The 57,671-nt window shown below is 64.8% G+C and carries 46 protein-coding genes (1 of these 46 running past the window's edge); 39 read left to right on the top strand and 7 right to left on the bottom strand.

The features are described 5' to 3' along the window. Positions 1-4: 4 nt before the first annotated feature. Together BcFMB_RS01100 and BcFMB_RS01095 are read left to right on the top strand one after the other, a co-directional pair. Complete coding sequence (locus BcFMB_RS01100; RefSeq protein WP_099720793.1) at positions 5-751, top strand: HNH endonuclease family protein; 747 nt, start codon at positions 5-7, stop codon at positions 749-751. Positions 752-842: 91 nt separating this feature from the next. Next, positions 843-2,195, top strand: a complete 1,353-nt coding sequence (locus tag BcFMB_RS01095) for an Nramp family divalent metal transporter (RefSeq protein WP_099720792.1) — start codon at positions 843-845, stop codon at positions 2,193-2,195. Between the two features lie 9 nt (positions 2,196-2,204). Here the strand turns inward: BcFMB_RS01095 and BcFMB_RS01090 are convergent, their stop codons facing one another. Both BcFMB_RS01090 and BcFMB_RS01085 read right to left on the bottom strand, forming a co-directional pair. Beyond that, positions 2,205-3,884, bottom strand: a complete 1,680-nt coding sequence (locus tag BcFMB_RS01090; protein ID WP_099720791.1) for an MDR family MFS transporter — start codon at positions 3,882-3,884, stop codon at positions 2,205-2,207. A gap of 48 nt (positions 3,885-3,932) precedes the next feature. After that, positions 3,933-4,406: a hypothetical protein gene (locus BcFMB_RS01085; RefSeq protein WP_099720790.1), complete on the bottom strand. Its 474-nt coding sequence runs from the start codon at positions 4,404-4,406 to the stop codon at positions 3,933-3,935. Positions 4,407-4,766: 360 nt separating this feature from the next. On the opposite strand from BcFMB_RS01085, the gene BcFMB_RS01080 reads away from it, so the two are divergent. From BcFMB_RS01080 to BcFMB_RS01040, 9 genes are all read left to right on the top strand, one after another. Then, positions 4,767-6,302, top strand: a complete 1,536-nt coding sequence (locus tag BcFMB_RS01080) for a sugar transferase (RefSeq protein ID WP_099720789.1) — start codon at positions 4,767-4,769, stop codon at positions 6,300-6,302. 56 nt (positions 6,303-6,358) lie between these two features. Next, complete coding sequence (locus BcFMB_RS01075) at positions 6,359-7,603, top strand: nucleotide sugar dehydrogenase (protein WP_099720788.1); 1,245 nt, start codon at positions 6,359-6,361, stop codon at positions 7,601-7,603. A gap of 100 nt (positions 7,604-7,703) precedes the next feature. Next, positions 7,704-8,618, top strand: a complete 915-nt coding sequence (locus tag BcFMB_RS01070) for a capsular polysaccharide synthesis protein (RefSeq protein ID WP_099720787.1) — start codon at positions 7,704-7,706, stop codon at positions 8,616-8,618. Positions 8,619-8,885: 267 nt separating this feature from the next. Next, positions 8,886-9,770 (top strand): glycosyltransferase family 2 protein, encoded by an 885-nt coding sequence (locus BcFMB_RS01065; protein ID WP_024541152.1) that lies wholly within the window; start codon positions 8,886-8,888, stop codon positions 9,768-9,770. Between the two features lie 11 nt (positions 9,771-9,781). After that, a complete protein-coding gene (locus tag BcFMB_RS01060) occupies positions 9,782-10,546 on the top strand; it encodes a DUF4422 domain-containing protein (protein ID WP_232513827.1) in 765 nt (254 codons plus the stop codon). 49 nt (positions 10,547-10,595) lie between these two features. Continuing rightward, positions 10,596-11,501: a glycosyltransferase gene (locus BcFMB_RS01055; protein ID WP_099720785.1), complete on the top strand. Its 906-nt coding sequence runs from the start codon at positions 10,596-10,598 to the stop codon at positions 11,499-11,501. Next, entirely contained in the window at positions 11,498-12,586 is a 1,089-nt protein-coding gene (locus tag BcFMB_RS01050) for a glycosyltransferase family 2 protein (protein WP_099720784.1), read from the top strand. The genes BcFMB_RS01055 and BcFMB_RS01050 overlap by 4 nt, the downstream gene beginning before the upstream one ends. Then, a complete protein-coding gene (locus tag BcFMB_RS01045) occupies positions 12,583-13,476 on the top strand; it encodes a glycosyltransferase (protein ID WP_024541148.1) in 894 nt (297 codons plus the stop codon). Before BcFMB_RS01050 ends, BcFMB_RS01045 begins: the two co-directional genes overlap by 4 nt. A gap of 10 nt (positions 13,477-13,486) precedes the next feature. Next, a complete protein-coding gene (locus BcFMB_RS01040; protein ID WP_232513826.1) occupies positions 13,487-14,977 on the top strand; it encodes a flippase in 1,491 nt (496 codons plus the stop codon). A 2-nt stretch (positions 14,978-14,979) separates the two neighbouring features. On the opposite strand, the gene BcFMB_RS01035 is transcribed toward BcFMB_RS01040, so the two are convergent. After that, the gene (locus BcFMB_RS01035; protein WP_024541146.1) at positions 14,980-15,948 is read right to left on the bottom strand and encodes a glycosyltransferase family 2 protein; all 969 of its coding nucleotides are present in this window, start codon (positions 15,946-15,948) and stop codon (positions 14,980-14,982) included. Between the two features lie 108 nt (positions 15,949-16,056). On the opposite strand from BcFMB_RS01035, the gene rfbB reads away from it, so the two are divergent. The 5 genes from rfbB to BcFMB_RS01010 all read left to right on the top strand — a co-directional run bounded on the left by rfbB (position 16,057) and on the right by BcFMB_RS01010 (position 22,334). Next, positions 16,057-17,076 (top strand): dTDP-glucose 4,6-dehydratase, encoded by a 1,020-nt coding sequence (gene rfbB / locus BcFMB_RS01030; protein WP_099720783.1) that lies wholly within the window; start codon positions 16,057-16,059, stop codon positions 17,074-17,076. 87 nt (positions 17,077-17,163) lie between these two features. Beyond that, positions 17,164-18,612, top strand: a complete 1,449-nt coding sequence (locus tag BcFMB_RS01025) for a sugar nucleotide-binding protein (protein WP_099720782.1) — start codon at positions 17,164-17,166, stop codon at positions 18,610-18,612. An 11-nt stretch (positions 18,613-18,623) separates the two neighbouring features. Continuing rightward, positions 18,624-19,514 (top strand): glucose-1-phosphate thymidylyltransferase RfbA, encoded by an 891-nt coding sequence (rfbA, locus tag BcFMB_RS01020; protein WP_024541143.1) that lies wholly within the window; start codon positions 18,624-18,626, stop codon positions 19,512-19,514. A 191-nt stretch (positions 19,515-19,705) separates the two neighbouring features. Then, the gene (locus BcFMB_RS01015; RefSeq protein ID WP_099720781.1) at positions 19,706-21,649 is read left to right on the top strand and encodes a DUF4012 domain-containing protein; all 1,944 of its coding nucleotides are present in this window, start codon (positions 19,706-19,708) and stop codon (positions 21,647-21,649) included. Between the two features lie 292 nt (positions 21,650-21,941). Beyond that, a complete protein-coding gene (locus BcFMB_RS01010) occupies positions 21,942-22,334 on the top strand; it encodes a hypothetical protein (protein ID WP_232513825.1) in 393 nt (130 codons plus the stop codon). A gap of 101 nt (positions 22,335-22,435) precedes the next feature. Here the strand turns inward: BcFMB_RS01010 and BcFMB_RS01005 are convergent, their stop codons facing one another. Both BcFMB_RS01005 and BcFMB_RS01000 read right to left on the bottom strand, forming a co-directional pair. Continuing rightward, positions 22,436-23,494, bottom strand: coding sequence for an aggregation-promoting factor C-terminal-like domain-containing protein (locus BcFMB_RS01005; RefSeq protein ID WP_024541140.1), 1,059 nt, complete (start codon positions 23,492-23,494; stop codon positions 22,436-22,438). 318 nt (positions 23,495-23,812) lie between these two features. After that, positions 23,813-24,211 (bottom strand): thioredoxin family protein, encoded by a 399-nt coding sequence (locus BcFMB_RS01000; RefSeq protein ID WP_024541139.1) that lies wholly within the window; start codon positions 24,209-24,211, stop codon positions 23,813-23,815. 213 nt (positions 24,212-24,424) lie between these two features. Between BcFMB_RS01000 and BcFMB_RS00995 the strand changes: the two genes are divergently transcribed. The 13 genes from BcFMB_RS00995 to BcFMB_RS00930 all read left to right on the top strand — a co-directional run bounded on the left by BcFMB_RS00995 (position 24,425) and on the right by BcFMB_RS00930 (position 43,140). Further along, on the top strand, positions 24,425-25,060 hold the full coding sequence (locus BcFMB_RS00995; RefSeq protein WP_033491333.1) for an NUDIX hydrolase family protein: 636 nt from the start codon (positions 24,425-24,427) through the stop codon (positions 25,058-25,060). A 56-nt stretch (positions 25,061-25,116) separates the two neighbouring features. After that, positions 25,117-25,986, top strand: coding sequence for an alpha/beta fold hydrolase (locus BcFMB_RS00990; protein ID WP_099720779.1), 870 nt, complete (start codon positions 25,117-25,119; stop codon positions 25,984-25,986). 247 nt (positions 25,987-26,233) lie between these two features. Continuing rightward, positions 26,234-27,301: an NAD(+) diphosphatase gene (gene nudC / locus BcFMB_RS00985; protein ID WP_099721670.1), complete on the top strand. Its 1,068-nt coding sequence runs from the start codon at positions 26,234-26,236 to the stop codon at positions 27,299-27,301. 197 nt (positions 27,302-27,498) lie between these two features. Then, entirely contained in the window at positions 27,499-27,909 is a 411-nt protein-coding gene (gene gcvH / locus BcFMB_RS00980) for a glycine cleavage system protein GcvH (protein ID WP_099720778.1), read from the top strand. A 136-nt stretch (positions 27,910-28,045) separates the two neighbouring features. Next, the gene (locus BcFMB_RS00975; protein ID WP_099720777.1) at positions 28,046-29,470 is read left to right on the top strand and encodes an App1 family protein; all 1,425 of its coding nucleotides are present in this window, start codon (positions 28,046-28,048) and stop codon (positions 29,468-29,470) included. A gap of 1,121 nt (positions 29,471-30,591) precedes the next feature. Beyond that, positions 30,592-31,524 carry a hypothetical protein gene (locus BcFMB_RS00970; protein ID WP_157774989.1) on the top strand — a complete coding sequence of 311 codons (933 nt, stop codon included), beginning with the start codon at positions 30,592-30,594 and terminating at the stop codon, positions 31,522-31,524. A gap of 654 nt (positions 31,525-32,178) precedes the next feature. After that, positions 32,179-34,614 (top strand): S9 family peptidase, encoded by a 2,436-nt coding sequence (locus BcFMB_RS00960; protein ID WP_099720774.1) that lies wholly within the window; start codon positions 32,179-32,181, stop codon positions 34,612-34,614. A gap of 141 nt (positions 34,615-34,755) precedes the next feature. After that, positions 34,756-35,793 (top strand): 3-isopropylmalate dehydrogenase, encoded by a 1,038-nt coding sequence (locus BcFMB_RS00955; RefSeq protein ID WP_024541130.1) that lies wholly within the window; start codon positions 34,756-34,758, stop codon positions 35,791-35,793. Positions 35,794-36,535: 742 nt separating this feature from the next. Then, positions 36,536-37,369: a TM2 domain-containing protein gene (locus tag BcFMB_RS00950; RefSeq protein ID WP_157774987.1), complete on the top strand. Its 834-nt coding sequence runs from the start codon at positions 36,536-36,538 to the stop codon at positions 37,367-37,369. A 10-nt stretch (positions 37,370-37,379) separates the two neighbouring features. Beyond that, positions 37,380-38,558 (top strand): lipoate--protein ligase family protein, encoded by a 1,179-nt coding sequence (locus tag BcFMB_RS00945; protein ID WP_099720772.1) that lies wholly within the window; start codon positions 37,380-37,382, stop codon positions 38,556-38,558. A 123-nt stretch (positions 38,559-38,681) separates the two neighbouring features. Beyond that, complete coding sequence (locus tag BcFMB_RS00940; RefSeq protein WP_099720771.1) at positions 38,682-39,392, top strand: Crp/Fnr family transcriptional regulator; 711 nt, start codon at positions 38,682-38,684, stop codon at positions 39,390-39,392. Positions 39,393-39,528: 136 nt separating this feature from the next. Then, positions 39,529-41,814 (top strand): transglycosylase domain-containing protein, encoded by a 2,286-nt coding sequence (locus BcFMB_RS00935; protein ID WP_418214999.1) that lies wholly within the window; start codon positions 39,529-39,531, stop codon positions 41,812-41,814. A gap of 174 nt (positions 41,815-41,988) precedes the next feature. Continuing rightward, complete coding sequence (locus BcFMB_RS00930; RefSeq protein ID WP_099720770.1) at positions 41,989-43,140, top strand: NADH:flavin oxidoreductase/NADH oxidase; 1,152 nt, start codon at positions 41,989-41,991, stop codon at positions 43,138-43,140. A gap of 92 nt (positions 43,141-43,232) precedes the next feature. Here BcFMB_RS00930 and BcFMB_RS00925 read toward each other — a convergent pair whose 3' ends face one another. Further along, on the bottom strand, positions 43,233-44,381 hold the full coding sequence (locus BcFMB_RS00925) for a quinone-dependent dihydroorotate dehydrogenase (protein WP_099720769.1): 1,149 nt from the start codon (positions 44,379-44,381) through the stop codon (positions 43,233-43,235). A 270-nt stretch (positions 44,382-44,651) separates the two neighbouring features. Between BcFMB_RS00925 and BcFMB_RS00920 the strand changes: the two genes are divergently transcribed. From BcFMB_RS00920 to BcFMB_RS00890, 7 genes are all read left to right on the top strand, one after another. Continuing rightward, on the top strand, positions 44,652-45,626 hold the full coding sequence (locus tag BcFMB_RS00920) for a glycosyltransferase (RefSeq protein WP_232513824.1): 975 nt from the start codon (positions 44,652-44,654) through the stop codon (positions 45,624-45,626). 190 nt (positions 45,627-45,816) lie between these two features. After that, complete coding sequence (locus BcFMB_RS00915) at positions 45,817-46,641, top strand: DeoR/GlpR family DNA-binding transcription regulator (RefSeq protein WP_193345753.1); 825 nt, start codon at positions 45,817-45,819, stop codon at positions 46,639-46,641. Between the two features lie 5 nt (positions 46,642-46,646). Further along, a complete protein-coding gene (gene galT / locus BcFMB_RS00910) occupies positions 46,647-47,906 on the top strand; it encodes a galactose-1-phosphate uridylyltransferase (RefSeq protein WP_099721668.1) in 1,260 nt (419 codons plus the stop codon). Positions 47,907-47,979: 73 nt separating this feature from the next. Continuing rightward, positions 47,980-49,230, top strand: coding sequence for a galactokinase (gene galK, locus BcFMB_RS00905; RefSeq protein ID WP_099720768.1), 1,251 nt, complete (start codon positions 47,980-47,982; stop codon positions 49,228-49,230). A 213-nt stretch (positions 49,231-49,443) separates the two neighbouring features. Beyond that, a complete protein-coding gene (locus BcFMB_RS00900) occupies positions 49,444-50,544 on the top strand; it encodes a class C sortase (protein ID WP_232513823.1) in 1,101 nt (366 codons plus the stop codon). Positions 50,545-50,721: 177 nt separating this feature from the next. Next, positions 50,722-50,994: an ACT domain-containing protein gene (locus BcFMB_RS00895; RefSeq protein ID WP_024541118.1), complete on the top strand. Its 273-nt coding sequence runs from the start codon at positions 50,722-50,724 to the stop codon at positions 50,992-50,994. A 65-nt stretch (positions 50,995-51,059) separates the two neighbouring features. Further along, positions 51,060-52,424 carry a PFL family protein gene (locus tag BcFMB_RS00890; protein WP_099720767.1) on the top strand — a complete coding sequence of 455 codons (1,365 nt, stop codon included), beginning with the start codon at positions 51,060-51,062 and terminating at the stop codon, positions 52,422-52,424. Positions 52,425-52,499: 75 nt separating this feature from the next. Here the strand turns inward: BcFMB_RS00890 and BcFMB_RS00885 are convergent, their stop codons facing one another. Further along, on the bottom strand, positions 52,500-53,099 hold the full coding sequence (locus BcFMB_RS00885; RefSeq protein ID WP_232513890.1) for a tRNA (cytidine(34)-2'-O)-methyltransferase: 600 nt from the start codon (positions 53,097-53,099) through the stop codon (positions 52,500-52,502). Positions 53,100-53,243: 144 nt separating this feature from the next. Here BcFMB_RS00885 and BcFMB_RS00880 point away from each other — a divergent pair, with 144 nt between their 5' ends. From BcFMB_RS00880 to rpoB, 3 genes are all read left to right on the top strand, one after another. Beyond that, positions 53,244-54,206, top strand: coding sequence for an HhH-GPD family protein (locus BcFMB_RS00880; protein WP_099720765.1), 963 nt, complete (start codon positions 53,244-53,246; stop codon positions 54,204-54,206). 117 nt (positions 54,207-54,323) lie between these two features. After that, positions 54,324-55,061, top strand: coding sequence for a hypothetical protein (locus tag BcFMB_RS00875; RefSeq protein ID WP_232513822.1), 738 nt, complete (start codon positions 54,324-54,326; stop codon positions 55,059-55,061). 286 nt (positions 55,062-55,347) lie between these two features. Beyond that, positions 55,348-57,671, top strand: partial view of a DNA-directed RNA polymerase subunit beta gene (gene rpoB / locus BcFMB_RS00870; protein WP_099720763.1) — the 5' portion only. It continues 1,237 nt past the right edge of the window; only the first 2,324 of its 3,561 coding nucleotides appear in the window; its start codon is at positions 55,348-55,350; its stop codon lies beyond the right edge, outside the window.

Here is a 57,671-nt window from a genome sequence, read left to right as displayed (position 1 = left end):
TGGCATGACACGCAGACGCTCCCAGCATTTCGGCCGCAAGTACATCAACGGCGCCGGCCTGTTCGAACGTATGCTCATCCTGCTCGTCATCCTCATCGTCATCGGTGTGACGATCGGCCTTGTATTGCCCCGCGTCAGCCCGAAGCTCGCCGAGATGACCGGCAGATACCGTGCGACGGGTACGGCTGCGCAGACGCTCGACTCGCTCGCCGTCGACGACCATCCGTCGTCGCGCGGCTACGACCGCGAGAAATTCGGCTACCGGCAGACCGACGTCGACGGCAACGGCTGTGACGTGCGCGACGACGTGCTGGGCCGCGACCTCGACGACGTGCGCTACACGCAGCGCGGCAGCTGCAAGGTCCAGTCGGGCGTCCTCGAAGATCCGTACACCGGCGACGAGATCCATTTCCAGCGGGGCAGGGACACGAGCGCCGCCGTGCAGATCGACCATGTCGTGGCATTGCAGAACGCGTGGCAGTCGGGTGCGAGCGCCTGGAGCGCGAAGAAACGCTACGAGTTCGGCAACGATATGTACAACCTCATCGCCGTGGACGGTGCGGCGAACCAGGAGAAATCCTCGGCGTCCGCCGCCTACTGGCTACCGGAGAACAGCGGATACCGCTGCGAGTACGTCGCACGGCAGATCGGCGTCAAGGACAAATACGGGCTGACGGTCACCACACAGGAGAAACGCGCGATGCTTGGCGTGCTGCACAGCTGCCCCGGGCAGGCGGTGCCCGAGGAATGACGACGACGATTGAGCGAGCCGCGAACAGACGCCGATTCGTTATGTTGGTCCTCTAGGACTGCTTGATAGGACGAGGCGACGAGGAGCGGTGATGGCACGGCGAAGCGAAACGAAACCGGATGGCACGGCGGATGGCGTTCAGGAGCCGGTGGACATCGATACGCTCGAACTCGACGCGGAGGCCGCGCAGGACATCGCCATCGCACGCAAGGACGAAGGCAAGCCGGAGAAGGCGACGCATGCGCTCGCCAGCATGCTCGGACCGGCATTCGTCGCGGCGGTCGCCTACGTCGACCCCGGCAACGTCGCCGCGAACCTCACCTCCGGTGCGAAATACGGCTATATGCTCGTCTGGGTGCTCGTCGTGGCGAACTGCATGAGCGTGCTCATCCAATACCAAGCGGCGAAGCTCGGCGTCGTGACCGGCAAAAGCCTGCCGCAGATCCTCGGCGAGCGCATGGGGACGACCGGGCGTTTTCTGTTCTTCATGCAGGCCGAAGTGATCGCGATCGCCACCGATCTGGCCGAAGTGATCGGCGGCGCGATCGCGCTCAACCTGCTGTTCGGCATACCGATGCTGCTCGGCGGGTGCATCATCGGCGCCGTCTCCACATTGCTGCTGCTCTTCCAAGGCGGTGAGACGCATAAGATCTTCGAGCGGCTCGTCATCGGACTGCTGCTCGTCATCACCTTCGGTTTCATCGCAGGGTTGTTCATGGACCCGCCGAACCCGCTCGCGGTGGCCGAAGGGCTCGTGCCGCGCTTCTCGGACGGCTCCTCGGTGCTGATGGCCGCATCGATGCTCGGTGCGACGGTCATGCCGCACGCGATCTATCTGCATTCGACACTCGTCAACGACCACTTCGGCAAAGGCATCGACCGGCCGAGCGTGCCCGAGATGATGCACGGCAGCCGCATCGATGTCGTCTGGGCGCTCGCGATCGCCGGCACCGTGAACATCGCGCTGCTCGTCATTGCGGCGAATTCGCTGTACGGGATGGATGGCACCGACACGATCGAAGGCGCGCAGCATGCGATCACGCAGATGCTCGGCCCGGCCATCGGCACGATCTTCTCGATCGGGCTGCTCGCGTCCTCGCTGTCCTCCACGTCGGTCGGCACCTACGCCGGCTCGGAGATCATGAAGGGGCTGCTACGGGTGAAGGTGCCGATGTGGGCGTGCCGCATCGTGACGCTCGTGCCGGCACTCGTCGTGCTCGCCTTCGCGAACAATCCGACCGAGGCGCTGATCATCGGACAGGTGGTGCTTTCGATCGGCATCCCCTTCGCGCTCATCCCGCTGATGCGCTACACCCATGACCGCGAGATCATGGGCAAATACGCCGACGGCACGGTGAAGCACATCATCTGCCTCGCCGTATGCGCCGTGATCGTGCTGCTCAACCTGGTGCTCATCGTGCTCACGGCGATGGGCAAGGCGTAGCGAGCCGTGCTACTTCGCAGAGGCTGCAGCGGCTTTGCCGTCCTGCTCATGGTGCAGTGCCCGGCGCACCGCTTCGCGGGTGGAGCCGGCATCCTCGCCCTTGACGCCGAAGACGACGAGCAGGATCATGACGAAGTTGATGATCGCGCTGATGCGCAGCGCCCATTCGATGCCGATGATGTTCGATGCGATTTCGGAACGGCCTGCGGACAGCTGTGCGGCGGCGATTGAATACATCGTCAGGATCATGACCGGCGAGCCGATCGCGCCGGCGATCTGCCGCACCGTGTTCGTCACGGCGGAACCCGCGGAGACTTCGGAGGGCTTGAGGCAGTTGAGCGACCAGGTGGTGACCGGCATCATGACGAAGCCCATGCCGATCTGCCGGATGAACTGACAGATCGAGATGTACCAGATCCAGGTGTGCATGCCGATCATGCTCATCATCGCGGTGCCGAGAAACAGCAGCATCGTGCCGACCATCGCGACCGGACGCGCGCCGAAACGGTCGAGCGCGCGGCCGCCGAAGAACTGGGCGATCGCCTGCGCGATGGCGCCCGGCAGCATGACGAGGCCGCTGATTGTGGCCGTATAGCCGCGGCAGTTCTGGATGTACAGCGGAATGAGCACGACGAGCGAGCTGAACGCGAAGAAGCTCAATGCCGCGATAAGCGTGCCGACCGAGAAATGCGCGTTGCGCAGCACCGACAGGTCGAGCAGCGCCGGACGGCCCGTCTTGCCCGCCTTGAAGCGCTTCTCGCTGTGGATCTGCCGCAGTACGAACCAGATGATGCCGGCGACGCCGATGACCATCGGCAGCCAGACGACCGGGGCCGTAAGCGGATAGGCCTGAATGTTCGTGAAACTGAACATGAGACCGCCGAAGCCGATGATCGACAGTCCCACCGAGAAGAAGTCCGCGTGCGCCGTCCTGTCCGATTCGCCGAAGTCATGCAGGCCGAACACGGCGAGCAGCACCGAGATGCAGCCGATGACGGTGAGCGTCAGGAAGATCGAACGCCAGCCGTTCATATCGGTCTGCAGGCCACCGAGCGTCGGGCCGATCGCCGGGGCCACAGCCATCGCCATGCCGACGACACCCATCGCCATGCCGCGCCGGTCGAGCGGGAAGATCGAAAAGACGGTGATCTGCAGCACCGGCCACATGACGCCGGTGCCGGCCGCCTCGAGGAAACGGCCGAACAACGCGAGCGGGAAGGACGGGCTCAGCCACGCGAGCACCGAGCCGACCGTGAATACGACCATCGACGTGATGACGATCTGCCGTGTGGAGAAGCGCCGCGTCAGATACGCGGTCAATGGCACCATGACGCCCATCGTCAGCTGGAAAATCGATGTCATCCATTGGCCGAGCGTCACCGAGATGCCGAAGTCGTCGACGAGTGTCGGCAGTGCGGCGCTCAGCTGCAGCTGCGTGAAGTTGCCGACGAAGGTGATGAAGGTCAGGATCGCGAGCGAGACGAAGGCGGGACGCGTCAGATGGCCGTTGCGGTACGCACGTTCGCGCGTGAGCACCGTGGACAGGCCAGCGAGTCCGCGATGCGCGCTCGTGGCTGGTTCCGGCTCGTGGTGCACCTCGCGTGTGTATGGGCGACCGCCGCGGGTGGGGGCGCCGTCGCTGCCGGCCTGTTCGTGTTGTGGATGCTCCTGCTGTCCGTGTGCTGCCATGCGTTCCTAGGTTCTCGTCGTCTGCGGCCATCGCGGCCGCGGCTTGTGTCAGTCTTCCTCGATGCCCACTGTGTCGTCGTCGACGACCGGCGTCTCGCCGGTGGGGGTGTCATCGGCCGACTGCGCGTCGCCGTCCTGGCTTTGCGGGCTGTATTCGACGACGTTGAGCACGGCGATGCCGTCCGCGGTGCGCACGAAGACGTTCGCGCGGCCGCCGATCTCCTCGATGCCGTCGAGCAGATGCGAGATCGGTTCGTTGTCGAGCACCGGCAGCACCTGCGCGACGCCCTTCTCGTCGATGACGCGCAGCGTCTCGTCGAGTTCGCCGGTGGCGAGGATCTCGTCGATGCGGCGTTCGAACTGATGGAGCTCGTCGTCCTCGATGTCGTCGTCGACCTCGTCCTGCGTGGTCACGGCATCGATCTCGCCGGTCTGGATGTCGTCCTCCTCGCTCGGAGTGACGACCGTCGTCTCCTCGATCACGTCGTCCCCATCCTCGACATGCTCCGTCTGTGCTGCCATAGTGGCCTCCTTCGAATCGACATCCGCCGCCATGCGTGGGACGTATGGGCACGGGGCTGATGAAGGCGCACGGTGCGCGGACGCTCATGGGTGCTCGTGGACGCATGGATGCCGCCGGATGTGCGGCGTAGTTGAGATACCTTGTCTCAATATTAGACAGAGGGCACTCCCTTATTCACTATTCGAGAAACGGCGGCGGGGCGGGGGCGACCGTGGAGATGCTGTGTGGAACACGCCATCGCTGAACATGGTCCGCGTTATGATGAATGTTCGTATGCGCGCAGATCGGACGATCCGCGCGGTGATGCGACGCCGTTTTACGCATCGGATGGCAATGTCGGATTCATCAGAGGGAGAGCGATGAGCGGAACGCAGCGCGACGCGCAGCTGGCACAGCAGGTCGATCGTCAATCCGCCAAGGTGCTGCAGTGGCGATTCGTCATGAACCTTGCGCTCATGGCGTTCGACGCGCTGGTGTTCTTCTGCGTGAATCTGGGCGTCATGGCGATGTACAAGGAGATGCGCGTCTTCACGACCCGTCTGCAGTGGAACGTCACGATCAACCCGTATCTGTATGCGGCGGTGTGCGCGATCATCTGGGTGTTCTGCTCACGTGTCGCCGACGTCTACCACCGCCATGTGTTCGCCGACGGCTACCAGCTCAACGTCCTGTTGTTCAAGGCGGCCGGCATCAGCTGGATCAGCATCTGCGCCGTCAACTACATCATGCAGACGAACATCTCATTGGCTGACGTCACTGTGACCTGCCTGTGCGTCTGGGTCGTCGAGATGATCGTGCGCATGATCGCGAGGATGTTCCTGACGGTGCGCCACCGCAAAGGCGAATACGCCTATCCGACCGTCATCGTCGGCTCGCCGGAGGGAATCGGCCAGATCCTCAAGTTCCTCAACCAGCGCAAGCAGCTCAACTATAAGCCGGTGCGCGTCTGCCCGATCCGCGTGAACCCGGCCACCGGTCTCATCGAAGCCGATCCGGACCGCAACCTCCTCAAGGCCGAGGTGGAGGAGTCGTGGGGCGACTTCATCCAGCCGATCACCTACGGCGACGACCTCGCCGCGCGCATCGCGCAGACTGGCGCGCAGACCGTCATGGTCACCGACGTGCTCGACCGCTTCTCCGACAACCTGAGCACCTTCGCCGTGCAGATGGAGGCCCTCAACCTGGAGATCGCATTGATCACGTCGGCGCTCGACATCGCCGAACATGCGACGCAGATGCGTAACATCCAGGGCATGAGCATCATGACGATCAGCCTGCCGCAGTATTCGCCGGCGTCGCGCATCAAGAAGCGCATCTTCGACCTGATCGTCTCGTCGATCGCGATCATCCTGTCATCGCCGGTCATGCTGATCGTCGCGTTGGCGATCAAGCTCGAGGACGGCGGTCCGGTCTTCTACAAGCAGGAGCGCATCGGACTGCATGGCAAGCCGTTCTACATCCACAAGTTCCGTTCGATGCGCGTCGACGCCGACAAGCACCTCAAGGAGGTGCTCGAGGCGAACGGTCAGGAGATGGGCGCGCGCTACAAGCTCAAGCACGATCCGCGCATCACGAAGGTCGGCAACTTCATCCGCAAGACGAGCATCGACGAGCTGCCGCAGTTCTTCGACGTGTTCACCGGTTCGATGAGCGTCGTCGGACCGCGCCCGCAGCGCGACTTCGAAGTCGAGGAATACGATCAGGTCTACGCGACGCGTCTGCTCGTCAAGCCGGGCATCACCGGACCGTGGCAGGTCTCGGGCCGCAACGACCTGAACGAGGAGGAAAGCCGTCAGCTCGATGTGAGCTATGTGCAGGATTGGAGCGTCCTCGGCGACATCGTCTATATCCTGCGCACGATCGGCATCGTCGTGCACCCGCACGGCGCGTACTGAGCACAGCATTCAACCAATCAGCCAAACCAACCGAAACTAGAAGAATCGAGAACGTGATGAAGATTGCCGTCGCCGGAACCGGTTATGTGGGTCTGTCCGTGGCGTTGCTGCTCGCGCAGCACAACGAGGTGCATGCGTTGGATATCGTGCCGGAGAAGGTCGAGATGCTCAACCGGTGCACGAGCCCGATCGTGGACGTGGAGATCACGCGCTTCCTCGACGGCAAGCGCGACGGCACGATGGCACTCGACTTCCAGGCGACGACCGATCCGGCCGTGGCCTACACCGGCGCCGACTACGCGGTCGTCGCGACGCCGACGAACTACGACCCGAAGAAGAACTACTTCGACACGTCGAGCGTCGAGGCCGCGATCAAGGCCATCCGCGAATACGATCCGGACTGCTGGATCGTCATCAAGTCGACGATCCCGGTCGGCTACACGGCGCAGCTGCGCGAGAAGACCGGCGACAGGAAGATCATCTTCTCCCCGGAGTTCCTGCGCGAAGGCCATGCACTGTACGACAACCTGCACCCGTCGCGCATCGTCGTCGGTGCGCCGATGGACGATCCGCAGGCCGTCGAGGCGGCGCACGTCTTCGCGAACCTGCTCGCGCAGGGTGCGGCGCCGGAGGAACATGAGCGCGTGAACGCCGACGGCACGACCGGCATTCCGGAACTCGTCTGCGGCACGACCGAGGCCGAGGCGATCAAGCTGTTCGCCAACACCTTCCTAGCGCTGCGCGTCGCCTACTTCAACGAGCTGGACACCTACGCCGAGTCCCGCGGCCTCAACACGGCCGAGATCATCCGCGGCGTCTGCCTCGATCCGCGCATCGGCGGCCACTACAACAACCCGTCCTTCGGCTACGGCGGCTACTGCCTGCCGAAGGATTCGAAGCAGCTGCTCGCGAACTACGCGGACGTGCCGCAGAACCTCATCGAGGCGATCGTCGCGTCCAACGGCACGCGCAAGGACTTCATCGCCGAGCAGATCCTGTCGAAGATCGAAGGAGCCGAGAAGCCGACCGTCGGCATCTACCGCCTGACGATGAAGTCCGGCTCGGACAACTTCCGCCAGTCGAGCATCCAGGGCATCATGAAGCGCATCAAGGCGAAGGGCGTCCCGGTCGTCGTCTACGAGCCGACATTGGAAGACGAGGAGTTCTTCGGCAGCCCGGTCACGCATGATCTCGACGCGTTCAAGGATGCAGCGACGATCATCGTCGCCAATCGTTGGAACGACGAACTCAACGATGTGACGGACAAGGTCTACACGCGAGACCTGTTCAAGCGCGATTGAGCTGTGATTCAGCTGATGGACGTCGAGTGTTGGTCAACGCGTGGCGTCCATCCATCTCGCATCTTGCTGTTGGAATGTAAACGTAATTCGAGGGAACGCGATGGGATGGTCGTCGACGATGGGGAAGATCCGCACGAAGCTGCAGTACGTGTGCAGCGCGACCCGCCTGTTCGGGCCGCGGATGGGGATGACGAGCCTGCTGCATCATCTGGCGCATCGTAATATCGGGGCATATTATGAAAAGCTCGTCGAGGCGTCATGGAACCGCTTCATGAAGGACATCCCCTTCGATGCCGACGCGATCGCCACACTGCCCGCGACCAATGACGGACCCATATGGGTCATGTGGTGGCAGGGTCTGGACGGCTCCGAGCCCCCGATCGTCCGCGCCTGCATTGACAGCATCAAGCGTCACGCCAGCGGGCGCGAGGTCCGCCTCATCACGAAGGACACGGTCGAGCAGTACGCGTCGCTGGATCCGTCGATCATGCGCAAGGTGCACGACGGCAAGATCACGATCACGACCTTGTCCGACATCGTCCGTTTCGCCGTGTTGAAGGAGCATGGCGGCATGTGGATGGACGCGACGATGTATCTGACCGCCGACCTGTCCGACGACGTCAGGCGATACACGTTCTATTCGATTCCGAACCATCAGAGCGCGCCCACGCGCAACTGGACCGGCTACTTCATGGGAGGCAAGCAGGGGAATCCATTGTTCTCCTATATGCTGCAGGCCTTCGTCGCGCTGTATGGGCTGACCGACCACATCCCCGACTATTTCATGATCGACGTGATGCTCTCCGCCGCGTATACGCATATCCCACAGGTGCGCGCGATGATCGACGCGGAGCCGGTCAACAACCTGCATCGACTATATCTTGCGGGCAAGCTCGCCGATGCGAGCGTGGACCTGCCGGCCGACACCTATGCGTACAAGCTCTCCTATAAGAACGTGCAGCGGATTCCCGCCGCGCATACCGTGTACGGCGCGGTACTCGACGGCACGCTGTGAACGATACGGCGCTTCCCATGTGCTGACGATGTGCCCACAATATGCCAAGGATATGCCGACGAAGCCGCCGGCATGGAGGCATTCGAGCTTCGTGTGCTACGATGGCCACTCGTAATCATCGCCTGAAAGGCTCGTCGCCATGCCGCGCCGCCATGCTCATGGCGATACGCAGGCTGCATACCATGCGTTGATTACACTGGTGACGTACAGGACGAATACGCAATCGGTGCGCGCAGAAGTGATAGGTGCTCCCGAAAGGAATCCAGGATGCCTCAGACGAATGTTTCAGTCATCATCCCCACGCTGAATGCGGGAACGATGATTGACGATCTGCTGACCAGCTTGGAGCATCAGCGCAGGGTGCCCGACGAAATCATCGTCGTGGACTCCTCCTCCGACGACGACACGCGTGACCTCGTGCGCCGTCATCCCGAAGTGCGTCTTATCGTCATCGACCGCAAGGATTTCAACCACGGGGGCACGAGGGACATGGCCCTACGCGAAAGCAGCGGCGATTTTGTGCTGTTCCTTACGCAGGACGCGCTTCCCGAAAGCGACCAATACATCGATGCCGTGCTCGCGCCGTTCAAGCAGGAGCGTGTCGCGCTCGTCTACGGCCGTCAGATACCACGCGCCGATGCGCGCCCGGCGGAGACGCTCGTCAGGGAATTCACCTATGGGCCGAGTTCCTTCACCATTACGCCGCAGGATGTGCGGCGTCTGGGCATCAACGCGTTCCGTGCTTCCGACGTCTGCGCCGCCTACCGGCGCACCGCGTATCTTGAGGTAGGCGGCTTCGAGAACCCGGTGCTGACGAACGAGGACATGTTCATCGCGGCGCGCCTGCTGCATGCCGGGTGGCATGTCGTCTACGAGGCACAGGCGGCGGTCATCCATTCGCACAATTTCACATGGCGGCAGCAGTACAAGCGCAACTACCTGCAGGGCGTGGAGATGGAGAAGCACCGCGACATCCTCGGCTCGGCGCCGATCACCGGCGAAGGCTTCGCGATGGTGGGCCATACGATGAAGGGACTGCTCGCCCAAGGCAGAATCATCGACATGGGCTCGTTCTTCATCGATTGCGTGTTCCGCTATGTCGGCAACCGCAAAGGCAAGATCGACGCCAAGCGCGCGGCGCGTCGCGCATGAGGGGACGACCGATGCAGGAGCTGAAACCCACCCATATGTACATCGTCTCCCACAAGGACTTCGACGCCCCGAACCTGGAAGGTTACACGCCGATCCTGGCCGGCGCCGCAAACAACACTGCGTCGATCGCGGTGCGCGACGACACGGGCGACAACATCTCCGCGCTTAATCCCGAGTTCTGCGAACTGACGGCGCAGTATTGGGTGTGGAAGAACGCGAATCTGGGCGACGACAACGTCGGATTCGTGCATTACCGCCGCTACTTTTACACCGACCACCACAAGACACGGATCGTCCCCGCATCGGTGCTCTCGCAGGATCTGCAGCGGTATGACATCATACTGCCCGAGCCGTGGGTGCTGACGAAGACGATCGGCACGCAGTTCGCGCAGTTCCACAACATCGACGACCTCAAGACAGTCCGCGCGATCGTCAACCGCCGCACGCCCCAGTTCGTGCCGGCCTTCGACGCGCTGATGCGCAGGCACGACCTGAGCTGCTACAACATGTTCGTCATGTCCGCACCGCGCTTCGACGCCTACATGACATGGCTGTTCGGCATTCTCGACGAGGCACGAGCGATGCTCGACGTCTCCGGATACGACGCCTACAACAGGCGTCTGTACGGCTTCCTCGCCGAACGTCTGCTCAACGTCTGGGTGGACGCCCAGCAGCTGAACGTCAAACGCTACCCGGTGTACATGCCGGACGAAACGGCATGGAAGGCGAATCTGAGGTCGCGCGTCAAATCGCTCATGTATCTGCACAGGATCTGATGTCCGCGAGCGGCCCAAACAGTCTTCACAGAATCGAGGAACCACGCTGATGCGTTGTGCTGGAATCGTCGCCTTCAACCCCGAGATCGAACGGTTGCGGGCGAATCTGCGCGCCACCGCGCCGCAGGTGCGGCAGGTGTTCGTCTACGACAACGGCTCCGCGAACGCGCAGGACGTGCGTGCGCTGTGCGAAGGCGAATTCGACAATGTGCATGTGATCGCCGACACCGAGAACCGCGGCATCGCGTTCGCGCTCAACCAGCTGCTCGCGGCCGCGCATGACGGCGGATACGCACATATCCTGATGCTCGATCAGGACAGCGTGCCGACCGAAGGCATGTGCGACGAACTCGAACGGCATCTGAGCGGCGACGTGGCGATGGTCAGCCCCTTCATCCTCGACCGCAACCGCATGACGATGGAGGAATACCGCGCGATGACGATGCCGCCGCTCGAACGGTTCACGCACGCGGCCAAGCACGGCGCGATCACCTCCGGCACGCTCAACGACGTTGAGGCGGCGCTCGCCGTCGGTGGTTTCGACGATGCGCTGTTCATCGATTATGTTGACTTCGATTTCAACGAACGGCTGCTGCTCAACGGATACACGATCGTCAAGGACAACCGCGCCTGCCTGATCCATGAGAAAGGCAAATCGGAGAAGACCTTCGTCAGGGTGCCGCGACGCGGTCCCGGCGACAAGATCGTGTGGCAGCCGCTGTACAAACTCGGCTACGGTCCGATACGCTGCTACTATCAGGCGCGCAACCGCGTCATCTTCTGGAAGAAGTACCATCGGTGGACCGGTCTGGAAGGACTGACGGAGATTCCGATGCTGATGGTGCTGTCATTGGTGTTCGAAGGCCACCGCGTCGCCAAACTCAGCGCATACTGCCGCGGCATCCGCGATGGCGTGCGCATGCATATCGAGCATATCGAGGAGTATCGCAAATGACCGACGGCAACATCGACGCCAATGTCGCGACGCATCCGGATGATCAGGCGGCCGCGCCGGCGGTGTCGGTCGTCATACCGGTCTACAACCAGCAGGCGTATATCGGCGACTGCCTGGAATCAATCGCACGGCAGACCTATGACGATGTCGAAATCATCGTCGTTGACGACGGCTCCACTGACGGATCGGCCGCAGAGACCGTGGAATACGCCAAACGGGACGCGCGGATCACGCTGCTCGCACAGCCCAACGCGGGCGTGTCGGCTGCGCGCAACCACGGTCTCGCCGACGCGCGAGGTGAGTGGGTCTGCTTCATCGATCCGGATGATACCGTCGGACCGCGGTATCTGGAGACGTTGATGGCGGCCGCACATGAGGATACCGACATCGTCATGAGCGCGTGTGTGGCATGCGGCACGGGCGGCGAGGAACGGCAGCATTTCTTCCCGCAGCCTTTCACTGCCTCCGATGCCGAACACAAACGACCACTGTACCACCAGCTGATCGATGGTTCGTATGCGCAACCGAAAGGCTTCGTCACGGCGATCGGTGTGCCATGGGGAAAGCTGTACCGCCGGTCGTTCCTGAAAGCGCAGCGGCTGCGTTTCGACCCGCAACTGCCGCGCATGCAGGACAACATCTTCAATATGCAGGCTTTCGCCGCGGCGCGCAGCATCGTCTACATCGACGCGGCCGAATACCGCTACCGCGTGGGCGGATTGGGGGAGCGCACCTACCGCAACCATGCGCAGGGGCTCTACCATCCTGCCATCGACGCGCGTGCGCGGCTCATGCATGCATACGGATTGGATAAGGATCGGCAACTCTACGCAGCATGGCAGGAAGAACAAGTCAATCTGTATTTCCAGGAATACAAGGCTGCGATCATGCTGGCGCCGTCCGGGAAGCGGGTGGCGGCGGCGAACGAGCGTGTGCGGCAGCTGCGCCAGCGGCTCACTGACATCGATACATCGGTGCTCAGTGCGCCGATCCGATTGAAATACACGATGATGCGCAATCCCGTGCTGCGTGCCGCGGCTGCGAGCGCCATCGGTCTGCGTCAATGTCAAGGAGGGCAATCATGACCACGGACACGCCTCGATTCGGCTTCGTTGTGCTGCATTATCTTGCCGACGACGCGACCGGGCAATGCATCGAATCCATCAGACGGCACTGTGCGGGAGCCGACATCATCGTCGTGGACAACAACTCCGCGAACGGCAGCTACCAGCGGCTGCAGCAACGCTACGGCGACGATCCGGCCGTGACGTTGCTGCACAATCGGACGAACGCCGGATTCGCGCGCGGCAACAACGTAGGGTATGCCTATGCGCGCGATACGCTGCACTGCGACTTCATCGTAACGATGAACAACGACGCGACGGTGGTAGATGATGATTTCATGACGGTATGCGTTCAGGACGCGCAGGCCCACCCACAGGCAGGCGTCATCGGCCCGGACATCGTCTCCGGCAGGAACGGATCGCACTCCAACCCGATCTATGCGATGGTCGATACGCGCGCGGAAGTGCGCAGGCAGATCAGACGGTTCCGTGTGATCCTGCTGCTGCTGCATCTGCATCTGTTCGGCCCGCTCACCCGACTGAAGGCGAAACTGACCCATGCGGACACCGAAGCGCTTCCCGAACATGTAAACCGCACCGCGGACGCCATCGAGGGAAGGCCATACAAACTGCATGGTGCATGTCTGGTGTTCACGCCGGTCTTCGTCCGGCGTTTCGAGCACCCCTTCGATCCGGGCACGTTCCTGTATTTCGAAGAGGACATCTTGTTGATGCGTTGCCGTCGGCAGGGATTGACGATGCTCTACGACAAGCGTCTGACGGTGCGCCATGCCGAGGACGTCTCCACCGACCGCTCATTGCCGCAGGACGAACGGCGCAGGATGATCTTCACGTTGCGCAACTACGTGCGCTCGCTGAACGTGCTGGACCGCTACGTTCCGGCGCGATGAACCGAACGGATTGCCCATCAACATACCAAATACCAACGGTGCTCGTATGGATACACAGCTTAAACAACCCAAGATACGTTCCGTGAAATTCAACGTGGTTATGAACACGATCCTGACCACGTCCACATTCCTGTTCCCGTTGATCACGGTGCCATACGTATCCCGCGTGTTGGGACCGGACAACAACGGCATCGTGTCGTGGGCGTTTACGTTCGTCGGCTACTTCTCGCTGGTGGCGTTATTGGGATTCAACATGTACGGCACGAGGGAATGCGCGAAGCTCAGGGACGACCGCGAACGGTTGAGCGCGGTCGTTCAGGAGCTGCTGGTCATTCTGATCTGTTCGACGACGATCGTATACATCGCGTTCATCGCCTTCGTCTTCGCGTTGCCGCGCACACGCGACGAGCTGCCGCTGATGTTCATCGTCGGCACCTCGATATGGCTTTCGGCATGCGGTGCGGAATGGTTCTACCGTTCCATCGAACAATACGAATACATCACCGTACGCAACATCCTGTTCAAGATAGCCAGCATTGTGCTGCTGTTCATATTCGTGCATCGGACCAACGATTATCCGGCCTATGCGGCGGTCACCGTCCTCGGCACGACCGGATCGAACATCCTCAACATCCTCCGGTTGCGTTCCTTCGTCACGTTCTCCCGGCACCGTCCGATGCGTATCCGCCGGCATTTCAAACCGATGTTCGCATTCAGTGTCTCCAGCATCACGGCGGGCATGTATGGGCAGATCGACATGCTGCTGCTCGGCTTCTTCAGCTCGAACTATGCATTGGGCCTGTATCAGCTCGTATTCAAAATCCGCAATATATGCACCGGTGTAGGCGGATCGGTCACTGGTGTCATGCTTCCAAGGCTTTCGTATTACGAGGCGCAGGAAGGACATGACCATACGACCAGGCTAATGGCGAAGAACTTCAATTTTCTGCTGATGCTCGGATTGGCCATCATTGCCGCCTTGGTCATCTGCGCCGACCCGTTGATCATGATCCTTGGCGGCGGCGATTACCTTCCCGGCAACGCCGCGTTGCGGATCGGCGCGCCGCTGGTTCTGCTCGGTTCCATCGGATCGATGCAATCGCAGTACATGGTCGCCTCCGACCAGGAAAAAACCTACACCTATACAAATGTGGTCGGTCTGGTCATCGCGATTGTGCTCGAATGCATCCTCATCCCGTTGTGGGGCATCGACGGCGCGGCGCTCGGACTGGTGCTCACCGAACTGTCCGTCTACTGCATCCGCACCTATATCCTGCGTGATTTCATGAAACAAGTGCGTCGATACACCGATTACGGGAAGATCGTGCTCGCCTGGGTGGTGGCGTTCCTGCTCGCCGCAGGCGTGTATTACCTGATACGCACATGGAATCCGTTCGCGCAGATCATCCTCACGGCGCTCGTGTTCTGCGGTGCCGATGGAGGCATACTGATGCTGACGAAGGAATCGTTCCTCACCGCGATGGTGAAGCGCAAGCGCTGAGACTACAGTGCACGTACCGTCGAAAGCTCGACGAGGCGGTCAGTGAGCTTCTTCGGCCAGAACCGGTACCTGAACACCGTACGGACACGTCGGCGCCGCGGCAGCTGCGGCAGTGCGCAGTAGGCGTCGAGCGTCTCGAGACCGGACGGTCGGGCATATGCGGCCAATGCGTCGCGAACATAGGCTGCCTGATCGATCATGCGATGCATGCGCGCCACGCGGCGCCGACGGATCGGGGCGCGATGGACGATAAGGCTCATCAGCGTTTTGAGACCCGAATAGCCGTGCGCGCCCATCGCGTTGTCGCCATGCTGCCGGTAATTCACCGTCGCCTGATCCACATACACCACATGGCCCAATGCCGCGGCGACAAGCGCGTAGCACCAGTCGTGCATGATCATGCGGTCGCCGTCGCCGTGCGTCACGATGGACTGGAGGACGTCACGCAATGTGGAGTTCATCGCGCTCGCACAGCCGGTGACGAGATTCTGCGCAAGCAGTTCATTCAGCTGGGCGCGGTGAGGATCACGGCCGATGAACCGCAGGAACGACGGTGCGATGACATCATTGTGCGCATCCACCACCACTAGGTCGGAGAAGGCAAGCAGCGGCGTATCCGACCCGTACTGCGCTTCGGCGGCATGCATGCGCTGCATGAACAGCGCCAGCTTGTTGGCATGCCACAGGTCGTCCTGATCGGCAAGGAACACATATCGCCCAGACGCCTGTGCCATCAGCGCATTGAAATTCGCCTGCGGGGAACCATGGCGCACATCGTGGGAGACGATGCGGATGCGCGCGTCCTGCGCTGCCAAACGTGTGATGATGTCGAGCGTGCCATCGGTGGAGCAATCATCGGAAATGCTGAGCGTCCAATTGCGCAAGGTCTGCTGTTGGATGGACGCGATCTGCTGTTCGATGTATTCCTCGCCGTTGTAGGTGGCCATGAGAATTTCGATGTCAGGTTGCATGGATGCGTTCTTTCCTCCGGTGAGTGGTGATACCCACGATACTCCGGCACCACAGTATGGGGATAGCGGCGGACGTCACGATAGCGCCCGCTTGCTAAGCTGGTCGATATGACTGATGCGTTTGAACCGAAGAACATCATCGTGACCGGAGGCTGCGGCTTCATCGGGTCGAATTTCGTGCACTACGTGGTGAACAACCATCCCGAGACCCATGTGACGGTGCTCGACGCGCTGACCTACGCCGGCAATCTAGAGAACATCAAGCCGCTGCTCGGCGACCAGGTGGAGTTCGTTCACGGCAACATCTGCGACGCACAGCTGCTCGACGAACTCGTGCCGGGCCACGACGCGATCGTACATTACGCAGCCGAATCGCACAATGACAACTCGATCGCCAATCCGGAGCCCTTCCTCAAGACGAACGTCGAAGGCACGTTCCGCCTCATCGAGGCGGCACGCAAATACGACGTGCGCTTCCACCACGTGAGCACCGACGAGGTGTACGGCGACCTCGCGCTCGACGATCCGGCGAAGTTCACCGAGGAGACTCCGTACCATCCGTCGAGCCCGTATTCGTCGACGAAGGCGAGCTCGGACCTGCTCGTGCGCGCATGGCACCGCACCTACGGCCTGCGCACGACGATCTCGAACTGCTCGAACAACTACGGGCCGTACCAGCACGTCGAGAAGTTCATCCCGCGTCAGATCACGAACATCATCGAGGGCATCCGCCCGAAGCTGTACGGCGACGGCCTCAACGTGCGCGACTGGATCCACACCGAGGACCATTCGAGCGCCGTGTGGACGATCCTGACGACCGGGCGCATCGGCGAGACCTATCTGATCGGCGCGAACGGCGAACGCAACAACCTGACGGTGCTCAAGGACATCCTGCGCGTCATGGGCCAGCCGGAGGACGCCTTCGACTGGGTCAAGGACCGCCCGGGCCATGACCGCCGCTACGCGATTGACTCGACGAAGCTGCAGACCGAGCTCGGCTGGCGCCCGACGCACACCGACTTCGAATCCGGACTGCGCCAGACCGTGCAGTGGTACGTGGACAACCCGCAGTGGTGGGAGCCGGCCAAGGCCGCCACCGAGGCGAAGTACAAGGCCCAGGGCCAGTGATTCGCCGATGATGGGCTCCGTCAGCGTGGATGGGGCCCATCATCGCGTCGATACGGCAACCGTCAACAACAGCGTAAAAGGAACACGATGGAATTCGAAAAGGAACTCAAGGTCACGACGACGAACATCCCCGGACTGCTCGTCCTCGATCTGCCGGTGCACGGCGACAACCGCGGCTGGTTCAAGGAGAACTGGCAGAAGGCGAAGATGACGGCGCTCGGCCTGCCCGAGGACTTCGAGCCGGTGCAGAACAACATCAGCTTCAACGCCAAGCGCGGCGTGACGCGCGGCATCCACGCCGAACCATGGGACAAGTTCATCTCGCTCGCCACCGGCGAGATCTTCGGCGCATGGGTCGACCTGCGTCCCGGCGATTCCTTCGGCCAGGTCTTCACGACGCGCCTCGACCCCTCGCGCGCGATCTTCGTGCCCCGCGGCGTCGGCAACAGCTTCCAGGCGCTCGAGGACGGCACCGCCTACACCTATCTCGTCAACGCGCACTGGTCGCTCGAGATGAAGAAGACCTACACCTTCGTCAACCTCGCCGACCCGGAGCTGAATATCCAGTGGCCGATCCCGCTCGAGGAGTCGGAGCGCAGCGAGGCCGACCTGCACCATCCGATGCTTCGGGACGCCAAGCCGATGGAGCCGAAGCGCACATTGGTGACCGGCGCCAACGGCCAGCTCGGCCGCGCGATCCGCGCCTACGTCGAGGCGCATGGTCTCAAGGGCTTCGAATTCACCGACATCGACGAGTTCGACTTCTCCGATCCGGCGGCCTACGCACAGATCGATTGGAGCCTGTACGGCACGATCATCAACGCCGGCGCCTACACGGCCGTCGACAAGGCCGAGACGCCCGATGGCCGTGCAGCCGCGTGGAAGGCGAACGCCGAAGGCCCGGCGCTGCTCGCGCAGATGGCGCAGCGCCACCATCTGACGCTCGTCCACGTCAGCTCCGACTACGTATTCGACGGCACGACCGAGATGCACCGCGAGGACGAGCCCTTCGCGCCGCTCGGCGTCTACGGGCAGTCGAAGGCTGCCGGCGACATCGCCGTGGCGACGGCCGACAAACACTACATCCTGCGCTCGAGCTGGGTGATCGGCGACGGCCATAACTTCGTCAGGACGATGATGGCATTGTCCGACCGCGTCGCCGACGGCGACGACGCATTGGACGAGGTGACGGTCGTCGACGACCAGCTCGGCCGCCTCACCTTCACCGACGACATGGCGAAGGCGATCTTCTTCCTGCTCGACACGGACGCGCCCTACGGCACCTACAATCTGACCGGCTCCGGCGATGCGGTCAGCTGGGCGCAGATCGCCAAGGAGGTCTTCGCCGAGACGAACGGCAACGGCGACCATGTGCGGCCGATCAGCACCGCACAGTACTTCGCGAACGCGAAGACGCCGGTCAGCCCGCGCCCGACCAACAGCGCGCTCGACCTCGCGAAGATCGAGACGGCCGGATACGAGACGACCGACTGGCGTACGTCGCTGCACGACTACGTGCGCGCGGCGAAGGCCTGAAAGGACCAGACATGAAGGGCATCATCCTCGCCGGCGGATCCGGCACGCGACTGTACCCGCTGACGACGGTCACGTCGAAGCAGCTGCTGCCGGTCTACGACAAGCCGATGATCTTCTATCCGCTGAGCACGTTGATGCTCGCCGGCATCCGCGACATCCTGATCATCTCGACGCCGAAGGACCTGCCGAACTTCGAACGGCTGCTCGGCGACGGCTCCCAGTACGGCGTCTCGTTGCGCTACAAGGTGCAGCCGAGCCCCGACGGGCTCGCCCAGGCCTTCCTGCTCGGCGAGGAGTTCATCGGGGGCGACGCTTGCGCGCTCGTGCTCGGCGACAACATCTTCTACGGCAACGGTCTGGGCCGCCAGCTGCGCCGCGCGGCCGCGCTCGAGCACGGCGCGACCGTCTTCGGCTACTATGTGGACGATCCGGAACGCTACGGCGTCGTCGAATTCGACAAGGACCACAAGGCCGTCAGCATCGTCGAGAAGCCGGAGCATCCAACCTCGAACTATGCGGTGACCGGTCTGTACTTCTATGACGACCGCGTCGTCGATTTCGCGAAGCAGGTCAAGCCGTCGCCGCGCGGCGAACTGGAGATCACCGACCTCAACCGCATGTACCTCGACGACGGCAGCCTGCATGTGCAGACGCTCGGCCGTGGCTATGCGTGGCTCGACACCGGCACGATGGACAGCCTCTTCGAAGCGGGCGAGTTCGTCCGCACGATCCAGCGCGCGCAGAACATGCCGATCTCGGTCATCGAGGAGATCGCCTACGAGAACGGCTGGATCACGAAGGAGCAGCTCATCGAGGCGGGCCACAAGTACGGCAAGAGCCCCTACGGGCAGCATCTGCTCGACGTGGCCGACGACAAGATCATGCTCGGCCATGACGACTGAGCCGATGCGCTGACCCGGACAAGTTCGCCATGCGCGGCTACAATGGCATACCGGCGTGAGCGCCCCTTGCGCGCCGCACCGGTATGCCATGCCGTCCGTCAGACGATCCGGCGAACACAGCGGTGGACGTGGACGGCATCACGATGCATTTGTTGATTTGATGTTGAGGATTATCACCGAGAGGAATCGTTATGCCCACACGTGACGACGACGAACATGGTATCGAAACCACACCGGACGAGGTGACGGCGCAGGACGCCGACGGTGTCGATACGGCGGACGACGCTGCTGCGGACACGACGGCTACGACGGACGCTGGCGACGGCATCGGCGAGGACGGGCAGGACAAGCCGGCATGGTACCGGCGCGTGCGCTGGTGGGGATGGATCCTCATCGCGGTCGCCGCGGTCATCGTCGCCTTCGTCGGCACGGTCGGCACGCAGGCGCTGCTCGTCAAGCATCACGAGGAGGCGGCGATCGCCGTCGTCAAGGACGCCGTCAAGAAGAACCGCCTCAACGACCTCGACGGCGTCGTCGCCGACGTGCAGCGGCAGACGCGCGCCGCAAGGGACATCACGGACGGCGGCCTGTGGTCGTTCACCGAGAAGATCCCCGGCATCAAGGGCAGCATGCGCGTCGTGCGCATGATGACCGACGTCGTCGACGACATGGCGCAGGACACGGCGCCGAAATTCGTCGACGTCGCGCAGCGGATCGACGTCAAGTCGATCTACAAGAACGGACGCATCAACGTCGAGCCGATCATGCAGGCGCTGCCGGAGCTCGACACGGCCGCGCAGTCGCTGCAGCACTATACCGAGGAACTCAACAAGATCCCCGAACCGGGCATCGGCATTGTCGCGAACACGCTCAACAGCAGCCGTGGCATGCTTGACAAGGCCAATGGATACCTGCAGGAAGGCGTTCACGAATTCGCGCCGAAGCTGCCCGAATGGCTCGGCTACGACGGCAAGCAGACCTATGCCATCCTGGCGATGACGCCCGATGAGATGCGCGCCAGCGGTGGCCTGATCGGTGCGGTCGGCACCGTCACGATCGACGACGGCAAGATCGAGATCGGGGACTTCACGAGCAACACGAAATTCTCCGGATACAAGATCACGGCACGTAACCTCTCCGAGGACGAATACCGTCTGTACAAGGAGGAGGGGCCGATGCGTCTGAACTACGATCTTCGAGACATCGCGAATTCACCGGATAACGTGCGCGTCGCCGAATACTTCAAGGACATCTGGGACCAGACGGCGATGGGCAAGCACACCGAACTCGACGGCGTCATCCTGGCCGATCCGCTGATGGTGCAGGGCCTCGTCAAAGTGCTCGGCGACGTGACATTGCCCGACGGCACCGTGCTCGACGGCACGAACACCGCCGACTTCCTGCTGAACACCGCCTATAAGGAGTATGCGCCCGAGGATACGGACGCGATGTTCGGCACCGTCGCAAAGTCCTGCGTCAAGCGTCTGATGGGCGATTTGCAGATGGGCAAGATGGCGAGCCTCGTCTCCGAGATGCACACGCTCGCGCATGACCGCCACCTGTCCGTATATTCCTTCGACCCGACGATGCAGCAGATCCTGTGGAGTCTGGGCATGACCTCCACGGTGCCGCTCAACGAGGCGCGACCGGAGATCGGCATCTACATCACTGAGAACAACCCGTCGAAGATCGGCTGGTACATCAAGCGCTCCACGAAGATCACGCAGCTCGACTGCGGTGAGGAGGGCCCGGCGAAGTACCATGTGGAATACACGATCCGCAACACGATGACCGATGAGGAATCGAAGACGCTGCCGCCGTACATCACCGGCGTCAGGGCCGAATACCCCGACAGCCACGGCACGAGCTTCGAGAAGATCATGTTCATGCCGCCGGCGGGAGGCACGATGAGCAACTTCGAGGTCACCGGTAACGGCGCGGATCCGGTCGCCGATTCGCTCAACTTCCGACTCATCTACACGGCGATGACGCAAGTGCAGCCGGAAAGCACCGTCACCTACTCCTTCGACGTGACGGTGTCGCCGGACGCGACGACGAAGCTCGGCGTCGACGAGACGCCGACGACATCGTCGAAGCCGGACGTCACCTACACGAAGCTGTGCCGCGTGCAGTGACGATGACGCGGCGCTGACGGTGCGATGACGGCGTCGCAATGGGCGACGATATGGGGTGGAATGAATATTCGTTCCGCCCCTTCGCTTATTCATCCGTGGTTATCGCGGCTGATCGCTCTGCAATGCGCGACACTTCGATTTTTAAAAGTACGATATATGTTATATAGTTTAAGAGCAAGTAATCAAAATCTCGACGTAAGGAAGTTTGAATATGTCGGTTTTACAAGGTTTTGAGCCCGTCAATCCTGCCAGCACCGCAGGCAAATCCGTGCTCACGGTGACGCCTCGGTACATGCGTTTCAACAAGAACACGGTGCAGGAATTGGAAGCTCCCCGCTATGTGCAGATTCTGACGAATCCTCATACCAAGCAGGTCGCCATCCATGAATGCGCGGAGACGGATGCCAACGCCATCGAATTCGTCAAGCCGAACCATAAGACCGCATCGGTGACGCTGAACAGCCCGGTCGTGCTCAACGCCGTACTGCGGTTCTTCGACTTCCCCGAGGTCGCCGATGACGAGGTCGCCTTCGCGCAGCTCAAGGGCACGTCGTTCCCGGAGGACAAGACGGTCATCTTCGACGTACGTGATTGCCGTCAGGGCGTCATGAAGAAGCGCGGCCGCAAAAAGGGCGTCGATTACAACGCGTCCGGGAACGCGTCGGCTCCCAAGCACGCCGCCTGATTGTTTCAGCGCGTCATACAATATTGAGCCCCCATGGTGCACCATGGGGGCTCAATATTGTTCGGAGGACGGAACCGCCGAACTCGGGACTCATCTTCGGATCAGTACCAGTGGTTCGCCTGCCAGAACGCGTATGCGCCTTGGATTGAGCCGTAACGGCCCTTGCAGTAGTCCCAGAACCACTTGAGCTGTGTCTGGTAGTTCGTCGCCCAGTCGGCGCCGTGCGAGGCCATCTTGCTGCCCGGCAGCGCCTGCGCCAGGCCATAGGCGCCGGAGGACGGGTTCGTGGCCGTGACCGACCAGCCGGATTCATGGGAGATGATGAAGACGGTGGCCGTGAAGTCGGCCTCGGTGCCGCCGTTCGCGAGCAGATAGTCATGTGCCCACTGCTGCATCTCGCCGACCGGGGCGGTCGTGCCGATATTGTTGTTCGACGCCGGCTTCGACGCGTTGCCCGAATCCGACGTGGCCTTGTCCGATGTGTCCTGCGTCGGCTCCGGCTGCGCGGCCGGCTGCGGGTTCGCGGTGCCGACGAGGACGACCTTCTCGACCGGGGCCTTCTTCACCCATGAGGCGAAGGTGTTCGACGAGATGATCCTGTCGCCGCTGCGTTCGACGAGGTTCGTGCGTTCGAGGATGCCCTCCTGGCCTTCCGTCTCGACCTTCTCGGTGCCCTTCGGCAGCGACGACGTCTCCTTCTTGACGGTGTTGAACGGAATCTTCGATTCCTCGGTCTCCATCTTCGCGCCGGCTCGGTTGATCGTGATCGTCGTCGATTCATCGACCTTCGTCTTCAGCGACGGCTCGACGGTGTCGCCGCTCTCCAAGGTGATGTCGCCGGCGTCGAGCACCGACTTCACATCGGTGAAGTTCGTGCCGAGCACGGTGCGTGTCTTGCCGTTGATTGTGACGTTCACGTAGGTCGGCTCGCCGTCGAGCGCGTCACGTGCGTTGCCACGGGAGGCCGCGTGCTCGTCCGAGATCGAGTAGGCGGTCGGCTGTGCGGTGGGGGCGGCATCGGCATGGGAATAGATGCTTCGTGTGGCCGCACCTCCAGCCACGACCAGACCCACGGCCGCGCACACGGAGGCGATGCGGATCCACTGCCTCTTGGTGAGCGAGCGAAGCGTCGGCTGGTCTGCTTTGTGATGGGTAGCCATTGTGCTCCTCAACGTACGTCCGATAATCCTCGGCGGTATTCGCGACCCTGGTCCTGCAGGGGCGTCGCGGTGCGTGCGGTCGCATATGGCCGCCGCCGGAATGCACACTGAACAACAGTATATCGCACGCCCTTCGCGCGGCCTCGGGAATGTCTATATCTTCACAGTTCGGACATCGATGTCCACACGTCGATCGCAGACGGCGGCGACCCGGCATGCCATGCGCGCGCCACGAATCGAGGGGAGGGGCCAGAGACGAAGGAGACGAAAAGGCCCGTTCCGACCGATTGGTCGGAACGGGCCTGCCGCCGGGACGGATTACTTGTCCTCGTGCTCCTCGAGGATCTCATGCGGATCCTCGCCGTTCTTCTGCGCCTCCTCGAGCGCGGTCTGCACGTCGAGCTTCTTCGCCTGGTCGATGATGTCATCGAGATCCGGCGCGCGCAGCGCGCCTGGCTCCTGATAGATGATGTGACCGTCCTTGACGATCATCAGCGTCGGCACGGCCTGGACGTTCGCCTGCGCGGCGAGGTCCTGGTTCTTGTCGATGTCGATCTTGCCGAAGAAGACGTCCGGGTTCGCCTCGCTCGCCTTCTCGAAGATCGGGCCGAAGGCGCGGCACGGGCCGCACCAGGTGGCGAAGAAGTCGAAGAACGCGAGCTGATGGTCCTTGACTGCCTGCGGGAAGGTCTCGGTGGTGATTTCCTGAACTGCCATGGTGGTCTCCTTAATGACGTTCGTTCTCGATGGGTCTGTCATGCACAACCGCATCGCCTTCTCAAGCATTCCATAAACACGCGGAAGCGATGCCGAATCAGCCAGTGGGGGAATCGCGGCGCCCGCGGCGGCCTTGGGATACCGCCGGTCGCATGCGACGCGGCGCCGACACGCCGCTTCCGCCCGCGGCCCATGCGCATCGATAATGGGTACATGCCAGTTCTGAATGACGAAGTGCCGGACGACGGCGATTACGATGCGGGGCGCCGTCGTGGCGAATTCGACCACATCACCCCGGAGGACTTCACGAGGTCGCGCGGCTCCGGCCGCGTCACGCCTCCCGGATGGATCGACGAGAACGAACTGAGACGTGTGCGTCGCGAGATGCCGGTCGCGTACGTGGAGGTTGTGCCGGTGCGCGTCGACGACTTCGGCCGCGTGACGAGCATCGGCTCGCTGCTGCGCGTCTCCGATGGCGGCGCCGTCATCGAACGCACGCTCATCGCCGGCCGCGTGCTCTACCATGAGACGATCCGCGAGGCGATCGCGCGCAACGTCGCGAAGGACCTCGGCGACATCGCATTGCCGATGCTGCCGCAGGGACTGACGCCGTTCACCGTCGCAGAGTTCTTCCCGACGCCCGGCGTCTCGCCGTACCACGACGAGCGTCAGCATGCGATCGCGCTGTGCTACATCGTGCCGATCGCCGGCGACTGCAAGCCGCAGGACGAGACACTCGACGTCGAATGGGTCGATCCGCGGTCGGCCGCGTTCGACGAATTCCTCGGGCAGATGAGCGACGGCCACGACTACATCGTGCGCCAGGCGCTCGCATGGACCGGGCTGTGAGCGGCCGCGGACGGCGAATGGTTGCGGACGAATACACGGATAAGGAGAGGCGAAGGATGACGCTGACGATCGAAAACCACATCTACAGGGACGGCGAGGGGATGCCGCTCGTCCTCGTGCACGGATTCCCGGTCGACCACAGGATGTGGGATCGCTGCGCGACGGCGCTGATGGAGACGACGGACGCGCAGGAGCTCGCGCAGTTCCCGATCTGGGCGCCCGACATGCCGGGCGCCGGCGCCTCGCCGACGCCGAAGCCGCAGGACAGCGGCCGGATCGCCGAGGACGGCGCGTATCCGCAGGCGCTCGACATGGTCGCCGACGCCTACGTCGAGCTGCTGCACGCGGCCGGCTACCGACAGGCGATCTGGGCGGGGCTGTCGATGGGCGGATACGTCGTCCTCGACATCCAGCGGCGGCACCCCGAGGCGATCGCCGGCGTCGCGCTGCTCGACACGAAGGGCGACGCCGACAGTGCTCAGGCGCGCGCGAACCGTATACGCATCGCACATGAATGCGTCGAACGGCACACGACCGAGCCGGTCATGTTCTTCACCGACGTGCACCCTGAGGATTCGAGCGTCAAGCGTTCGCAGGCCTACATCGACCAGTTCGGTACCTGGATCCGCGAGCAGCAGCCGGCCGGCATCGCATGGCGCGAGCTGATGGCGGCGGGCCGGCCCGACCTCAACGACCAGTTCGCGCGGGTCGAAGTGCCGGCGGCCGTCATCTGCGGCGTCGACGACCCGTCGAGCAGCCCGAAGGTCATGCGACCGATCGCGGGCCGGATGACGGGCACCGACGCCATGTTCACCGAGATCGAGGACTGCGGGCATTTCAGCGCATGGGAGCGGCCGCAGATCGTCGCCGATGCGCTGCTCGACCTCGTCGCACGCGTGCCGCGCGGCGTCGACGAGGATCGGTAGTCGGGAATCGGCGGCCATAGGCGGAGGCTGAAATCGGTATTCGCGGATGCCGGCCGCGGTCGTACGGGCATGCGGCCGATGGCGGAATCTCGGCCGGCGGCGCCGATCGTATCGCGCAACGCGTAGCCGGCGTGGCGGCGTCATCGGGCGTCGTGTCCTACAGTGGAGGGAGGGCCGCACGCTGTACGGTCCGACGGACTTGACGGAACAGACGACGACCGGAGACGGTCCCGAGGAGATGATGCCGATGTTCTCATCGCTCGCATTGACGCAGGCGCTGCCGTACCTGCCGCTCGTCCAGGGCGATATCGATTACGGCGTGGAACGGCGCACCGACCCGCATCTCATCGACGACGTGCTGCGCGAGGCGGGCACGAGCGTCGTGCTCACACGCGCCGGACTACTCGCCGTGCCCTTCGGACAGCGCGCACTCACACGGCAGTCGACGGCGCATATGCGGCTCGCGACGCTGCCCGGGCAGTACGTCGCCGACGCGCTGCCGCACCATCCGGAGGTCAAGGCGATCTATCTCGGCTCCTACGCGGGCGCCGCGCCGCAGCACGTCGTCGCGCTCGACCTGACCGACGTCGCGCATCAGTCGCCCGAGGACGCCGCACGGCATGTCGACGACGCCTTCGACGATGCGAACGGCGGCCACGACACGCACGACGGCATCTTCGCGTCGGCGGTCGCGCGCTTCGACTGGGTCGATCTGCGCGGATTCGCGCCGCGCGCGTCGGCACGGGAGATCGGACAGGCGACGACGATGCTCGCCCTGTCGAACTGGTTCGCCTACCAGCGGCACTGCCCGCACTGCGGATACCCGGTCGAGCAGGCGATGAGCGGATGGGCGCAGCGCTGCACGAACTCCGAGGACGACTTCCGGCTGCTGTTCCCGCGCGTCGAGCCGGCCGTCATCATGACGGTCGTCGATGCGCAGGACCGGCTGCTCATCCAGCACAACAAGGCATGGAAGAACCCGCTGCTGTATTCGGTGTCCGCAGGATTCGTCGAGGCGGGGGAGAACCTCGAGCACGCCTGCAGGCGCGAGACGTTCGAGGAGACCGGCATCCGCGTCGGCGAGGTCAAGTATCTGGGCTCGCAGCCGTGGCCGTACAAGATCTCGCTGATGATGGGCTTCAAGGGGCAGGCGCTCAGCACCGACATACAGGTGGACGGCGAGGAGGTCGGCGACGCACGGTGGGTGACGCGCGACGAATACACCGACCTGCTCGTGACCGGGCAGATCGAGGCTCCGGGCAAGGCGACGATCGCGCGCGTCATGATCGAGGAATGGTACGGCCGGCAGATCTGAACCCGGCAGATCCGAACATGGCCGGCGCGTAGGCGTCCGACGGGCGGGCCCCGCCCATCGCGTGCACGGAAGCTGGCATAATGGCGTCAACGCATCCGTCCGCCTCGGCATCCGGCCGACACTGCGCCGGCGTGCACGGCGGCACGGCATCAATAGGACAATCCAAAAAACGGCAACCCAAGGAAACGAGGAACATCATGGCACAAGAGGAACAGACGGGACAGGCGGACAGGCTCGACATCCCGCGTCATCTGCAGTACAGCGAGGACCATGTGTGGGTGGACGACTCGGTCGAACCGGCCGTCATCGGCATCACCGAATACGCGGCCGAACGCATGGGCGACATCGTGTTCGTCGACCTGCCGCAGGTCGGCACGCGCGTCGAGGCCGGCGACGAACTCGTGCAGGTCGAATCGGCGAAGGCCGTCGAACCGGTCATCAGCCCGGTCGCCGGCACCGTGAAGTACGTCAACCACGAAGCCGAGGACGACGCCGCGATCATCAACGACGACCCCTACGGCGAAGGCTGGCTCGTCAAGGTCGAGCTCGACGACGACCTCCCCGAACTGTTGGACGCGGACGAATACGCAGCCATCATCAGGAAGTAGCGGAACAAGGCGCGCGGCACGGCCGTGCTCCGTTCGCGGATGCCGCGCCGTATGCATGCGGCATGCACGGGGCGCGGCGCGCATATACGTGCATATACGAAGTACGTGCATAACCTGAGGAATGAAGGAAGCTGACATGAGCGATCCGGATGCATCGGCACGGCGGCTGAAGACGACGAAACGGCTGCTCGACCACGCGTTGAACGAGGTCGAGCGCGAAGGGCGCATCGGGCTGCGGCGTGTGCGTGGCACCGCCAGGTCCGGCGCCGAACCCGTCGAGGACGACGCGGCGCTCGCGCCGGCCGCGGCGCAGGAGGACGGCGAGTCCGCCTCCGCCGCCGTCGCACTGCGCACGACGTCGGCGGCGACGGCGAGCGACGACATGCCGACGGTCGCCGTGCCGCTCGGCGAGATCGCGACCGGTGTGCCGCACCGGCGTTTTGTGCGCCGCCGCCGGCTGCATGTGACGAACCCGATCAAGGCGCTGATGCGCAAGGCCGTCATCGCCGTGTTCGGCGTGTGGATCAAGGTCTCGACGTCGCTCGTGCGCAGGCTCAACTGGTTCCCGAGCGTCAAATCGTATGTCGGATACGGCACCGAGGAGTACTCGCGCCTCGTCTGCCGCACGATCTACGCGCCGACGCATGCGAAGCCGCACACGCCGATGCGCGGCATCCACGCGATGCTCGAGGTGCCGGCGGCGCACGAGCGCGTGCGCATCGACATCGACGACGTGCCGCTCAAGACGGTGCAGGTCGGCACGATGGAGGTCTACGATCCGATGGATCCGGCGCGCAGCCAGACGATGGACTACTCGGTCTCCGACTCGTCCGGATACCTCGACCTGCTCGCCGAGCACCGGCTGCAGCCGGGCGTCCACACGATCAGCTGCATGGTGCCGCGCAGGCCTCCGGTCGAGGCTGAGCTGTTCACGATACCGAGCGACACGAAGGTCGGCGTCATCTCCGACGTCGACGACACGATCATGGTCACGCAGGTGCCGACGGTGTGGAAGGCCGCATACAACATGCTGCTGCTGTCGCCGCACAAGCGCGCGTCGGTGCCGGGCATGGCGGTGATGTACAACAAGATCCGCACGATGTTCCCCAACGCGCCGTTCTTCTATCTGTCGACGTCGCCGTGGAACGTCGAAAGCCAGATCCGCGGCTTCATCACCGACTACGGCTTCCCGGACGGCCCGCTGCTGCTGCGCGACCTCGACCCCAGGCCGAAGACCTTCGTGCCCTCGGGCGTGCAGCACAAGCTCGAGTACGCCGAACAGCTGATGGAGGACTTCCCGAACATGAAGTTCATCCTGCTCGGCGACGACGGGCAGAAGGACCCGACGACCTACGCGCAGATCGTCAAACGGTATCCGGGGCGCGTGATCGCGATCGGCATCCGCCAGCTGTCGCCGCGCGAGGCGAGCGGCGGCCTCGTCTCGATGAGCGGATTCGCGACGACGCAGCCGGTGCCGGACACCGATGTGCCGGTGTTCACCGGCGCGACCGGCGCGAACATGATGAAGACGATGCTGCCGTATCTCGAGCAGTTCGTCTGAAGCGGGGCTCTTTCCAGGGCGGGTATGGGTGCGATTCCTGCGGAACGGGAATACGCCGATTCCGACGGTTGCGCGTATGGCTGCCATGCGTCGATCGGATGACAGTGCATCGTTATGGCATTGGGCATACGATGCACCGTCTTTTCGTGTTTGCTATGTGGCATTCTCACACGGCGTTTCGCATATGGCCTCACGGCGTGTTGCCGCATCGTCCCGTCATTGCGTGGTGGCCGGGACGATGCGGGGCAGCCGAGACCGGGGCGGACTTCAGCTTCCTTGAATCCGGCCGCGTGGGTGCATACGCGGGAGATGACGGCATCGACGATGTGGTCGTCGAGGGCATCGTATCGTGTTGGTGCACGCATGGGAGGTGAGCAAGGTCGGAATAGGTTTCAAACGTCCTTGAATCCGGTCGCGTCGGCACGCGTACGGGAGGTGACGCGGCGATCGCCGCCGGCCCGGATGTGTTCATGTCGCGTCGGCACGCGTACGGGAGGTGATTGAGGCCGGGATGGGCTTCGGCGTCCGTATCTGCGTTGGAGGAGAGCAACATCCCGGTTTGGGCCGAGTATATGGGATTTGGGGTGTTGGAAAATGGCGGAAACGGATCGGCATACTCGCCCCAAACCGGGATGTTGCTCCCCCTCAGCACGGATAGGGGGGAACATAGGCGGATGTCCGATTCTGGAATTTGGGATGGTTCCCCCCCTCAGCACGGATAGGTGAATGATGCGCGGGGCAGCGATGGTTACTGGTCTTATTCGGTCCTTGATGGGGAATCCGGTGCGAGCCGTAGGTTCGTTGGTGTGCTGCTGTTTTTCCCGGTTCTGGAAGGGAAACCTGCATAGCTGGATGTCTCGTAGCATGAAGCGAACCATGCCGAAGCGTAATGGCACGGGACGGACCTTTGTATGTGCTGGCTGAAAGATCGGCCGCCGAATGGTGGCGACGGCGGACGAAGCCTTTATCCACATTTCCACATTATTTTCGATGCGGGATGCATCGGAGGGGGAGAGCCGATACATTCGTTGGCCATGTGCAACGTTTATCGGACAAATAGGTATGAGGGACGGGGCGGCAAGGACATGGATGGTTCGGAAGGGCGGGAGCATATAGCCCATATGCAGATTGATGCCGTCAGTCGATGTTTGGACGCCGAAGCGGCCTGCGGCCGCGGCGAGGCGTGCATATTCACGTTGACGACGGCGATACGGCTGCTTGGAGTCGATTGGGATCCGCTCACCGCGGTGAAACCGTGGTGGCGTCTTGGCGCGGAATTGCTGCAAGTGGTGGTCGGCGACAAAAACAACAAGCCCCGTGACCGTTTGGCGAAGCAACGGCCGGGGACTCGACAGGGAAGATACCCGGCAACGTTCTTCACCAGCGGAATTCCCATCGAGACGGTTGAGGTGGCGGACGGAGTGACATGCACGACGCCGGAATTCACATGGTTCATGTTTGCCAGATTCCTCGATCTGGAAGAACTCGTGATACTCGGTGATGCGATGATGCGGCGGTACGCCCTGCATGATCAGGTGACGCTGGAGAGCTTCGAGGATCTCCTCTGTCGGATTGAGCGCTATGGTTCGGAGCATGGGATGAGGGCTCCGAAGGGAATACGCAATTGCCGGAGAGCACTGGCGCTAATGGAGGAGGGGACTGATTCCGTGCGGGAGAGCATCCTGCGTCTATTGCTCATCCGATACGGACTGCCGCGGCCGGTGGTGAACTATCCGCTTGTGCTGCCGGACGGGACGCTCGTGTTTCTGGACATCGCTTTTCCCGATGCGAGGGTGGATGTGGAATATGACGGTCGTTTCCACCAAAACCAATGGGCGCAGGACGCACAGCGGCGGTTGGCGATAGAACTCGCCGGCTGGGCGTATGTGCAGGTGACCGATGAGGCCCTTGCGACCAAGGACGCTTGCAGGCAGATCGCGGAACTCGTCGCACGGTACCTCAAGGAGCGCACGGGAAACGATTATCTGCGAGACGAGCCCTTCGATCTGCGTGCGGTGGCGGATGGGCGGCGTAAGGGCTGGAAAAGACGATGAAAGCGGATGCCGGAGTGGGACATGCGTGGCGTCTTGATTCAGCTGGATTGTGCGAAAAGCCGGAAATGTCTGCATGGTGCATTTCTATTACATAGATTTATTGAATCTGTATTAGGGAGCAATGCTTTCGGAACGTCATGGGGATGATGGAATGCCGTATCTGCGTTGGGGGAGAGCAACATCCCGGTTTGGGCCGAGTATATGGGATTTGGGGTGTTGGAAAATGGCGGAAACGGATTGGCATACTCGTCCCAGTCCGAGATGTTGCTCTCCCTCAGCGCAGATGGTCCCATGTCGATGCGCTCATATGCCGACGTGGCTGCTGGATGCCGATATGTATGCATCCCATTCGATGCGGATGGACTCGTCGCCGGAGGTCGCAGTGCGGATATGTCGAGACTGGCGCGCCGCCAGCGCATGGATGGATCCCTCGTGGAGCAACGCCCGGAGATTGGGCTCGTCGCATGCCGCCTCCGCATGGTTGGATTCCGCCTGGTTCTCGATCGCATCCGTCGTGGGCTGCAGATGGCAACATGGATGGACTCCGCATGGCTCTCCCGGGGTGCGGCGACGGGTCGCCCATGGAGCGCTGCCTGAAGCATGGCTCCTAAGGACGGACCAGACCGCGGACGGACGCGTGCGTATAATCGGCGCATGACCAACGAGCAGAACGCGCAGATGGACATGCGGCCGCCGCAGGCCGCGCGGATCGACAGCGAACGCAGCTTCCACGACGACGTCTTCGTCGACCCCTACGAGTGGATGAGGGACAAGGAGTCGCCGCGCCTCAAGCAGTACGTGGCCGACGAGAACGCCTATACCGAGTCGCGCATGGCGCATCTCGCGCCGTTGCGCGAACGGCTCTTCGAGGAGTTCCGTTCGCACGTCCAGGAGACCGACATGTCGGTGCCGACGCGCATGGACGGCTACTGGTACTACGCGCGCACACAGAAGGGCCGGCAGTACGCGGTGCAGTGCCGGCTTCCGGTGCACGACGAGGATGACTGGGATCCGCCGGTCATCGACGCGGCGACGCGGCCGGGGCAGCTCGAGGGCGAGCAGATCGTCCTCGACGCGAACGCCGAGGCGGAAGGCCACGACTTCTACCGCATCGGCGGCATGGACATCAGCAAGGACGGCCGCTGGATGCTGCTCGGCGTCGACACGAACGGCGACGAACGCTACGATTTCACGATCCGCGAGATCGCGACCGGCCGTGAACTGCCGGAGCGCTTCGCGGGCATCGCCGCCGCCTGCTTCACGCCGGACGCGCGCTACGTGTTCTACACGGTGCTCGACGAGGCGCAGCGGCCGTGGCTCATCCGCCGGCACAAGGTCGGCACGGCCGTCGCCGACGACGTGGACGTCTACCGCGAGGACGACGAACGGTTCTGGGCGGGCATCGGCGTGTCCTTCGACGAACGGCATCTGGTCATCGGCACCGGTTCGAAGACGACGAGCGAGGTGCTGATGCTGCCGGTGAGCGACCCGGAGGGCGAGTTCACGCCGTTCATCCCGCGCAAGGAGGGCGTCGAATACGACGTGAGCTTCGCGACCTTCGAAGGCGCCGGCGAGCACGGCGGGGACGTGCCGGTCGCCGTCGTCTACCACAACGCGACGAACCCGAACTTCGAGATCGACGTCATCGACATGCGTGAGCACGGCGCGCCGTACATGCTCGGCGACGGCACGATGATCGCGTGCGGCTCGCCGTACGGCTGCGAACTCGGCGACGCCGTCATCGACGGGGCGTCGGCGATGCCGGTCGGCACGCCGTTCGACGATCCGCGCAATCCGCAGCTGCTGCGCGGCGTGCGGGGCCTGGCGATCGACGGCATCGCGCTGCACCGGCATTTCGTCGCGCTGTCCTACCGCGCTGACGGACTGCCGCGCCTCGCCGTCATGGGCAAGGCGGCGGCCGCCGACGACTTCCTCCACGGCAGGCCGTGGCGTTTCGAAGCGGTCACGCCGCCGGCGCTCGACGGCGACTGGACGCCGCAGGACGTGCCCGCACCCGCATTGGACGGCTTCGACGGCGCCGCCGAGCGGCTTTATTCGATCGGCACGAGCGGCAACCCGTCGTACGACGCGCCGCGCATGCGCTACCTGTTCACGAGCTACACGCGTCCCGGCGAGCTGCACGAGCTCGACGCGCGCGACGGCTCCGACGTGCTGCTCAAGGAGGCGACGGTGCTCGGCGGCTACGACCCGCGCGACTACGCCGAACGCCGCGTGTGGGTGACGGCGCGCGACGGCGAGCGCATCCCGGTCTCCCTCGTCTACCGGCGCGACGCGATGCGCGGGCGGATGCCGATGTTCGTCATCGGCTACGGCGCCTACGAGATCAGCTCCGACCCGGGATTCTCGATCGCGAGGCTGAGCCTGCTCGACCGCGGCGTGCTGTACGTGGTGCCGCATGTGCGTGGCGGCGGCGAGATGGGACGCGCATGGTATGAGAACGGCCGGCGGCTGCGCAAGAAGCGCACCTTCGAGGATTTCGTCGACGTGACGGCCGCGCTGCAGGACTGCGGCCTCGCCGACCCGGCGCGCACCGTCGCGAACGGCGGCTCGGCCGGCGGCCTGCTGATGGGCGCCGTCGCGAACATGGCGCCGGAGCGCTACGCCGGCATCGAGGCGGACGTGCCGTTCGTCGACGCGCTGACGACGATGCTCGACCCGTCGCTGCCGCTGACGGTGACCGAATGGGACGAGTGGGGCGACCCGCTGCACGACGCCGAGGCCTACCGTTACATGCGCGACTATTCGCCGTACGAGAACGCGCCGGTGCCCGAGCCGGCGGCCGACGGCGCGACGCGCGCGGTGTGGCGCGACGGCGAGGCCGTGGCGCATTATCCGAAGATCTTCGTGACGACGTCGATGAACGACACGCGCGTCCTCGTCGTCGAGCCGCTCAAATGGGTCGCGCGGCTGCAGGCGGCCGGGCTCGACGCGCTCATCAAGATCGAGGTCGAGGCGGGTCACGGCGGCGGCACCGGCCGCTACAAGCAGTGGCGCGACGTCTGCTACGAGAACGCGTGGTGCCTGGAGGCGATGGGCGCCGAGGAACCGCTCGAATCGGCCGTGCGCTGACGCGGCGGACGGCGTCGGAGGCGAGGCTGCCGGCGCCGTGTCTCAGTCGGAATTCCACTATGCGGAATCGAATGGCGGCGCTGTCCACGGAATGAACGGCGCCGCGTGCGCGGCGGCCGCGCGCGTGTACGCTCGCATGTCATGAGCGAACACAAGCAGTACACGATCGCCGTCATTCCCGGCGACGGCATCGGCAAGGAAGTCACCCCGTGGGCGCAGCAGGCACTGGAGAAGGCGGCCGCGGACGTGGCGGAATTCAGTTACGAACCCTTCGACCTGGGCGCCGAACGCTATCTGCGCGACGGCGAGATCCTGCCGGATGAGGATCTCGAAGCCATCAAGAAGACCGACGCGATCCTGCTCGGCGCGGTCGGCGACCCGCGCGTCAAGGCGGGTGTCCTCGAACGCGGCCTGCTGCTCAAGCTGCGCTTCGCGCTCGACCAGTACGTGAACCTGCGCCCGTCGAAGCTGTACAAGGGCGTCACGTCGCCGCTCGCCGAACCGGGCGACATCGACTTCGTCGTCGTGCGCGAAGGCACTGAAGGCCTGTACTGCGGCGCCGGCGGCGCGATCCGCAAGGGCACCGAACACGAAGTGGCCACCGAGGTTTCGATCAACACGGCCTACGGCGTCGAGCGCGTCGTGCGCTACGCCTTCGAACTGGCGATGAAGCGCCGCAGGCACGTGACGCTCGTGCACAAGAAGAACGTCCTCGTCAACGCCGGCGACATGTGGCAGCGCATCGTCGACAAGGTCGGCGAGGAATATCCGGAGGTCACGCACGACTACAACCACATCGACGCGGCCACGATCTACCTCGTCAACGATCCGCAGCGCTTCGACGTCATTCTCACCGACAACCTCTTCGGCGACATCCTCACCGACGAGGCGGGCGCCGTCGTCGGCGGCGTCGGCTACTCGGCGTCCGGCTGCATCAACGCGATCGACGAATATCCGTCGATGTTCGAGCCGATCCATGGTTCGGCGCCGGACATCGCCGGCAAGGGCATCGCGAACCCGACGGCGGCGATCCTGTCGGCCGCGATGCTGCTGCGCCACCTCGGATTCGACGACGCGGCCGCGAGGATCGACGCGGCCGTCGAGGCGGACATCGCCGAACTTGGTTCGACGACGCGTTCCACCGACGAGGTCGGACGCGACATCCTCGCGCGCATCTGAGCGTCGTTGGGGAGCATGGATATGCGGCCGGTCGTGTTTGCGCGATGCGTAAACACGACCGGCCGTTCTTCGGCACTCGGCTGTAGACTGGGCGTCGTATGTGCAAAGAGCCGCGCGAGCGGTTCCCGTAACGAATCACGGCACTCCATGTGTCGTATGAAATGAGGTAATCATGTGCTGCAACTGTGAAGAAGCATCGATGAACTACAGCAACGGCTTCCAGACCTATGCACGTCCGACCGCGGGCCCGTACATCGCGACGACCCACGTCCCGGGCGAGTACGGACCGGTCTACGTCGCCTGAGCACGTCGATTCAACGTTTTCGACGGGCGCCCGCATCTATGTGCGGACGCCCGTTTTTCGTAGGCGGCCAGCGGTGGCATGCTGTGGGTGTGGTTACCTAAATAATGCCGTTGTGGGGATGCGGAACGGCATGTTGTGGGTGCCCCACCTAAATACTGCCGTTATTGGAGCGCATGGCGGCATGTTGTGGGTGAGATTACCTAAATAATGCCGTTGCTGTGGAGTGCGGCGGCATGTTGTGGGTGAGGTACGCGAGTAGTGCCGCTGAAGGGGAGCGGGACGGGCGGCTGGAGCTGCGGCGCGCGGCGGCGTGGTGCGTTACGCTGAAAGTCGGGAAACTTGCAGCCAACTCCCATCGGGGACGGCTATCGTTGGCAACAGAGCCAAAGGACAACGGCATGGGCGTGCGCGCGCATGCCGATGAGGAATCGAGGAACCATGACACAGCCACAGACCAACCCGACCAACCCGACCGATCCAACCGATCCGATCAACCCGGCCATTCCGGCCAACCCGGACGACGCGAACACGGATCCGCAGACCGAACCGCAGACGGTGGCCTTCGAGCAGACGAGCGTGACCGATCCGGCGACCGGCGACACGGTGACCGAGACGATCGAGGGCGTCGCATCCTCCGCGGATGCCGCGGCTCAGAACACCACGGCCGCTGGTGCCGGCACGACGAATGTCGGTATGCCGTCCGAGCCGTACGCCTTCGACAATCCGTCCGACTTCGGCGCGCCGACCGCTGACGCGTCGACCGCCGCCTATGCGCAGACGACTCCGGCCGCCTACGCGCAGATGCCCGCTCCCGCCGCACAACAACCGGTCGTCGATTCGATGGGCAACCCGTATGCGGCGACGTCGACGTCGAGCCCGTACGAGCATGCGCCGGCATACGGCGCGGGCGCCCCGACGATGCCGATGGGAGCCTACGCGGCGCCGGACGCAAACTCCGCGCAGCAGCCGAGCTACGGCGCGCAGCCGCAGCCGTCCTATGCGACGCCGACGACCTACTACGTCGCGCGCAACAAGATCCTCGCGGGCCTGCTCGCGTTCTTCTTCGGCATGTTCGGCATCCACAACTTCTACCTCGGCTACACCGGCCGCGGCATCGCCCAGCTGCTGCTGACGGTGCTCGGCTGGATCGCGCTCGGCCTTGGACCGCTCGCCGCGCTGATCTGGTCGTGGATCGAAGGCGTGCGCATCCTCACCTCCGACTACGGCACGCCCGAACATCGCGACGCGCGCGGCGTCGAACTGATGGACTGACGTCACGCCGATGACCGAACGTTCCGGTTCCGTCAAAGTGCCCGGCGGCAAGCTCGTCCGTGTGACGCTTGCCGCCGGCGCGCGTCTCGACGGCGATTTCTTCGCCGACGGCGACGCCCGCGCCATCATCGGCGCCATCGAATCCGTCATCGCCGACGCCGCACATGAACTCGATCCGACGTTCGCCGATTGCGCGCCGGCGGACGCCGTCGATGCCGACGCGGCGGCGCGCGCCGTGCAGACGTGGTACCGGCGCACGGTGCGGCGCATCGACGACGTGCTCGGCGACCGGCTCATCGGCGCGAACGCCGACGCGATCGCGTTGGCGACGCTGCATGCGGCCGCCGGCGGCAGCCCCGCCGCGCGCGCCTTCGAGGAACGCCATATGGCGCGCGTGCGCCGCTCATGGCAGGCGGCGCAGCATCGGCCGACGCCGTCGCCGCTGCGCATCACGGACGCCGAGATCCGTGCGCGCTGGGCGGCACTGCGCCCGCATGTCGTCGTCGACCGGCCGCGCATGCCCGAGGAGCAGATGGCGCTCGAACCGCGATGGGCGCGGCAGGTGGCCGACGGAGGGCGCGAGCCGACGGTCCGCATCTGGCAATGGGCCGCGCCGGCCGTCGTCTGCGGACGTTACCAGTCGATCGAGGACGAGGTGAACGTGGCCGAGGCGCGCGCACGCGGCGTGCACATCGTGCGCCGCGGCACCGGCGGCGGCGCGATGTTCATCGAACCGGCCGACACGATCACCTATTCGCTGTACGCGCCGCTGGGATTCGCCGACGGACTCGACGCCGTGCAGACCTACCAGCTGTGCGATGCGTGGCTGCTCGAGGCGCTCGCCGCCTGCGGCGTGCGCGCCTGCTACGCCGGGCTCAACGACATCGCCGCCGTGCACGTCGACGCCGACGGCTCCGCGCATGTCGGCGGCAAGATCGGCGGCGCCGCGCAGATGCGCGTCCCCGCGCGCGGCGGCGGACCCGGCTGCCTGCTGCACCACGTCACGCTCGCATACGCGATCGACGCGGCCGCGATGGGCGACGTGCTCATCGTCGACCCGGAGAAGATGTCCGACAAGGCCGTGAAATCGGCGCGCCGGCGCGTCGAGCCGATGACGGCGCAGACGACGATGACGCGCGACGCCGTCGTCGCGACGATGGCGAGGGTCGCCACCTCCTTCGGCTCGTAGACGGCGCGCGTGGCGGTCGTCGGCGCCGCGCTCCGGATTGGCGGCGGCGTGGCGACGACGGTACAATGGACGACGGTGCGCGTGCCGCACGGCCGCGTGAAACAACCGTGAAATGAGGTGGTCATGGCATCGGACGAGACGTACGGGAAGGACAATCCGCTGCTGCAGACGGCGTTGTTCAGGCACGTCTCCGCCGAGCAGGCCAAAGAGCTGCTGCCGGCGCTGCACCACGAGACCGTGCAGAAGGGCGACTGCATCTTCCGCGAAGGGGACACCGACCACCGGATGTACGTCATCGAGTCCGGCCGCGTCAAGCTGACGCGCAAGTCGGTCGACGACCGCGTGCAGCTGCTCAGCATCCACACGCGCGGCGAACTGCTCGGCGAGATCCCGGTCTTCGATCCCGACGGCGGCCCGCGCACGGCGTCGGCGATCGCGATGATGAACGACACGCGCCTCGTTTGGCTCGAGCATGACGCGCTGTTCCGCTGGCTCGACCGATACCCGCGCGTCGCCGTCGACATGTTGCAGGTGCTCGCGCACCGCATGCGCGCGAACAACGAACGCATCGCCGACCTCGTGTTCATGGACGTGCCGGCGAGGCTCGCGAAGACGCTGCTCAACCTCGCGTCGCGTTTCGGCAAGCCGGTCGAGGCGGGGCTGCAGGTGCCGCACGACCTCACGCAGGAGGAGATGGCGCAGCTCGTCGGCTCGTCGAGGGAGACGGTGAACAAGGCGCTGATGGATTTCGCGAACCGAGGATGGATCGCGCGCGAGGGGCGCACGATCATCATCTACCAGCCGGGCAAGCTCATCCGCCGATCGCAGCGCTGAGCGCAGCCGCCTCCGCGATGCTGGCGGCGCGCTGTGAATATCGTGTGAAATCACTGGACGCCCGTCATGCTCAGCCGCGGAATGTGGCGAAAGCCACGGCCTGCGCCTCTGGAATCGGTAGAGCCGACAACATAGAATGGTGCGCATGCCGAAGAAGAAGAAATCCCTGAGTGGAGTGCGCATTCTTGCGCTCGCGCTGGCGTTCATCACGCTGTGCGTCGCCGGCGGTGCGACGACGTGCCTGCTGTTCCTTCCCGCGGTCATGGGGGCGAACAACGTGGCGCGCGCGGTGTCGCCGTCGATGGAGGTCGAAGGCATCGACTTCGACGTGACGAACCTGCCGCAGAAATCGACGATGTACGCGAACGACGGCAAGACCGTCATCGCGGAGTTCTATGCGCAGAACCGCGAGGTCGTGCCGCTCAAGGACATCTCGAAGCCGATGATGCAGGCCGTCGTGGCCCGTGAGGACAAGCGCTTCTGGGAGCATTCGGGCGTCGACGTGCAGGGCGTCATGCGCGCCTTCGTGCAGACGTACATGAAGAAGGGCGACCAGCAGGGCGGCTCGAGCCTGACGCAGCAGTACGTGAAGAACGTGCTCGCGACGAAGGCGCGCGAAAGCGACGACCCGATCGGCGAATACCATGCGACCGAGGACACGATCGCGCGTAAGCTGCGCGAGATGCTGCTGTCGGTGCAGATGGAGAAGAAGTACTCGAAGCAGGAGATCCTGCAGGGCTACCTCAACATCGCGCAGTTCGGATCGAACTCGCTCTACGGCGTGCAGGCGGCCGCCGAACGCTACTTCAACACGACCGCCGACAAGCTCAACGTCGTCCAGGCGGCGACGATCGCGATGGTCACGAAGAACCCGTCGAAGTACGATCCGTCGATCCCGGAGAACCAGGAGGAGGCGCAGAAGCAGCGCAACATCGTGCTCAAGCTGATGCTCGACCAGAAGTTCATCTCGCAGCAGGAATACGACGAGGCCGTCAACACGCCGCTCAAGGACACGCTGCACCTGACCGACGTCAGCCGTGGATGCATGGCCGCGAAGTACAACACCGGCTTCTTCTGCGACTACGTCGTGCACAAGATCGAGAACTCTCCGGAGTTCGGCAAGACCGCCGAGGACCGCGAGAAGCTGCTGCAGGAGGGCGGCCTCAAGATCGTCACGACGCTCGACCTCGACGCGAGCAACGCGATGATGGACACGGCGAACCAGACGATCCCGGCGAACGACCCCTCCGGCATGGAGATCGTCATCGCCTCGGTCAAGCCGGGGACCGGCGAGGTGCTCGGCTTCGGCCTGAACCGCACCTACGACGCGACCGACGCGGCCGCGACCGATCCGACGAAATCGTCGATGAACTACGCCGTCGACCAGGTCGACGGCGGCGGCCAGGGCTTCCCGATCGGTTCGTCGTGGAAGCCGATCAACCTCGTCGCATGGATGCAGCAGGGCAGGTCGGTCAACGAGATGCTCGTCGCGCCGACCGACTTCCTGACGAGCCGCTTCAGCTGCAACGGCTACGTCGGCGGCACCGACAACTGGCATGTGACGAACGCATTGACGAACGGCACGGTCTCGCCGGAAAGCCCGTTCCTCGGCCTCGTCCACTCTCACAACACGACGATGGCGGCGATGGGCGCGCAGATCGGCCTGTGCGCGGTCGCCGACGCGGCGAAGTCCGTCGGCTACCACAACGCGAAGATCGGCCAGGAGGACGTCTATTCGGACATCTCGATGCATCCGGCGCTGCTCATCGGCGGCACGACGTCGGTCTCGCCGCTGACGATGGCGAACGTGTACGCGACGTACGCGGCCGACGGCGTGCAGTGCACGCCGATTGCGATCAAGTCGGTCGAGAACACCGACGGCGAACAGCTCGACGTGCCGAAGGCGAACTGCCACCAGGCGGTTGACAAGGACATCATCCAGACGCTCGCGTACACGATGAACCAGGGCGTGACGCGCCCCGACGGCGCGGCCGGCTCGGCGAAGCTCGCGAACAACCGCAAGACCTTCGCGAAGACCGGTACGAACGAGAACATGTACGTGACGACCGGCGGCTTCATCCCCAAGCAGATCGCGACCTTCGTGCTCGTCGGCGACGTGCAGGACCCGACGAACCATCCGATCGAGAACATCGCGATCAACGGCAACTACCACGGCTACTGGGACGGCTCCACGATCGCGGCCCCGGCCTTCAGCAAGGCCGTGAGCAGCTACGCGGAGAAGAAGAACCTGCCGATGGACAACGACTACGGCAAGCCGGCCGACAAATACATGCACTCGACCGGACATGTGACCGGGGCGCCCGGCAGCCAGCAGAACGGCCAGCCGCAGCAGAACGGCACGACCGGACAGCCGCAGCAGAACACACAGCCGCAGCAGCAGAACACGACGACCACACGGTAGCCGCTCTTCCGCGGCTCGCGGCATACGAGGGGCGCCTTCCCGCCATGTTCCAGCGGGAAGGCGCCCCTCGTCGTATGCCGTCGTATGCCGTCATGCGGGCCGCATATGCGCCGATGCCCGGTGGGGCGCCGCAGGCGTCCGGAACGCCCGTTCAGGTGTGCTACAGTGCGCGGTATGGGCAAAGCAAAGAAGCAGAAGAAGACCTCAGCGGAGCGCCCGTCGGCGACTCCGATCCTGTTCGAACCGATGACGATCCGCGGCACGAGCGTGCGCAACCGCATCTGGCTGCCGCCAATGTGCATGTACTCGGTGACGGCGTGCGACGGCAGGCCGACCGATTTCCACTACCAGCACTATGTCTCCCGCGCGCTCGGCGGATTCGGCCTCATCATCGTCGAGGCGACGGCCGTCACGCCCGAGGGACGCATTTCGCCATGCGACCTCGGCCTGTGGGAGGACGGGCAGATCGACTCCTACCGGTGGATCGTCGACGGCATGAAGCGCGCCGGCGCGACGCCGGCGATCCAGCTGGGGCATGCGGGACGCAAGGCGTCGACCGGCTGCTTCGGCATCGGCATGCCGGGGGAGAGCCTCGCTCCCGACGAGGGCGGCTGGCGCACCGTCGCTCCGTCGCCGATCGCCTACGGCGACTTCCCCGAACCGCGCGCGCTCGGCGTCGACGAGATCCATGACATCGAGGACCGCTTCCGTGACGCCGCATGGCGCGCGCAGGAGGCCGGCTTCGAGGCGATCGAGATCCATGCGGCCCACGGCTACCTGCTCTCCGAGTTCCTCGACCCGCTGACGAACGTGCGCGACGACGAATACGGCGGATCTCCGTGCAACCGCGCGCGCATGCTCATCGAGACGGTGGACAAGGTGCGCGGCGTCGTACGCGACGACATGCCGGTGTTCGTGCGCATCTCGGCGACTGACTGGGCCGAGGGCGGATTCGGCGCCGACGACGCCGTCGCGCTCGCGAGGACGCTCAAGGACCACGGCGTCGACCTGATCGACGTCTCGACCGGCGGCGTGCTGCCGCAAGTGACGATCCCGGTGCGTCCCGGCTACCAGGTGCCGTTCGCCGACCGTGTGCGCAACGAGGCCGGCATCGCGACGACGGCCGTCGGCCTGATCACGAAGCCGCGTCAGGCGCTCAGGATCCTCACGCACGGGCAGGCCGACGCCGTCGAGATCGGCCGCGCCGGCCTGCGCGAACCGTACTGGCCGCTGCGCGCCGCCGCGAAGCTCGGCATGGCGCGCGACGAGATCGACTATCCGCCGCAGCTCGTGCGCGGCGCATGGCGCGACGGCGAGAACTGGTGATCGCGACGGCGATCGCCGTATGAACGCGGGGAGGCCCGGACGTCGATGACGCCCGGGCCTCCCCATATGCGCGTGTCTGTTCGGCCGATCGCCTATGCGTCGACGCCGACGGCGTCGGACACATGCGCGAAGCCGTCGCGGCGCAGCAGCTCGGCGAGGCCGCGCTTGAGCACGGTGATCTGCTGAGGGCCGCGGTACATCAGCGCCGAGACGAACATGACGAGCGACGAGCCGGCGCGGATCTTCTCATACGCCTGCTTCGGCGTGAAGACGCCGCCGATGCCGGCGATCGCGAAACGGTCGCCGTAGTCGCGGTAGACGCGGCGGATCAGCTCGGTGCTCTCGACGGTGCACGGGCCGCCCGACAGGCCGCCGAGCCACGATGGCGGAATCGTCATGCCGCTGCGGTCCTTCTGCAGGTTCGCGATCGACAGGCCCTGCACGTTGTGGTCGGCGAGCACGTCGACGAGTTCGCGGAACTCCTCCCACGTCTTGTTGAGCGGCATCTTGACGAGCGTCGGCTGCGGGCGGTCGATCTTGTCGAGCTCGGTGAACAGGCGGTCAAGCGCCTCCGGATCCTCGTTGAACGGCTCGCCGACCTTCGTGTTCGGGCACGAGATGTTCACCTCGACCATCGCCGTGCGCCCGGCGGCGCGGCGCATCGAGACGCAGTAGTCCTCGATGCCCTCGTCGATGCCGCCGACGAGGGCATCGTTCGTGCGTGCGATCGACACCGACATCTGCATCGTGCGCGTGCGGCGCCACGCCTGCTCGGTCTTCGCGATGATCTTGTCGGAGCCCTCGTTGGCCAGTCCCACATGCACCATCATCGAATCGTATTCGGGCAGACGGTGGAACCACGGGCGCGGATTGCCGGCGCACGGGCGCGCCGTCGTCGAGCCGACCGTCTCGAAGCCGAAGCCGGCGTTGTCGAGCAGCGTCACCATCTCGCAGTCCTTGTCGAGGCCGGCGGACAGGCCGAAGGGGTTGGCGAAGTCGACGCCCATGACCGAGGTTTCGAGGATCGGGTCGGTGTAGTCGAGCATCTGGCGCAGCAGCCACATCAGCGGCGGGATGTTGCGCGTGACCTTGCAGAACCCGATCATCTGGGCGTGCGACCGGTCCGGCGGCTTGTTGAAGACGAAATGCGGTTTGATGATGTTCTTGTAGGCGCAGGTGAACAAGTCGGTCGTCGCCTTGTTGATCGCGTCATGCAAGCTGTTCTCGGAAACGTAAGCCATCGTTCCATTGTGCCATGTTCGCCCGCGGAACGCACGCGCGAACCGCGGGGAAACGGTGAAAGGAGACGCATATGCCGTCCATCGGCGCGGTTTTGCCGATGGTTGCACGGGATGCGCGCCGGCGGGACGCTGACTACAGTCGGTACGGAAATCCGAGGCCTCGACGCCGATTCCGCGATGCCGACGCGGCATGCGGTAAAGTCGGGGATCAGACGGCCGGCGGCGGCCGACGGACGGGAGGCGGATATGACGGGTCGTGTATGCGTGGTCATGCCGACGTACAACGAACGCGCGAACCTCGAACCGACGCTCAGCGGCGTCTTCGAGCTCAACCCGGACGTCGACGTGCTCGTCGTCGACGACAACTCGCCCGACGGCACCGGACGGCTCGCCGACGTCATCGCGAAGGCCACGCATATGACGCCGGGGCTGAGCGTCGAGATCAAAAGCAACGACATCGCGCACGACGTCGCGTTCTGCAAGGACGACGACGATGCAGCGCTGCTGTCCGATGCAAACGTGAGCACCGCCGACCTCAAGATCGCGAACCGCGTCAACGCGAAGACGACCGGATCGAAGCTGCATGTGCTGCACCGCGAAGGCAAGCTCGGCCTCGGCTCGGCGTACATCGAGGGCTTCAAATGGGCGCTCGCGCGCGGCTACGACATCATCTGCGAGATGGACATGGACGGCTCGCACCGCCCCGAGGACCTGCGGCGCATCCTGCAGCGCATCCGCGACGACGAGCATGTCGACCTCGTGCTCGGATCGCGCCGCGTGCCCGGCGGCACGACGCAGAACTGGCCGTGGTACCGCGACGTCATCTCGCGCGCCGGCTCCTCCTACGCGCGCTTCATGCTCGGGCTCAAGGTGCGCGACATGACGAGCGGCTTCCGCGCCTACCGTGCGCGCATCCTGCGCCGTCTCGACCTCGACGGCATCGACGACAACGGCTACGTGTTCCAGATCGACATGACGCGACGCGTCGTCGCGGCCGGCGGCGTCGTCGTCGAGGTGCCGATCGTGTTCCCGGAGCGCGCGCTCGGCGTCTCGAAGATGGACGGCGCGATCGTGCACGAGGCGATGCGCAAGGTGACCAAATGGGGGTTCTCGCGCATGCACCGGCAGCTGCACGACCCGCGCGAGCGCGAGCTCGAGCGCCGCGCCGCCCGCCGGCAGATCGCCGACGCGCCCGACGACGATTTCAACGACGAACTCGAGGCCGAGGCCGAGGACGTCGACTGATCTTTGCGTGCGCCGTGCGTCGCGGTCTGTCCGTGCGGCGCATGTACCGCATGCGCAACCGTCGACGGCTCCTGCGCGCGTTCCGTGTGCGCGTCGTGCACTGCATACGTGTGCATAATAGTCGATGTATGTTCGCTTCTGTTTGGAAAACACGCCGAAATGTTTGTTTCGGGTTGTCTAGTGGGAGGAAATGTGCGATAATGTTCGCATGATTTCCTCACAACGACAGCATCTCATCCTGAGCCGGCTGCGTACGCGCGGCGCGGTGCGCATCACCGCGCTGTCCAAGGAGCTCGGCGTCTCGGCGATGACGATCCGCAGGGACATCGCCGAACTCGCGGACAAGGGCCTGCTGCGGCGCGTGCACGGCGGCGCCGTGTCGACGAGCACGTTGCTGAGCGAGCCGCTGTTCTCGGTCAAGTCGCAGATGGACATCGGTCTCAAGGACGCGATCGCGCAACAGGCGATCGACTACGTCTCGCCGGGCGACGTCATCGCGATCGGCGGCGGCACGACCGCCTACGTCTTCGCGCAGCATCTGCTCGAATCGCAGCACTCGAACGGCATCACGATCCTGACGAACTCGATCCCGGTCGCCGAACTCGTGCAGGCCCTCGAATCGAAGGACGTCGAGGTCATCGTCACCGGCGGCGTCATCACGCGCTCGAACTCGCTCGTCGGCCCGATCGCCGACAAGGTCATCGCGTCGCTGCGCGTGAACACCGTGTTCCTCGGCACCCACTCGGTGTCGATCCCGCGCGGCTTCCTGATGCCGAACTCGCTCGAGGCGGCGACCGACATGGCGATGATGGACATCGCCGACCGCACGATCATCCTCACCGACCACACGAAGTGGAGCAGCACGTCGCTGTCGCTGTTCGCGCGCTTCGACCAGGTGGATACGGTCATCACCGACGACGGCCTCGACGCCGACTCGGCGACGAAGACGAGGGACCTCGTCAAGGAACTCGTACTCGCCCACGACAGGGCATCCGACGACACAGAAAGCGAATGACGACGATGTCACGATATGCACACTACGAACCCGGCGACTACGCGAAGGAGCACATCCGCATCACGGCGACGACGCTCGCCGACGGCCGCGACTTCTTCTACCTCGACGACGAGCCAGAATTCGTCTCCGGCGAGCGCACGCGCCGCCTCGACGATCCGCGTCCGCTGCCGGACCGCTTCGCGCCGCATCTGGGCGCCGACGGCGTCGAGGTGCGCTACCAGGCGCCGCAGATGCGCCGCGACCCGCTCACCGGCGACTGGATCCCGATGGCGACGGCGCGCATGAACCGTCCGATCACGGCTGGTGCCGGCGCGACGGCGAAGGGCAACCCGCTCGCCGCGCGCAAGCCGGGCGACCCGTACCAGGACGGCGAGGTGCCGGACACCGACTACGACGTCGTCATCTTCGAGAACCGCTTCCCGTCGATGGTGCAGGTGCCGGGCGTGCCCGACGAGACCGGCTATGTCGACGGCAACCCGCTGTGGCAGGTGCGTCCGGCGGCCGGTCGCTGCGAGGTCATCTGCTTCGACCCGAACGAGGACGGCCTGCCCGCCGACCTGCCGGTGTCGCGCCTGCGCACCGTCGTCGAGGCGTGGGCCTTCCGCACGGCCGAACTGAGCGCGATCGACGGCATCGAGCAGGTCTTCCCCTTCGAAAACCACGGCGAGGAAATCGGCGTCTCGCTCGCGCATCCGCACGGCCAGATCTACGCGTACCCGTTCATCGCGCCGAAGCTCGAGACCGAGCTCGAGCACACCGAGGCCTACTTCGAGCGCACCGGCGGCAACCTGCTGCACGACCTGATGGCCGCCGAGATCGACGCGCGCCACCGCGTCGTCATGCGCAACCACAGCTGGGTCGCCTATGTGCCGGCGGCCGCGCGCTGGCCGCTCGAGGTGCACGTCGCGCCGCTGCGCGACGGCGTCCTCACGCTCGACCAGCTCGACGACCAGGAGCGCTGGGACCTCGCGCAGATGTACTCGACGCTGCTCAAACGCGGCAACCGCTTCTTCGACAGGGGCGACGGCAACGGCATGGACCTGCCATACATCGCCGCCTGGCACCAGGCACCGGTGCATGACAAGCGCCGCGAGCACTACCGGCTCAACCTGCAGTTCTTCTCGTTCCGCCGCGCGGCGAACAAGATCAAATACCTCGCCGGCTCCGAATCGGGCATGGCCGCATGGATCTCGGACACGACGCCCGAACTCATCGCCGCGCGCTTCCACGAGCTCGGCCCGGTCGACATCGCCGACGAAGGCTGAACGTCGGCCGAGGCACCATCGGACGGCACACAACGACGTGCAACTCAGACGAACAACTACGGAAAGACAACTTATGGCACAGGTGGAATTCATCGAGGCGATGGGCGACGGCGACGGCGCGCGCAGGGCGGCCGCGCTGTTCCGCGAACGCTACGGCGACGACCCGGAAGGCGTGTGGGCGGCGCCCGGACGCGTCAATCTCATCGGCGAACACACGGACTACAACGGCGGCCTCTGCCTGCCGATCGCGCTGCCGCACCGCACCTACGTGGCGCTCGCGGCGCGCGATGACACGACGGTGCGCGCCGTCTCCGATATCGCGCCCGAGACGGTCGCCGAAGCCGAACTCAACGGCCTTGTGGCCGGCGGCGTCGACGGCTGGGCGGCCTATCCGGTCGGCGTCGCCTGGGCGCTGCGCGACGCCGGCTTCGGCCAGGTGCGCGGCTTCGACGCGGCCTTCGTCTCCTGCGTGCCGCTCGGCTCGGGACTGAGCTCGTCGGCGGCGATGACCTGCTCGACGGCGCTCGCGCTCGACGATGTGCACGCGCTCGGCTTCGGCGGCGACGACGCCGGCCGCATCACGTTGATCAACGCGGCGATCCGCGCGGAGAACGACATGGCCGGCGCGTCGACCGGCGGCCTCGACCAGAACGCGTCGATGCGCTGCACCGAGGGCCACGCGCTGCGCCTCGACTGCCGTCCGGGCCTCGACGCGCTCGGCAGCGCCGAGCAGGAGCCTTTCGATCTGGGACGCTACGGCCTCGAGCTGCTCGTGCTCGACACGCGCGCGCCGCATCAGCTCAACGACGGCCAGTACGAGGCACGCCGCACGATGTGCGAGCGGGCGGCGGCGATCCTCGGCGTGGCGAACCTGCGCGAGGTCGCCGACGAGGTCAACGCCGCCGACGATCCGCAGCGGGCGCTCGACGACGTGCTCGCGCGTCTCGACGACGGGACGATGCGCAGGCGCGTGCGTCACGTCGTCACCGAGATCGGCCGCGTCGACCGTTTCATCGGCGCCTTCGCGCGCGGCGACATGAAGGAGGCCGGCGCGTTGTTCAACGCGTCGCATGATTCGCTGCGCGACGACTACGAGGTGACGGTGCCCGAACTCGACGTCGCCGTCGACGTCGCGCGAGCCGAGGGCGCGTACGGCGCGCGCATGACCGGCGGCGGCTTCGGCGGCTCGATCATCGCGCTCGTCGACGCCGGCGAGAGCGAACGGATCGCGCAGCGCATCGCCGACGAGTTCGCGCGCCGCGGCTTCCGCGCGCCGCGCGCGCTGCCGGCCCATGCGGCCGCCGCGGCGCAGCGCGTGCGCTGAGCGCCGCCGATCGTCGTACACGTCCCCGCACCGCCTCGCCGGCGGGCGGGGACGTCGTCGTCCGCGCCGTCCTGCGCGCGACGTGCAGGCGAAACGTAAAGGTTTGGGAAGGCGGCGTGCGGATGCGCGTCGGTGCGGTTATGCTCTAAACGGACAAACAGATTGCAGGGACGGCCGCGGCGTGGACGCGGACGGCGAGAGGGTGAACGCGCTATGGCTGACAGGTGGGACGACGGCAACCACGACGAACACGACGGCGACCACGACGACTGGGACATGTGGCAGGACATGCACGACGACGATATGCATGGCGACGACATGCACGATATGTCGGGGGAGAGCGGCGACGCGGACGGCGGCGCCGACATGCAGGACGGCGACGGCTTCGCCGACATCATCGACCCGCACGAGCCGGGCAAGCCGAGGCTGACGCCGGAGCAGCTCGCCGCCAAGCGCAAGAAGGACAACCGCAGGTTCTTCGCGATGCTCGCGGCGATGAGCGCGCTGCTGCTCATCGGCGTCGGCCTGATCCTGTACCCGACGGTCGCCGACGCATGGAACCGCCATGTCGCGTCGCGCGCCGTCGCCGGCTACATCGAGAAGGTCGCCGACACGTCGAAGGAGGACCGCGCCAAGGAGATCGCGTGCGCGAAGGAATACAACGAGTCGCTCGTCGGACAGGGCACGTCCAGGTTCCTGCCGACCCCCGAGGAAAAGAAGGTCTACGAGTCGATCCTCGACGTGAGCGGCACCGGCATCATGGGCTACGTGACGATCCCGAAGATCAAGGCGCGTCTGCCGATCTACCACGGCACCGATGAGACGATCCTGCAGATCGCGGCCGGACACCTCGAAGGCTCGAGCCTGCCGGTCGGCGGCCCGTCGACGCACACGGTGCTCACCGGCCACACCGGCCTGCCAAGCGCGATGCTGTTCACCGGGCTCGACACGCTCGGCAAGGGCGACAAGTTCACGATCACCGTCTACGACGAGGTGCTCACCTACGAGGTCGAGGCGACGCACACGGTGCTGCCGAACCAGGTCAAGGACCTCGCGATCCAGGACGGGCGCGACCTGGCGAGCCTCGTCACCTGCACGCCGTACGGCGTCAACTCGCACCGCCTCATCGTCACCGGACACCGGATCCCGACCGAATCGCCGCAGCAGCACACGCCGTACCGCGACGAGGGCCTGACGCAGGACATCACGGTGACGGCGATCATCGTGACGCTCGTCGTCGCCGCGGTCGTGGCCGTGTTCGTTGTGCAGCGCCGGCGCATGCGCAACCAGCCGACGCACCACGCGAAGCGGTAGCGGCGGACGGCCCCGACGGCCCGCGCGGCGCCCCGGCAGGGGACGCGGCGCGGGCCGTCGCCGTATCCGGCGGGGTTCTGACATGCGAAACGCCGGCGAACTTGGCGCAGCTCTTCCCTATACTTGGGCCTTGCCGGTACTTTTCAGGGCGAACCAGCCCGAGACCCAGGGAGATCCATGAACAAGGCAATCATCACCGTCGTCGGCCAGGACACCGTCGGCATCATCGCTCGCGTCTGCACGTATCTTTCCGAACACCACACGAACGTGCTCGACATTTCCCAGACGATCATCGACGGATTCTTCAACATGATGATGATCGTCGACTACTCGAACGCCGACGTCGCGTTCGAGACGATCGTGGACGACCTCGAGGCACTCGGCGAGGACATCGGCGTGCGCATCCGCTGCCAGCGCGAGGAGATCTTCACGAAGATGCACCGCGTCTGAGCACATGCCGGCCGCGCCGCGGCCGCCAATGCGAACGCAACAGCCCACAGCCGGAAGGAACCAGCATGCTGAATATCATGGAGGTCCACGAGACCAACCAGATGATCGAGCAGGAGAAGCTCGACGTGCGCACGATCACGATGGGCATCAGCCTCATGGATTGCGCGACGACCGACGTCGACGAGACCTGCCGCAAGATCTACGACAAAATCACGACCTACGCGAAGGACCTCGTCTCCACCGGCGAGTCGATCGAACGCGACTTCGGCATCCCGATCGTCAACAAGCGCATCACGGTGACGCCGATCGCGCTCGTCGGCGCGAGCTGCTGCAGGACGAGCGCCGACTTCGTCAAGATCGCGCACGCGCTCGACCACGCCGCGAAGACCGTCGGCGTCGACCTCATCGGCGGCTACTCGGCGCTCGTCTCGAAGTCGATGACGCCGGCCGAGGAGCTGCTCATCCGTTCGCTGCCGGCCGCGCTGAGCGAAACCGACATCGTCTGCTCGTCGGTCAATGTCGGCTCGACGAAGACCGGCATCGACATGAACGCCGTCGACATGCTCGGCCACATCATCAAGGAGATCGCCGAAGCGACCGCCGACATCGACTCCTACGGCTGCGTCAAGTTCGTCGCGTTCTGCAACGCGCCGGACGACAACCCGTTCATGGCGGGCGGCTTCCACGGCGTGACCGAAGGCGACGCCGTCATCAACGTCGGCGTCTCCGGACCGGGCGTCGTCTCCCGCGCGCTCGACGCGGCCGTCGGCAAGGACTTCGAGTTCCTGTGCGAGACGATCAAGCGCACCGCGTTCAAGATCACGCGCGTCGGCCAGCTCGTCGCACAGGAGGCGTCGAAGCGCCTCGGCGTGCCCTTCGGCATCATCGACCTGTCGCTCGCGCCGACGCCGGCCGTCGGCGACTCGGTCGGCGAGGTGCTCGAGAAGATGGGACTCGCGCAGGTCGGCGGCCCCGGCACGACGGCCGCGCTCGCGATGCTCAACGACCAGGTGAAGAAAGGCGGCATCATGGCGTCCTCGTACGTCGGCGGCCTGTCCGGCGCGTTCATCCCGGTCTCCGAGGACAAGAACATGATCGACGCGGCCGAATCCGGCTGCCTGACGATCGAGAAGCTCGAGGCGATGACCTGCGTGTGCTCGGTCGGTCTCGACATGATCGCGATCCCCGGTGACACGCCCGTCTCGACGATCTCCGGCATCATCGCCGACGAATCGGCGATCGGTATGGTCAACCAGAAGACGACGGCGGTGCGCGTCATCCCGGTCGTCGGCAAGACCGTCGGCCAGATGGCGAACTTCGGCGGTCTGATGGGCTACGCGCCGATCATGCCGGTGAACACGGCGAGCTGCGAGGCCTTCGTGACGCGCGGCGGCCGCATCCCCGCGCCGATCCACAGTTTCAAGAACTGACCCCCACCCCAATATGCGAGATGGGCGTGCATCAACCGATTGATGCACGCCCATCTCGCATATTGGGGTGGGTATTCATTGGCCCCCGTCAAACCCCAGCTGCCGCCACGCCTCGTAGATCGCGATCGACGCGCAGTTCGTCAGATTGAGGCTGCGCAGACTCGGGCGCATCGGCAGGCGCACCTGCTCGGCGACATGCGGGCCGAACATGATGTCGGTTGGATCGGGGATGTTGCCCGGCTCGGGGCCGAACAGCAGGATATCGGTCGGCCGGTATTCGACGTCGGTGTACAGCTTCGTCGCATGCGCCGTGAACGCGATGATGCGCGAATCGGGCATCGACTCGACGAGGTCCTCGAAGTTCGGATGGAGCACGACATGCGCCATGTCATGGTAGTCGAGTCCGGCGCGGCGCAGCTTCGTGTCGCGCAGATTGAAGCCGAGCGGCTCGATCAGATGCAGGATCGTGCCGGTGACCGCGCACAGGCGGATCGCCGAGCCGGTGTTGCCGGGGATGCGCGGGGAGTAGTAGCACAGATGCGGCGTCGACGTCGGCGTGTTCGCCGCCTCCCTCGCCGACATCATCGCGTCGACGACCGAGATCGGATTGCCGTGCGCGTCGGTCACGAGTTCATCGGGGCCGTAGTTCGACTTGCGGTAGCCGTATTCGAACATCCGCTCCACCTGCGCCTCGGGATCGGCGCCGGCGGCCGCGGCGTCCGCGGGATTCGTTGCTTCATTCGTCACGAGACACACGATATTGCCCCGGCGAGACGCGCGCTTCCCACGCCGCCGGCGCTCCGCTACAATGGCGTGGCTATGGTCACCCGAACGAAGAAACCCGCCGACCCATGCGACGTCGTCGGCGTCTCGCGCGCCGAGGCCGCGCAGCGCCTCGCCGCGCAGCTGCGCCCGGCATTGTTCGCCTGGTGGGACATGCACGCGCGCGAGCTGCCGTGGCGCGACGGCCGCACGTCGCCGTGGGGCGTGCTCGTCTGCGAGGTCATGAGCCAGCAGACGCAGATGGGCAGGGTCGTGCCGTACTGGAACGCGTGGATGGCACGATGGCCCGACGCCGCCGCGCTCGCCGCCGCGCCGCGTGCCGACGTGCTCGAGGCATGGGGGCGCCTCGGATACCCGCGCCGCGCGCTGCGGCTGCAGGAATGCGCGCGCGTCGTCGCCGTCGAATGCCGCGACGAGCTGCCGCGCGACTACGCGGCGCTGACGGCGCTGCCCGGCATCGGCGACTACACGGCGAGCGCCGTGCTCAGTTTCGCCTACGGCGAGCGCATCGCCGTCATCGACACGAACATCCGCCGGGTCCTCAGCCGCGTGTTCCTCGGCGAGGAGTCGCTCGGCGGCTCGGCGAGCGCGCTCGAGCGTGCGCTCGCCGACGTCGTGCTGCCGAAGGATGCGGCGGCGAGCGCGACGTGGAACCAGGCGGTCATGGAGCTCGGCGCGCTCGTGTGCACGGCGAAGCAACCGGACTGCGACGACTGCCCGCTGCGCGCACGCTGCCGTTTCTTCGCCGCCGGCCGTCCTCATCTGGGGGAGCGGCGCACACGGCCGCGGCAGCGCTTCGCCGGCACCGACCGTCAGGTGCGCGGCATCGTCATGCAGGCGCTGCGCGACCTGCCGGCCGACGCGCGCGGCGTATTGTCGCACGAGGCGGCTGCGCGTCTGTGGAAGGACGGCGTGCAGCTCGACCGCTGCATCGCGTCGCTCGACGAGGACGGTCTGATCGAGATCCTGCCCGACCACGGCGTGCGGCTGCCGGCGTAGCGCTGCGGCACTGCCGGCATCGCGGGGCGTCGGTCTGGTCGTCGTCACCGCTGTCGATGCTGCCGTCGTCATCGCGCGGCAGCGCTCTGGGCGGGCGGCGTGGATAAGATGGTGAGCATGCCGAAGCCACCACATCAGCGCATGTCGTCGAACCGCTCGTCGAATACGTCGCCGTCGTCGAGAACGTCGCCGTCGTCGAGAACGTCGACGTCGTGCGCGTCGTCGGGCGGCGTGCGTCCGCGCAAGCGCACGATGTCGAAGCGCAAGCGCGCGATGTACCGCAGGCGCCGCCTCGTGTTCTTCGGCGGCCTGCTCGTGTTCCTGATCGTGTGCGTGCTGTGCGTCTACAGCCTGATCCGCGGCGCCGTCGCCGCGCACGAATGGATTGGCGTCGCCGACCGCATGGCCGTGTCGCGTTCGGCGGTACCGGCGCCGCCGAAGAAGAGCAAGGTGAAGGACTGCACGGCGAAGAACCTGCAGATGACGCTGACGCCGGCGGCCGACGTCGTGCCGCTCGGCGGCTCGCTCGAGTTCACGGCGACGATGACGTACGTCGGCACCGATCCGGCCGGCTGCTTCGTCGACGGTGCCGACGACGCGCGCGTCCTCGTCATCAGGTCCGGCGCGGACACGGTGTGGCGTTCCGACGCCTGCGAGGCGGCGTACCGTCCGCTGCTGATGATGGAGGGCGTCACCGACGAGCGGAAGATCGTCTGGGACACGGTGCGTTCCGGCGACGAATGCAGGGCGTCCGCGGAGCTGCCGCACGTCGACCGCGGCACGTACACGGCGCAGCTCGTCATCGACGGCGACACGCATGTGGAGAGCGAACCGGTCACGATCACCGTCGGCTGACGCCGGCGGCTGCGTCGGCTGCGTCGATGTTCGGCATCGTCGACGTCGACGGCGACGGCATCGTCGACGGCGACGTCAAAAAAGTGTGAGATTGCTCACATTTTCGGAATGTCGATTGCGTCGGATGGTTGGAATCGATAGTATATTGATTTCGTGTCTAGTGTGTCATATGGCGGGCATGCTATCGAAGACGAAGCGCCCGCGTACCCAGGCATATGGCGGCCGGTGACCGCGCTTCTGACTGTGAGCATAGTTACGAACAACAAGCAGCGATAAGGAACGTCCATTGTCTGAGACTACGACGAACACCACTTCCATCATCGCGCGTGCCGACCAGCGGGACATCGACCTGCACAAGGCGTCGGATCGCGTGAACTTCGGCTCGATCGCCGAACCCATCGACGTGCCGTATCTGCTCGGCGTGCAGACCGACAGCTTCGACTGGCTGATCGGCAACGAGCGCTGGCAGGCCCGCGTCCAGGAGGACGAGGAGAAGGGCACGCACACCGTCGCTCACATCTCCGGCCTCGACGAGGTCTTCCAGGAGATCTCCCCGATCGAGAACTACTCGCAGACGATGAGCCTGACGTTCTCCGACCCGTACTTCGAAGAGCCGCGCCACACCGTGCAGGAATGCAAGGAGAAGGACTACACGTATTCGGCGCCGCTGTACGTCAACGCCGAGTTCGAGAACGGCGACACCGGCGAGATCAAGTCGCAGACCGTCTTCATGGGCGACTTCCCGCTGCAGACGCCGCACGGCACCTTCATCATCGGCGGCACCGAGCGCGTCATCGTCTCGCAGCTCGTGCGCTCGCCGGGCGTCTACTTCGACCGCCAGCAGGACCGTTCGTCCGACAAGGAGATCTTCGGCGCGAAGATCATCCCGAGCCGCGGCGCATGGCTCGAGTTCGAGATCGATAAGCGCGACTTCCTCGGCGTGCGCGTCGACCGCAAGCGCAAGCAGTCGGCGATCGTCTTCCTGATGGCGATCGGCATGTCGCGCTCCGAGATCCGCGAGGCCTTCGAGGGCTATCCGCTCGTGCTCGACGCGCTCGACAACGAGAAGATCGACAGCCAGGACGAGGCGCTCGTCGACCTCTACCGCAAGATCCGCCCGACCGACGCGGCGACGCCGGAGGCTGGCAAGAACCTGCTCGACTCCTTCTACTTCAACACGAAGCGCTATGATCTGGCGCGCGTCGGCCGCTACAAGATCAACCGCAAGCTCGGCCTCGAGAAGGACTACAACGACCGCTCGCTCAGCCGCGAGGACATCATCGCGACGCTCAAGTACCTCGTGACGCTGCACGCCGGCGCCGCGACGTTCCCGGGCAAGCGCGACGGCAAGGACGTCGAGCTGCGCGTGGACGTCGACGACATTGACCATTTCGGCAACCGCCGCATCCGCCAGGTCGGCGAGCTGATCCAGAACCAGCTGCGCACCGGCCTGAGCCGCATGGAGCGCGTCGTGCGCGAACGCATGACGACGCAGGACGCCGAGGCGATCACGCCGCAGTCGCTGATCAACATCCGTCCGGTCAACGCGACGATCAAGGAGTTCTTCGGCACCTCGCAGCTCTCGCAGTTCATGGACCAGAACAACCCGCTCGCCGGCGTGACGAACAAGCGCCGTCTGTCCGCGCTCGGCCCCGGCGGCCTGTCGCGCGACCGCGCGTCGATGGAGGTGCGCGACGTGCACCCGTCCCACTTCGGACGCATGTGCCCGATCGAGTCCCCTGAAGGCCCGAACATCGGCCTCATCGGCTCGCTTGCGACCTTCGGCCGCATCAACCCCTTCGGCTTCATCGAGACGCCGTACCGCAAGGTCGTCAACGGCCACGTGACCAACGAGGTCGAGTACATGACCGCGGACCGCGACGCCGAGCACGTCATCGCGCAGGCGAACCAGAAGCTCGACGAGAACGGCAACTTCGTCGAGAAGGAAGCCCTCGTGCGAGACGCGGCCGGCGAGGCGGAGGACGTCCCGGTCGAGATGGTCGACTACATGGACGTCTCCCCGCGCCAGATGGTCTCCGTCGGCGCGTCGCTGATCCCGTTCCTCGAGCACGACGAGGGCCACCGAGCGCTGATGGGCACCAACATGCAGCGCCAGGCCGTCCCGCTGATCAAGTCCGAGCGTCCGCTCGTCGGCACCGGCGCGGAATGGCGCGCGGCCGTCGACTCCGGAGACGTCATCCTCGCCGAGAAGCCGGGCGTCGTCACCTACGTGTCCGCGGACATCATCCGCGTCATGAACGACGACGGCACGACGAGCTCCTACAAGCTCGCGAAGTTCCAGCGCTCGAACCAGACGACGTGCTACAACCAGGTCCCGCTCATCCACGACGGCGAACGCGTCGAGAAGGGCACCGTCCTCGCGGACGGCCCGGCGACCGAGAAGGGCGAGATGGCCCTCGGCAAGAACCTGCTCGTCGCGTTCATGCCGTGGAACGGCTACAACTACGAGGACGCCGTCATCATCTCGCAGCGCCTCGTCCAGGACGACACGCTCTCCTCGATCCACATCGAGGAGTACGAGATCGACGCCCGCGAGACGAAGCTCGGCGCCGAGGAGATCACGCGCGACCTGCCGAACGTCGGCGAGGA

Origin of the sequence: Bifidobacterium choerinum, assembly GCF_002761235.1 — a bacterium.
In the GTDB taxonomy this organism is placed as follows: Bacteria; Actinomycetota; Actinomycetes; order Actinomycetales; family Bifidobacteriaceae; genus Bifidobacterium; species Bifidobacterium choerinum.
The sequence above is the reverse complement of the archived record's forward strand: the minus strand, read 5'-3'. Positions and strand labels throughout refer to the sequence as shown.

What these genes read in the sequence shown, in the direction of transcription:
- BcFMB_RS01100 (WP_099720793.1), top strand. Translation starts at nt 5, where the DNA reads ATGACACGCAGACGCTCCCAGCATTTCGGCCGCAAGTACATCAACGGC.
- BcFMB_RS01095 (WP_099720792.1), top strand. Translation starts at nt 843, where the DNA reads ATGGCACGGCGAAGCGAAACGAAACCGGATGGCACGGCGGATGGCGTT.
- BcFMB_RS01090 (WP_099720791.1), bottom strand. Translation starts at nt 3,884, where the DNA reads ATGGCAGCACACGGACAGCAGGAGCATCCACAACACGAACAGGCCGGC.
- BcFMB_RS01085 (WP_099720790.1), bottom strand. Translation starts at nt 4,406, where the DNA reads ATGGCAGCACAGACGGAGCATGTCGAGGATGGGGACGACGTGATCGAG.
- BcFMB_RS01080 (WP_099720789.1), top strand. Translation starts at nt 4,767, where the DNA reads ATGAGCGGAACGCAGCGCGACGCGCAGCTGGCACAGCAGGTCGATCGT.
- BcFMB_RS01075 (WP_099720788.1), top strand. Translation starts at nt 6,359, where the DNA reads ATGAAGATTGCCGTCGCCGGAACCGGTTATGTGGGTCTGTCCGTGGCG.
- BcFMB_RS01070 (WP_099720787.1), top strand. Translation starts at nt 7,704, where the DNA reads ATGGGATGGTCGTCGACGATGGGGAAGATCCGCACGAAGCTGCAGTAC.
- BcFMB_RS01065 (WP_024541152.1), top strand. Translation starts at nt 8,886, where the DNA reads ATGCCTCAGACGAATGTTTCAGTCATCATCCCCACGCTGAATGCGGGA.
- BcFMB_RS01060 (WP_232513827.1), top strand. Translation starts at nt 9,782, where the DNA reads ATGCAGGAGCTGAAACCCACCCATATGTACATCGTCTCCCACAAGGAC.
- BcFMB_RS01055 (WP_099720785.1), top strand. Translation starts at nt 10,596, where the DNA reads ATGCGTTGTGCTGGAATCGTCGCCTTCAACCCCGAGATCGAACGGTTG.
- BcFMB_RS01050 (WP_099720784.1), top strand. Translation starts at nt 11,498, where the DNA reads ATGACCGACGGCAACATCGACGCCAATGTCGCGACGCATCCGGATGAT.
- BcFMB_RS01045 (WP_024541148.1), top strand. Translation starts at nt 12,583, where the DNA reads ATGACCACGGACACGCCTCGATTCGGCTTCGTTGTGCTGCATTATCTT.
- BcFMB_RS01035 (WP_024541146.1), bottom strand. Translation starts at nt 15,948, where the DNA reads ATGCAACCTGACATCGAAATTCTCATGGCCACCTACAACGGCGAGGAA.
- rfbB (WP_099720783.1), top strand. Translation starts at nt 16,057, where the DNA reads ATGACTGATGCGTTTGAACCGAAGAACATCATCGTGACCGGAGGCTGC.
- BcFMB_RS01025 (WP_099720782.1), top strand. Translation starts at nt 17,164, where the DNA reads ATGGAATTCGAAAAGGAACTCAAGGTCACGACGACGAACATCCCCGGA.
- rfbA (WP_024541143.1), top strand. Translation starts at nt 18,624, where the DNA reads ATGAAGGGCATCATCCTCGCCGGCGGATCCGGCACGCGACTGTACCCG.
- BcFMB_RS01015 (WP_099720781.1), top strand. Translation starts at nt 19,706, where the DNA reads ATGCCCACACGTGACGACGACGAACATGGTATCGAAACCACACCGGAC.
- BcFMB_RS01010 (WP_232513825.1), top strand. Translation starts at nt 21,942, where the DNA reads ATGCGTTTCAACAAGAACACGGTGCAGGAATTGGAAGCTCCCCGCTAT.
- BcFMB_RS01005 (WP_024541140.1), bottom strand. Translation starts at nt 23,494, where the DNA reads ATGGCTACCCATCACAAAGCAGACCAGCCGACGCTTCGCTCGCTCACC.
- BcFMB_RS01000 (WP_024541139.1), bottom strand. Translation starts at nt 24,211, where the DNA reads ATGGCAGTTCAGGAAATCACCACCGAGACCTTCCCGCAGGCAGTCAAG.
- BcFMB_RS00995 (WP_033491333.1), top strand. Translation starts at nt 24,425, where the DNA reads ATGCCAGTTCTGAATGACGAAGTGCCGGACGACGGCGATTACGATGCG.
- BcFMB_RS00990 (WP_099720779.1), top strand. Translation starts at nt 25,117, where the DNA reads ATGACGCTGACGATCGAAAACCACATCTACAGGGACGGCGAGGGGATG.
- nudC (WP_099721670.1), top strand. Translation starts at nt 26,234, where the DNA reads ATGTTCTCATCGCTCGCATTGACGCAGGCGCTGCCGTACCTGCCGCTC.
- gcvH (WP_099720778.1), top strand. Translation starts at nt 27,499, where the DNA reads ATGGCACAAGAGGAACAGACGGGACAGGCGGACAGGCTCGACATCCCG.
- BcFMB_RS00975 (WP_099720777.1), top strand. Translation starts at nt 28,046, where the DNA reads ATGAGCGATCCGGATGCATCGGCACGGCGGCTGAAGACGACGAAACGG.
- BcFMB_RS00970 (WP_157774989.1), top strand. Translation starts at nt 30,592, where the DNA reads ATGCAGATTGATGCCGTCAGTCGATGTTTGGACGCCGAAGCGGCCTGC.
- BcFMB_RS00960 (WP_099720774.1), top strand. Translation starts at nt 32,179, where the DNA reads ATGACCAACGAGCAGAACGCGCAGATGGACATGCGGCCGCCGCAGGCC.
- BcFMB_RS00955 (WP_024541130.1), top strand. Translation starts at nt 34,756, where the DNA reads ATGAGCGAACACAAGCAGTACACGATCGCCGTCATTCCCGGCGACGGC.
- BcFMB_RS00950 (WP_157774987.1), top strand. Translation starts at nt 36,536, where the DNA reads ATGACACAGCCACAGACCAACCCGACCAACCCGACCGATCCAACCGAT.
- BcFMB_RS00945 (WP_099720772.1), top strand. Translation starts at nt 37,380, where the DNA reads ATGACCGAACGTTCCGGTTCCGTCAAAGTGCCCGGCGGCAAGCTCGTC.
- BcFMB_RS00940 (WP_099720771.1), top strand. Translation starts at nt 38,682, where the DNA reads ATGGCATCGGACGAGACGTACGGGAAGGACAATCCGCTGCTGCAGACG.
- BcFMB_RS00935 (WP_418214999.1), top strand. Translation starts at nt 39,529, where the DNA reads ATGGTGCGCATGCCGAAGAAGAAGAAATCCCTGAGTGGAGTGCGCATT.
- BcFMB_RS00930 (WP_099720770.1), top strand. Translation starts at nt 41,989, where the DNA reads ATGGGCAAAGCAAAGAAGCAGAAGAAGACCTCAGCGGAGCGCCCGTCG.
- BcFMB_RS00925 (WP_099720769.1), bottom strand. Translation starts at nt 44,381, where the DNA reads ATGGCTTACGTTTCCGAGAACAGCTTGCATGACGCGATCAACAAGGCG.
- BcFMB_RS00920 (WP_232513824.1), top strand. Translation starts at nt 44,652, where the DNA reads ATGCCGACGTACAACGAACGCGCGAACCTCGAACCGACGCTCAGCGGC.
- BcFMB_RS00915 (WP_193345753.1), top strand. Translation starts at nt 45,817, where the DNA reads ATGTGCGATAATGTTCGCATGATTTCCTCACAACGACAGCATCTCATC.
- galT (WP_099721668.1), top strand. Translation starts at nt 46,647, where the DNA reads ATGTCACGATATGCACACTACGAACCCGGCGACTACGCGAAGGAGCAC.
- galK (WP_099720768.1), top strand. Translation starts at nt 47,980, where the DNA reads ATGGCACAGGTGGAATTCATCGAGGCGATGGGCGACGGCGACGGCGCG.
- BcFMB_RS00900 (WP_232513823.1), top strand. Translation starts at nt 49,444, where the DNA reads ATGGCTGACAGGTGGGACGACGGCAACCACGACGAACACGACGGCGAC.
- BcFMB_RS00895 (WP_024541118.1), top strand. Translation starts at nt 50,722, where the DNA reads ATGAACAAGGCAATCATCACCGTCGTCGGCCAGGACACCGTCGGCATC.
- BcFMB_RS00890 (WP_099720767.1), top strand. Translation starts at nt 51,060, where the DNA reads ATGCTGAATATCATGGAGGTCCACGAGACCAACCAGATGATCGAGCAG.
- BcFMB_RS00885 (WP_232513890.1), bottom strand. Translation starts at nt 53,099, where the DNA reads ATGTTCGAATACGGCTACCGCAAGTCGAACTACGGCCCCGATGAACTC.
- BcFMB_RS00880 (WP_099720765.1), top strand. Translation starts at nt 53,244, where the DNA reads ATGGTCACCCGAACGAAGAAACCCGCCGACCCATGCGACGTCGTCGGC.
- BcFMB_RS00875 (WP_232513822.1), top strand. Translation starts at nt 54,324, where the DNA reads ATGCCGAAGCCACCACATCAGCGCATGTCGTCGAACCGCTCGTCGAAT.